This window comes from Arthrobacter sp. ZGTC131 (assembly GCF_002929275.1).
Classification (GTDB): domain Bacteria; phylum Actinomycetota; class Actinomycetes; order Actinomycetales; family Micrococcaceae; genus Arthrobacter.
The window spans coordinates 226,678-284,348 of sequence record NZ_PJIK01000001.1 but is presented as its reverse complement, the minus strand read 5'-3'; the positions used below and the strand labels follow the sequence as shown (position 1 = coordinate 284,348).

The following is a 57,671-nucleotide window of genomic DNA, read 5'->3' as shown; positions in this document are numbered from 1 at the left end:
GCAGGCCCGAACGGACCTGACCGTGGGGTTTCTGTGCAGCCGCCCAAGCTTGCGAGGTGCCCTGGCTGACTCGTGGCGGATCAGCGACGCACGATGCTGAAGGGCCGTCAGGCAACGCTGGTCCAACCGGCGTGCCAGCTGATGGATTGGCCGCGTGCCGGCCAGCACTTCAATAGCCGCCTGAACTGTGGCTCGCGTAAGGGCGCAGATTTCGCGGTTCTCTTCCGTTCCCCCAGACCGGACGGAAGGGATGACATGTGTCGTTGCGGTGCCCGCGCTCCGGACGGGAGTTAGTGCAGTCATGATTTCGGTCCTTCGGTTGCAGTGGCATTGCGGGACGCGGTTGCGCGGACGGATCAGCCGCCCTTGGTTCACGGGACAGGGGGCTTGAGGACCTGGCCCGGGACGAGGATGTCAGGGTCCGTGCCGATGACTGTCCGGTTGGCTTCGTACCAGCGCGGCCATTGCACGGCGATTTCGACGTCACTGGCGGCGGGTCCCAACGCCCGGGCCGCGATGGTCCACAGGGAATCACCGGCCCGCACGGCCACTTCCGGGCCCGCTGCGGCGGGGACTTCGCGGGCTGACCTGACAGGGACGGCGGTCACCAGGCGCGGTTCCGTGACAGGCGCGCGGGGCTTCCACTGCGGCTGGAAGTCTGTTGCGCCCGGGGCGGGCCGGCCGCCCGCATCAGGCTTTGCTTCCGGCCACGTCCGGCTGGCCGGGGGCGGTCCGGCCGTCGGAGCCCAGGCCGCCGATACTGCGGACCCGCTGCTTGACGGTTGGGGCACATCTGGCTCGGTGCCCGCATGGGCGAGAGGCACCCCCATCAGCTGCACGCCCAGTGCGGCAAAGGCCAGCCTGCGCATGAACACGGGGCTGAGCCGTCCGGTGACCGCGGCCGTACGCGGCCGCCCTGTGCGCTCCAGCAACGCGGCCGCAAGAGCGGTGACGAGTGAAAGAACCCACCACGACACCACCGTCAGGCCAGCCGCACTGGCCGATAGGCCGAGGAGATCTTCGAATCCGAGGGACTGCCCGCGTGCCGAGGATCGGTGCCATTCCTCCAGGAGGCTGCGGCCCGTCCACGCCAGGAAGAGGCCCAGCCCCAGAATGACCAGCGCTAGGGCTGCGTCAGACGTGACCGGCCTGGCTGAATCTGGCTTCTCGGACATAGCCATTCCTCTCGTTTATTCCCGTTTGATGCAGTTTGATGGTGTTTGATGACAGTGAAGACAGTTTGCATCACCTTTAGGATGGTTGTCTAGGGCTGGGGAGCCGCCCTGGCGAATTGACCGACCCGGCACGCCCGCCTACGCTGACGCCATGCGGTGGAATGCTCTCTTTGAGGACCTCGAGGCCCAGATAGCCGAGGCCGGGGTCCTGAACCGGGAATCGGAGGTGGCCGAACGTGCCCGTGCGGACTTGGCTTCCGTCGAACTGGCCGAACGGCTCCGGGGGTCGATAGGCCGGCGTATCGGCGTCCACCTCGCCTCGGGCACCGCCTTTGCCGGCATGTTGAGTCACGCGGGTGCGGAGAGCCTGGTCCTGGACGAGCCCGCCCACCAGGTGTTGATTCCCTACACGGCCGTGGCTCACTACATGGGGATTGGCAGGTTGGCCGTCGGCGAGACTTCAGTGGTGCGCCGGAAGCTGGGCCTCGCTAGTGCTCTGCGGATCCTGTCGCGAGACAGGGCGCCGCTGACCGTCGTGATGGCCGCGGGAGACGCGCGCATCACGGGTGTGATTGACAGGGTGGGGCGGGACTTTTTTGACCTCGCCATGACCCATGAGGGCGAGGCGCGCCGGGCCTACGGTGTCACGGACGTCGCGACGGTCCCGTTCCGGGCGCTTGGCGCACTGCGATCGATGCGGGGCGGCGAGCTCTAACCTGCCGCGGGAGATTCAGACCGACTTGGACTTGGCCTCTTCGATCATGCGGCTGGCCTCGGCGTAGCGTTCTTCGATGTACTGTTCGAGCATTTTCTCCTCGACGCGCCATTGGCCGCGGCCGCCGACCTGGATCGCCTTCAGCTCCCCGCTGCGGACAAGTGCGTAGGCCGCGGGCGCATTGATCTGGAGTTGCTCGGCTACATCTGCAAGGGTGAGGAAACGGGGCATGATCCCATTCTGCCACCGGTGGCACCTGATGATGCCGTTATCCACAGTTTGATGATGTTTGCTCCTGTGACTTTCGGTTTGGCCAAGGATGCCGTAACAATGATCATGACCGGCGCGAACTGGGCGCCCGGCGCGTCAAGGGGGAGCAGTACGCATGAGTGTCAGCGCCACGGCCACGGGAGCCCGTCTGAAGAAGCCCTCCTGGAAGGACCCGCGGCTCCTGGTGGGCGTGCTGCTGGTTCTCGCGTCGGTCGTCGGAGTCATCTCGCTCGTCGGCAGCGCGGACCAGACCACCGAGGTATTGGCCGCCCGGGAGGCAATTGCCGTGGGCCAGAAGCTCACGCCCGATAACGTGAACCGGGTCAAAGTCCGGCTGGGGGACGTGGAACAGCACTACTTTACGGCGGAGTCAGGGATGCCTGAAGGCATGGTTGCCGTTCAGCGGATCGCCAAAGACCAGCTACTGCCCCGGGAAAGCCTGGGCAGCGTGGATGCCCTCGACCGGAAGCCCGTGGCCATCACTGTTCAGGAGACCCTGCCCGAGCAGGCGGTGGCCGGCACGCGCGTCGACGTCTGGGTGTCGATGCCCGACGCACGGAACGGATTTGCGGAGCCACGGCTGCTCCTGCCGGGCGCTGAAATCGCCCAGGTCACGACAGGTTCAATCGCGCTGGGATCCTCAAAGTCCACGGTCCTCATGGTCCTGGTGGGGGACGGGCAGATGCCGGCAATCCTCGGGGCGCAGGCCAACGAGGCCAAGATCTCGGTCGTGTGGAATCCCGGGGGCGGCACCAAGTGAGTATCCCGGTCGTAACTGTCGGGCAGGCACAGGAAGACCTGGTCGGAGGACTCGAGCGGCTCCACGGGCCCGTCACCGTGGTCCGGCGGTGTATGGAATTGGCGGAGCTGCTTGCTGCCTGCCAGAGCGGATTGGCCCGGGCGGCCGTCGTGGCAGAGGGGAGCGAGGATCTGACCGCGTCCCTCGTGGACAGGCTCGGCGCCGTGGGCGTCGCCATTATCGCCTTGACCGACAGCACCGAGGAAGCCGCCAGGCTTCGCGGTATCGGCGTCACGTCGGCAGTTCCCACGGTGGACTCCGCGGCGTTGGCCGAACGAATTTCCGACGCCGTTGCCCAGCTCACGGGCGGCAGGCCCGCGGGCAACCGAGTTACTGGCAACGGGCCCATTGGTGTGAAGCAGCGCGAGCACGGATTTGCAGACACCGGAGCGGCCCTGCTGCCCGAGGCCGACGACGCCGACCCGGTTCCGGCGGTGGCCGGAACCGGGAAGATCGTCGCCGTGTGGGGACCCGCGGGATCGCCGGGGCGGACCCTCGTGGCGGTGAACATCGCGGGCGAGCTTGCTGCCGCTGGAAAATCCGTTCTCCTCGTCGATGCGGACAGCTACGGGGCCAGCGTGGCCGCGGTTCTGGGACTGCTGGACGAAGCGGCGGGCCTGGCCCAGGCATGCCGGCTGGCGGACCAGGGGCTGCTGGACCGTGAGTCGCTGCTGCGCATCGCAGCCCCTGTTGCTGCCACTTCGGGAAGCTTCCGTGTCCTGACCGGCATTACGCGGGCGGACCGTTGGACCGAGCTGCGTTCCGCAGCCCTGGCGCTGGTTTTGGAAAGGGCCAAGGAAGTGGCCGACGTCGTCGTCGTGGACACCGGCTTCTGTCTTGAAGCCGACGAGGAACTGAGCTTTGACACCATGGCGCCGCGGCGGAATGCAGCCACGCTGCGAAGCCTGGAAATGGCGGACACTGTTTTTGCGGTAGGAGCCGCGGACCCCATCGGCGTGCCGCGGCTGGTCAGAGGACTCGCGGAGCTCGAAGCGGCAGTTCCGGGCGTGGCCCCGGACGTGGTGCTGAACAAGGTACGTGCTACGGCAGTCGGCCGCTCGCCGGAACGGCAACTCCGGGAGGCTTGGGACCGGTTCGGGCCGGGAACCGGCATCAAGGCCTTCCTTCCCTCCGATCCCGGTGCCAGCGACGCCGCCCTGCTTTCCGGGTCGCTGCTGCTGGAAGCCGCACCTGATTCGCGCCTGCGCGCCGCCATAGCCGAACTGGTTTGTGCACCTGCCCAGCAAAACCGCCGATCCTCTGTGTTCTCTTCCACAGCAAAGCGAAAGCTAAGGGGTTAGGCTCACGTTGAGGGCTGCAACGGTGCGGCCGTGAACTTGTGATGGAGGCGTTTGTCGATGTCGTCTGGGTCCAGCGTGGAGGATCAGTCCCGTCCCATGGAAGCCGAAGAGGGCTTCTTTGCGGACTACTATGAGCACCTCTCGGAGGAGGACGCCCGCGCCTACCCCCGTGAGCTTCTGACTGCCCGGGCCGACATGCACCGGCAGGTCGGAGCAATACGCCAGCCCGGACGAGCCAACATCTCCATCGCCGATGAAGCCGATCAAAGCGTGGTATACATCGTCACTGACGATATGCCGTTCCTCGTGGACTCCGTCAACGCCGAGCTGGTCCGGCAGAATTCGGCAATCCAGCTCGTCCTCCACCCGATGTTCGTGGTCATGCGGAACCGCCAAAGCAATGAGCTGGTCAAAGTGGACCGGGTGCCGTCGAACATCGGATTTTCCAGCGGTGATACGGCGGCGCTTCCCACGCTGTCACACCTGATTGCCCAGGGTGACAACGCCTCCCACATGGAGTCCTGGATTGCCGTGGAGATCGGCCGGGCAAGCGACGAAGCCAAGGTGCAGCTGAAGGACGGCCTGGAACGGGTCCTCGGCGACGTCCGCGCGGCGGTGGAAGACTGGCCGAAGATGCGCAATAAGGCACTGCAGGTTGCCGAAAGCCTGGACAAAGTGGCCCATGCGTCACAAATCGCCGAGATCCGGCAGGCCCAAGACCTGCTCCGGTGGCTTGACGACGGCAACTTCACGTTTCTGGGATACCGCGAGTACGACCTCGTCAACGAGGCAGGCGAGGACGTTCTGGAACTCCGTGAGAACAGCGGTCTCGGGCTCCTCCGCGCGCACGACGACACCCGCCAGGTTCAGCACCTGACGGATGCAGGCCGGCGCAAGGCACGGGAGAAGCGCGCCCTCGTGATCACGAAGGCGAATTCGCGCTCGACCGTGCACCGTCCCGCCTACCTTGACTACGTCGGCGTGAAGAGTTTTGACGCCGCCGGAAACGTGAACGGTGAGCAGCGGTTCATAGGTCTCTTCGCCACGAGTGCCTACACGGGCTCCGTCAAGAACATCCCCATAGTCCGCGAAAAAGTCGCTGCCGTCCTTCGCAGCGCGGGTTTTCCGCCCGATTCGCATTCCGGGAAGGACCTGCTTGGCATCCTGGAGACCTACCCCCGCGACGAACTCTTCCAGATCGAAATTCCCGACCTCGCCGCAACTGCCACCGGAATCCAGAGACTGCAGGAACGCCGTCGGACCCGGCTCTTCCTGCGCCCGGACATCTACGGCAGGTTTATGTCCGCCGTCGTATACCTGCCGCGTGACCGGTACACAACGAATGTCCGGCTCCGGATTGAGCAGGAGCTTCGCGAGACCTTCCACGCCGAGTCCATTGACTACGAGGCACGGATGACCGAATCGACGCTCGCCCGCCTCTTCTTCCGGATCCGGCTGCCCAAGGGTGCCGATGTCAGCCACGTCAACGCCGATGCCCTCGAGAAGAGGCTGGTCCGGGCCGCGCGCTCCTGGAGCGAAGGAATCAGCGAGGTGCTCCGTGACCGGCGGGCCGATGACGGGACCAAGGAGCTTGCCGCCATCTGGGCGGAGGCCTTCCCGGCCAGTTACCGGGTGGACTACGAGGTTGAGGATGCGCTGGAGGACATCGCCCGGTTTGAAAAGTACGGGGCCGCAGCCGAGCGGATGACCGGAGCGACACAGGAACGTCCCGGCGTCCATGTCTATCTGCCCGAAGGCGCGGGCGCAACACTCGAAGAGGACGCCCGGGTCAAGCTCTACATGCTGGAGCCCAAGAGCCTGAGCCAGATCCTTCCTTATTTTCACAACCTGGGGCTCGAAGTGCTGGATGAGCGGCCCTTCGAGATCGAGACCGCCGACCGCCGGGACTTCTTCCTCTACGACCTGGGCCTGAAATATCCGGCCGGCGTCGATCCGGTGTCCACCGGGCAGCTGCTGGCGGATTCGTTCGGGGCGGCCGTCTCGGGAGCCGTTGAATCCGACAGCTTCGACCGGCTCGTGCTGCGCGAGGGCATGACGTGGCGCCAGATCATCGTCCTACGGGCCTACGCCAAGTACATGCGGCAGATGGGCAACACCAACTCCTTTGAATTCATGGCCGACACGCTCCTCACTAACGCCGATGTCACCCGCGGGCTCACTGCACTGTTTGAGGCACGATTCGACCCGTCGTTGACCGAGTTGGAGCGGACCGAACGGCAGGAAAAGGTCCGTGCTGAGCTGTCGTCGTCGATCGAAGCGGTGGCGACGCTGGATGCGGACCGCGTCCTCCGGACGTTTACGAACCTGATTGAATCAACGCTCCGCACGAATTTCTACCAGGACAAGCCGTACGTGAGCTTCAAGCTGGACCCTGCGGGCATTGCGGGCCTGCCGTACCCCCGACCCAAGTTTGAAATCTGGGTCTATTCGACGCGGGTCGAAGGCGTGCACCTGCGTTTCGGCAAGGTGGCACGCGGCGGCCTGCGCTGGTCCGACCGGCGGGAGGACTTCCGGACGGAAATTCTGGGTCTGGTCAAGGCCCAAACGGTCAAGAACGCGGTTATCGTTCCGACCGGCGCCAAGGGCGGCTTCTTCGCCAAGCGCCTGCCCGACCCCGCAGCGGACAGGGCAGCGTGGATGGCGGAGGGCATTGAAAGCTACAAGACGTTCATCCGCGGGTTGCTGGATCTCACCGACAACCTGGTCACCACTGCCGACGGTGAACGTCTCGTCCCGCCGGCGAACGTCGTACGGCACGACGACGACGACTCCTACCTGGTGGTCGCGGCGGACAAAGGCACGGCCACCTTCTCCGACATTGCGAACGGGCTCGCGGCAGACTACGGCTTCTGGCTGGGCGACGCCTTCGCCTCCGGCGGATCAGTGGGGTACGACCACAAGGCAATGGGCATCACCGCCCGGGGTGCCTGGGAATCGGTCAAGCGCCACTTCAGCGAGCTGGACCTGGATACCCAGTCCGAGCCGTTCACAGTGGTCGGGGTGGGCGACATGTCCGGTGACGTCTTTGGAAACGGAATGCTGCTGTCCAGGCACATCCGGCTGCTGGCGGCCTTCGACCACCGGCATGTTTTCCTGGATCCCAACCCCGACGAGGCCAGTTCCTTCGCCGAACGGCAACGGCTTTTCGAGCTGCCGCGGTCCTCTTGGGATGACTACGACAAGGGCCTGATCAGCGAAGGAGGCGGTGTGTACCCGCGGCAGGCCAAGTCCATTCCGGTCTCCCCGCAGGTCCGCACAGCCCTCGGCCTCTCGGAGGACATTACCCAGCTCAGCCCGCCTGAACTTCTGCGGGCCATCCTGCTTGCGCCGGCCGACCTGCTCTACAACGGAGGCATCGGCACGTACGTGAAGGCCAGCACCGAGACGAACGCCATGGTGGGTGACAAGGCCAACGATGCCATCCGCGTGGACGGCCGCGACCTCCGCGTCAAGGTGGTGGGCGAGGGAGGAAACCTGGGCATGACCCAGCGGGGGCGCATCGAGGCGGCATTGCAGGGCGTCATCCTGAACACGGATGCCATTGACAACTCCGCGGGCGTGGACTGCTCGGACCATGAAGTCAACATCAAGATCTTCGTGGACCGGATGGTCGCCGCAGGCAAGCTCGATGCCGGCGAACGTGCCGGCTTCCTGGCGTCGATGACCGACGACGTGGCCCGCCTCGTCCTGGAAGACAACATCGACCAGAACATCCTGCTGCTCAACGACCGCCAGAAGGTGGCGGAGTGGAGCCCAAGCTACGAACGGCTGATGGACTGGCTGGAAAAGACGGCGGACCTCAACCGCGACCTGGAAGCCTTGCCTTCCACTGCTGCCCTCCGTGAACGCCTTGAGCAAGGGCAGGGGCTGACCTCTCCTGAGCTGTCCGTGCTCGCCGCCTATGCCAAGATCGAGCTGGCGACGGCGCTTCGGGACAGCGATCTGGCCGACGACCCCTGGTTCCGGCGGACGCTCCGGCAATACTTCCCGAAGCAGCTCCGGGAACGGTTCGACGCCGAACTGGACACGCATCCGCTGCGCCGGGAGATCATTGCCACGGTGGTTGCCAACGACATGATCAACATGGGCGGCGTCACCTTCGCCTTCCGGACCATGGAGGAAACGTCCGCCAGTGAAGTCGCGGTGGCCAAGGCCTTCGTTGCGCTCCGCGAAGTTTACGAACTGGACATCATGGTGTCCGAACTCAATGACCTTCCGGCGTCATTCCCCACCGAACACTGGAGCACGGTCCACCTCGACATCCGGCGTCTCCTGGACCGGGCCGTCCGCTGGGTTCTGGGCCAGGGAACCGCCTCCCGCCCCATCGCCGGCATCGTCGACGAGTTCAAGCCGCTCATGGATCCGATGCGTGCCAAGCTGCTGGACTATCTGCGCGGCGACGACCGCAACCGGGTGGCAGGGTGGCTTGAAAAGGCACGGTCCTGGGGTCTTCCTGAAGACCTTGCCCACCGCTGGGCCGAGCTCTTTGAGAGCTTCGTGCTCCTGGACATTGCGAAGATCGCCCACTCCCGCAAGGAAACGGCGGAAGACATCGCCCACGTGTACTACACGGTGTTTAACCGCTTCCACGCCGACTCCCTGCTCGAAAGGATCAGTTCACTGCCGCGGGCGGACCGGTGGCAGGCGCTTGCGCGCGCCGCGCTGCGGGACGACCTCTACTCCACCGTTTCAGACATGACGACGGCGGTGCTTGAGTCCACTGAAGCGAGCCTGCCCGCCGAGGATCGGCTCAAGGCGTGGGAGGCGCTGAACGCGGAGCAACTGGGACGGGCGAAGACCATGTTCGACGAGGTCAACGCCCTCGAAGCGGACGATATGGCGTCGCTGTCGGTAGCATTGAGGCTCTTGCGGTCAATCGTCCGACGCTAGGCATTGGCCCGGCGTCGAAATCTGGAGGTGCAGTGGCAATCTTTACGGACCCCATCAGGGAACACGCTGATTTCGGGCCGGGGGATGCCGAATGGCTGCACCTCCTGGTGGGCGACTGGCAAATGGTGGCCGACCTCGCATTTGCCGACCTCGCCCTCTGGTTTCCGCATCCGGACTACGGCTACGTGGCACTTGCCCACGTGCGGCCCTCCACGACGCATACGGTGTTCCATGCCGACTTCGTCGGGGAGGGCATCCGGTCCGATCTTCAGCCGCTGGTCGACAAAGCGTGGGCCAGCCGCACCATTGAACGTTCCAGTGAGACCAACTGGAGCAGCGACATGGCGTTGCGGGTGGAGGCCGTGCCGATGGTCAGGAACGGTCGCACGCTGGCCGTAGTCACCTCCCACATGGACCTCTCCAGTTCGCGGATGCCGTCCCGGCTTGAACTGACCTACCGCCAGTGCGCCTACGACCTGCTGCGGATGGGCACCTTGGGCCTGTGGCCCGACTTCGCATCACCCACGGGCTCGCGCCGCGGGGCGCCCCGCGTCGGCGACGGTCTCATCCGCCTCGATGCCGAGGGAATCGTGCAGTATGCCAGCCCGAACGGGGTGTCCGCGTTCCGGCGCCTCGGCGACGGCGAGTCGCTGGAGGGCCGCTCGCTGGCGGAAGTCACCGCAGGACTGCTGAGGGACCGCCGCATGGTGGACGAGACTCTGCCGCTCGTCGTCACCGGGCGGATGCCCTGGCGCAGCGAGATCGAATCGCGGGGCGTCAGCCTGTCGCTTCGCGCCATTCCGCTCCGCGACGAGCAGCAACGGTTCGGGGCACTGGTCCTGTGCCGCGACGTGTCCGAACTGAGGCGCCGTGAGATGGAACTCGTCACCAAGGACGCCACCATCCGGGAGATTCACCACCGCGTGAAGAACAACCTCCAGACCGTGGCCGCACTCTTGCGGATGCAGTCCCGCCGGATGGTCAGCGACGAAGCAAAACAGGGCCTCGAGCAGGCGATGCGCCGGGTGGCGACCATTGCGCTGGTCCACGAGACGCTGTCGCAGGGCCTGACCCAAAGCGTTGATTTTGATGAACTGATCGGACGGCAGTTCCGTCTTTCGGCCGAAGTGGCCTCGCCGTCCCAGCAGGTCAAGACGCAAAGGTCGGGAGTTTTCGGTGAGCTTCCCAGCGACTTTGCCACACCCTTGGCGCTCGTGATCAACGAGCTGGTGACGAACGCCGTCGAGCACGGGCTGGAGGGGCGGACCGGGACGGTCTGGCTTCTCGCCGACCGGTCGGTAGGCGACGACGGCGAGGAGCTGCTCACAGTCACCGTGGCCGACGACGGTGTCGGGTTGCCGGACACGCCACACGCGGAGGGACTCGGGCTTCAGATTGTCCGGACGCTGGTTACCAGTGAGCTGGCCGGCACCATTCAGTGGAAGGCCCGCGAGGGCGGCGGTACGGCGGTCCAGATAGTTCTGAGCCTCGCAAGCCGCTGAGGCGGGCCGCCCTTGGCGCGCCTGCCGGTGGCGCGCCTGCGCAAAGGCACAAAAAAACGACGGCCGCGGACCCTGGGTCCGTGGCCGTCGCCGAATCTGTTGAACTGCCGCCTTAGGAGGCGCGGCGGGCGCGGGCCGCCCTGCGCTTCAGCGCGCGGCGCTCGTCCTCGCTCATGCCGCCCCAAACGCCGGCGTCCTGGCCCGACTCCAAAGCCCACTGCAAACAGGTGTCCACTACGGGGCACCTGCGGCACACGCTCTTGGCCTCCTCAATCTGGAGAAGCGCCGGCCCGGTGTTGCCGACCGGGAAGAAGAGCTCCGGGTCCTTGTCGAGACACGCTGCGCGGTTACGCCAATCCATGCTGATCAGTCACTCCATCCTGGGAAGTCTTTTGCCACTTGTGAAAATATTCACTAGGGCCTACATAGGAAAGGGGCCCTGAGGGCCCCCTTGGTCATCTGGATCAAGCGTTTCATGTTAACGCTGTGTAAACAAGGGGTATTGGTGCACGAAATCCCCCGGAAGCGTGAGCGATGCATCACACCTGCATGACGCCGGAGGGCTGCCCCCACCGTCAGTCGACTATGTCGGGTAGTGTGCCAGTGTGTCAAGACCCCCAGCAGGCCCCTCCGATCCCTCTCCCGACCCCATGGGCAGTGGCTTTCCCGAGCGTGACAGCCGCTCTGAGCGGTCAGCCCCGGCAGGGGAGAGGCCGCGGGCGGTCGCGGTAATTTCGGCGATTGTTGCAGCCGAGGCCGCGGCGCTGTTGGCTGCCGCCGCGTGGTACGGATCCCAGCTGGTGACCGGAGCGCCCGTCCTGTCCTTCTGGGGGGCGGTGTTTACGCTTGCCCTGCTGTTGGCATTCGCTTCCTGGTTGTCTGCCGTTGCGGTGTTTCTGTTCCGGGGCTTCCGGTGGCCGCGGGCCGGCGCCCTGGTGGCCCAGCTCTTCGTTTTGACCATCGGCTTCCCTACGCTGACCGGCGGTTACCCGCTGGCAGGAGCAGCGATGCTCATCCCGGCGGCCGTCGCCATCGTGCTCCTGTTCGACAAGCGCGTCATCCGCTTCGCCTCCCGTGCCGCCGGGGCTCCGCCCGCGCTTTGAGCCAGCGGGTGGGCGGTGGCCCGGCGACAGCGCTAGCGATGTTCCAGTGCTCATTCAGCGCTCATTCGCGGCCATGACATGCGGCCTCCGGCCTCGTTCTCCGGCTCCGTTCGCAGGCTGGTGTCCCGTCGGCTGACCGCTCCGCGGGAGGGCAGGCGGCAAGCTGAACCGCCATGGCCCTGCCGTCCGTGACGAGGACGGCGCGTCCCGGCGGAGGGTTTGCTTCCAGCTCGTACCTCACGCCGAAAAGGTCACCGTCCATGGCGCTCCGCGGCCCGATGAGGATGCCGCTGCCGCATGTGCGGGCGGCCAGGGCAAGGGGCACGCGCTGCACGAGGCCCGGGCCGAAGCCTGCAGCCATGATGACAGTCCAGCCCAGGGCATTCAGCTCCAGCAGCTGCTGGCGGGTAGCGGCAGGCAGCAGGTCTGCGTCGTCCACGAGCAGGACCTCATCCTTGGCGAACCGGCCCTTGGCGGCAGCGGCGTGGGTTTCCGCCCAATAGTCGGCCGGGTCCCGCTCGGGGGCCGGGAGCCGCCAGCCCGCCGTCGCAGGATTGAGGGCCTGGACCGCACGCAGGAACGACGACTTACCGGAACCGGCCGCGCCCAGGACGGCAAGGACGCCGCCGCTTGCCACGCGCACCCAAACGGGAGACAGATCATCCCCGCCCACACCGATGCACAGCTTCAGGTTTCGCCTGGGCCCCACGGGACTCGGGTCAGGATTGCCCGGACCAGAGGTACCCTCCGGGCTGCGTATCCGGGCGAGCAGCCCCGCCAGCGGAACCTGTGAGGGCAGGGGATCCACCCGGAAAGGCATTGTGCGGAGAGGCTCCTGCAGTGGTACCTCGCGGCCGGGCAGGCTGTCCCTGGCGTAGAGCTGGCACACGACCCTCCGGTTCCCCGTGATCGCGCCGGTCGCCACCGCGCGGCCGGGGACTGCGGGAATTTCAGGCATCTGCGGCCACGCCAGCCTGCTCTCTTCGCTGGAGCTTCTCGGAAAGTAGATCCGGTTGGGGACGACGGAAAAGAAGCGTGCGGTCACCAGCTCGCGGTCTCCTGAAACGATGACCGAAATGCCGGCGCTGTGCCCGTCCCGGACTAATCCGTGAACCAGATCCTCAGCCCACAGCAGCGGGCCTGCCCGCCACGCGGAAACCCACGAGCCCCAGCCTGAAATGGCCAGCACCAGGGGAGTTGCCGGTGCGGCCGCCGGCTGGCTCAGCCGCCGTGACATTTCTTGGCCCAGCCGTTCCAGGACCCGCACCCCACGGCGCAGTTCATGGAGATTGACGACCGCTCCGGCCCGGCACGAAGACGCCAGCGCGGCCAACGAACCGTCGGCATCGAGGACGTAGAGGTGAGACTCCGTGGAATGCGTCAGGAGCTGATCCAGTGTGATGGACAGGGCGTCGGCGGGATCGGGGGAGCTGCCGCCGATCAAGGCCAGATGCCCATCGGTCCCGGGACGCCAATTGAGCCCGGCAAGGCGCTGTTCCTGAGGCAGATCGAGCCACCCCAGCTCTAGGCGCCAGCGATGACCCGGCGTGCCCGGTGCGGCCGGAAGATCACCGGTGGCGTCCGGCAGATCACCGGCGGGCCCGGCGGACGACGTCCCGGCTGTTTCCCGGCGCGGACGGGGAAGTACATCGGGTAGCGGCATCGCCACCGGGCTGCGCACCGCGGCACCGCCCAGAGCCTCCCACAGTGCACTCGTCATCTCGGCAATCGGCTTCGCCGCGGCGGCCGGAGTCTGCAGCGGTGGCGCATGGCCGCCGTCGGCTGCCGCGAGAGCCGGCATCTCCAGGGCGTCACAGGTCCGCAGCACGATGGGTTCGCAATCCCATGCTTCCGGCAGAGTGCGGGAGAGGCTCGCCGACTGAAACTCCTCCGGGCCTTCGGTTCCGCGCGCAAGAAATGCCCGGCCTGGCGTTTCAACGGCAATGCCGGAGGCGGCGCTGGTTCCTATGACGTCGGCAGACTCGTGGGCGGACTGCACCCGGAGGGCGATGCTGGTGGTGACGTTGGCACGGATATCGGCCGTGAGTGCGCCCTGCGGCCGCTGGGTTGCCATGACCAGATGAATCCCCAGCGACCGGCCGATGGCGGCGATCCTCATCAACTCACTCAGCGACTCCGGCGCATCCTCCACGAGTATCCGGAACTCGTCGATGATGAGGACCAGTTGGGGGAGCGGATGTTCGTCGGCCGCTTTCGACAGTCGATACGCTGCCAGGTCGGGGGCTGCGGCGGCAGCCAGCGCCTCCTCACGCCGGCGGACTTCGGCGCGCAGCGACACCAGCGTGCGGTCCAGTTCGCTCCTGGTGAGGTCCGTGAGCATGCCCGCGCAGTGGGGCAGGGCCGTCAACGGGCCAAGCCCGGACCCGCCCTTGAAGTCGAAGAACAGGACGTTCACCCGGTCCGGCGGAAAGCTGAGGGCCAAAGCGGCGGTCAGCGTCCGGAGCAGTTCCGACTTCCCGGATCCGGTGGTGCCCGCGATGAGCACGTGCGGACCGTCAGCCTCCAGATCCAGGACCCGCACGCCGTTGGCGCTGCGGCCGATGGGCACAGCCAGGCCAGGCATCAGCCTGCCGGCCGCCCAGCGCTGGGCCGTTCCGGCCGCGGACGCATCCAAGATGTCGGTGAGCAGACAGGTAGACGGCAACGACGCGGCAGGACATGTGGCATCCTCCGGCGCGGGGACGGATTGCCGGCAGTAGCGGTCGAAGACATCGAGCGGAACAAGGTCGGGAACGAACCGCTGGATTGATCCGGGGGAGTGAAACCGCGCCCGGCGCTCGCCGAGTTCGATATCGGTATCCGCCGGCCGCGCATCGGGGTCCGCAAAATGCATCACCCGCCAGCCATGCCGCCGTGCACTCTCGATCAATGCGGCGTCGGCAGAGCCCGTCGCCCTGCTGCCAGCGACCAGGACCACCCCCGGAGTGCCTGCCGCCGCGGGATCCTCCGCCAGGACCCCCGCCGTGCGCGCGGCCGTCGCATGCAGTGTGACTGCAGGAAGGTACCGCGCTGTCAGCGGCAGGAGGGCCGGGGCTCCGTAAACCACAATCCGGGTCCCCCTGGCCAGCGGATAGCCGGTGAGCTGCATGAGGACGGAGCGCATCATCCCCTGCACTTCCCTGTCCGGTCCCCGAACGGTGACGACGGGAACTTCAGGATTCAGAAGCAGCGGCACCGCTCCGAGGCCGGGGAGCCCGAAGTCCGGGTCCTCGGGCTCAAACCGGACATTCGCCAGTTGCTCCGCAGTTCCCAGCCGGAGCCAGACGCCGGAGGCTGCCGGTTGAAAGCCTTCCCGTTCCACCGCGTCGGGCGAATACAGCGCCAGCTCCGCGGCCGACGGTGCGGACCGCCGTCGTCGTTCCTTGTCCCTCGCCGCTGCCGCCGAGACTGCCGACCGCAGTTCGCGCCTGCGTCGCGTTCCCGCGAGGACGGGAACCATCACCGCCACTGCCGAAAGGGCGGTAAACGCCAAAAACATCCACATCCCGGTCGCCAGCGCCAGCCCCAGTCCGAGAGCGACAGGCAGCACGGCGCCGAGCAGTAGTGCGGCCCGGCTGCCCTGCTCGGCGGCACGCGGAATCTTCAGGGGCTCGACGACGGTCAGTCCGGCGGAGCCCAGGCAAGACGCTCTAGCGCCCGGCGGCCCGGCAACCAGGACGGACATGGTCGTGTTTCCGCACCGGATGACCGAACTGGTGGATATGACGGCGTTCCTGACGCGTTTGCCATCCACTTCCGTACCGTTGACGCTGTCGAGGTCCAGGATTGTCATGGCCGTATCCGAAACCTCGATCTTGGCGTGCTCGCGGGACAGGTCCGGATCCGGGATTGTCAGCTCGGCGTTGGTTCGTCCGATCCGGTAGCTACCGCGGCGCAGGGGAAGGACCGTTCCCGCGCAGGGGCCGCTGTGCACTGCCAGCAACAAGGCCGCGGGAGTATCCGCTGCCGGTCTGGCCCGAGGCCTCGCCCGCCTCCTGCCGCCGTCGACGAGGACCGCCCCGTTGACGAGTGGGGCCTCGCCCACCGTCATGGTGTCGAGCGGCAGGCCATTCACCGTCAGCTCGCGCGTTCCGAACGTGCCTGACACCGCACGGTCCAGTTCGGTGCCCGGGCAGCCCGGCCGGACCAGGACGGTCAGTTCCACAGCCGCCCCGGAGCGCACCGCCCCGGGGCCACGGACCAAAGTGCAGTGCAGGGTCACAGGCCGGTCCTCCGTTCCTTGGGGCAACTTAGGCCCCACGCTAGCGTCGGCGCCGCCGTGACGGCTCGCCTTAATCCGGCTATGTGGATAACGGTGCCCGGGCGCTCGCAGCAGCCTGCGGGCCTTGTCGACGGGGAGTTGCGAAGTCGGCGTAAGGACTGGACAGCGGATAGTGTTAACCAAAACCGGGTGCGGCTGCGTTGCTGCTGCCTGCCAGTCATGAGAGAAAAGGCATCAGAATCGTGAAGATTGCTGTAATTGCGTTGGGGAAAATCGGGCTGCCGCTGGCTGTCCAGTTTGCTTCCAAGGGCCATGATGTTGTCGGCGTCGACGTCAACCAGCAGGTGGTGGAGCTCATCAACGCGGGGACGGAGCCGTTCCCCGGTGAAGCCCACCTGCAGGAGAAGCTTTCGGAACTCGTGCCGGCAGGCAAGCTCCGCGCCACCACCGATTACGCAGACGCCGTGCCCGGCGCAGACGCCGTAGTGCTCGTTGTGCCGCTGTTCGTCGACTCTGAAGCGAAGCCTGACTTTGGCTGGATGGACGGCGCTACGGCTGAACTGGCCAAGCACCTGACGCCCGGAACCCTCGTGTCCTATGAGACAACCCTGCCGGTCGGAACCACACGCTCGCGCTGGAAGCCCGCACTTGAGGCCGGTTCCGGGCTGGTTGAGGGCAAGGACTTCCACCTCGTCTTCTCCCCGGAGCGGGTCCTGACGGGACGCGTATTTGAGGATCTGCGCAAGTACCCCAAGCTTGTCGGCGGACTGTCCGAAGCGGGCGCGGCGAAGGCCGTTGAGTTTTACGAATCCGTGCTGGACTTCGACGAGCGCGCCGACCTCCGCAGGCCGAACGGCGTCTGGGACCTGGGGTCCGCGGAGGCGTCCGAGTTGGCCAAGCTGGCCGAGACCACATACCGCGACGTCAACATCGGGCTGGCGAACCAGTTTGCACGTTTCGCTGCCACAGCGGGCATCGACATCTACCAGGTGATCGAAGCCTCCAACTCGCAGCCCTACAGCCACATTCACCAGCCTGGAATCGCCGTCGGCGGCCACTGCATCCCGGTCTATCCGCGCCTCTACCTCTGGAATGATCCGGAGGCGACCGTGGTCCGGGCGGCCCGCGCTGCCAACGCCGACATGCCCGACTACACGGTGGGCCTCCTCGAAGGCGCGTACGGCGACCTGACCGGTGCCCGCGTGGTCGTCCTAGGTGCCGCGTACCGCGGCGGGGTGAAGGAGACGGCCTTCTCCGGCGTCTTTGACGCTGTCACGTCGCTCGAGAAGCGCGGCGCCGACGTGTCCGTGCACGATCCGCTGTACACGGATGCTGAACTGGACAAGCTCGGCTTCGCGGCGTACCACCTCGGCGAGCCCGTTGACGCGGCCGTCGTCCAGGCGGACCACGCCGAATACCGGGAACTTTCGCCCGCTGACCTGCCGGGCATCAAAGCGTTTATTGACGGCCGTCGCGTGAGCTCCGCTGACCGGTGGGACGGGATCACGTACCGCGTCATCGGCAAGGCCTGACACCGTCTCGCCGCTGCGGCCCCGGCGGGCCGCGGCGTCAGCACTTTTGAGAGGAACCAAAGTATGACGACGACCATTGCTCCGAGCGCCGACGTTTCGGACCAGGCAATACTGGGCGAGGGCACGAAGGTCTGGCACCTTGCCCAGGTCCGTGAGCAGGCCAACCTTGGCAAGAACTGCATCGTGGGACGCGGGGCGTATGTCGGCACCGGCGTTCAGATCGGCGAAAACACGAAGATCCAGAACTACGCTCTGGTCTATGAGCCCGCCAAGCTTGGCAAAGGGGTCTTCATCGGCCCGGCCGTGGTGCTCACCAATGACACATACCCGCGTTCGGTCAGCCCTGACGGCTCGTTGAAAAGCGCCCACGACTGGACGCCCGTCGGCGTGACCATCGAGGACGGCGCCTCGATCGGTGCCCGCGCCGTGTGCGTGGCCCCGCTGACGGTCGGGCGCTGGGCAACGGTCGCGGCCGGCGCCGTGGTCACCAAGGATGTTCCGGCCTTCGCACTCGTTGCGGGCGTGCCTGCGCGCCGCCTCGGATGGGTCGGCAAGGCCGGGGAGCCGCTGCGGCAAGAGGGCGGCTTCTGGGTGTGTCCGGCTACCGGCGCCAAGTACATTGAAGACGGAAATTCCCTGAAAGAATCTGAGGAGAACGCATGAGCTACGACTTTATCCCCGCCGCGAAGCCGATCATCGGCGACGACGAGCGGGCCGCCGTCGACGCCGTTCTGGCAACAGGAATGCTCGCCCAAGGCACGCAGGTCGCAGAATTTGAGAAGGAGTTCTCCGATGTTCTCCTGGACGGCCGCTCCTCCGTAGCCGTGAACTCCGGCACGTCCGGACTGCACCTGGGCCTTCTTGCCTCCGGCGTCGGGGCCGGCGACGAAGTCATCGTTCCCTCCTTCACCTTTGCCGCTACAGGAAATTCCGTCGCCCTCACCGGCGCCACCCCCGTCTTCGCTGACATCGAGCTGGACCACTACACGCTGGACGTGGAGCATGTGGCTTCCCTCATCACGGACAAGACCAAGGGCATCATGCCGGTCCACCTCTACGGCCACCCGTTCGACGTCGAAGGGTTCACCAGGCTCGCTGAAGAGCGAGGCATCGACCTCTACGAGGACGCCGCCCAGGCCCACGGCGCCAGCTTCAACGGACAGAAGGTCGGAACGTTCGGCAAGTTCGCCATGTTCAGCCTTTACCCGACCAAGAACATGACCTCCGGTGAGGGCGGCATGGTCTCCACCCCGGACGCCACCGTGGAACGGAACCTGCGGCTGCTGCGGAACCAGGGCATGGAAAAGCAGTACGAAAACGAACTCGTCGGCTTCAACGCCCGGATGACGGACCTGCACGCCTCCATCGGACGCGTGCAGCTCAAGAAGGTTCTCGGCTGGACGGAACAGCGCCAGCAGAATGCGGCCTTCCTGACGGACAACCTCGAAGGTGTCGGCACGCCCACCGTCGCCGCCGGCGCAGAGCACGTCTACCACCAGTACACGATCCGCGTCACCGAAGATCGCGACGGCCTGGCCAAGGCCCTGCGCGAGGAGTACAACATCGGCACCGGCGTGTACTACCCGGTCCCGAACCACCGTCTTCCGTCGTTCAACCGCACCGAGGACCTGCCCAACACCGAAACCGCGGCGAAGGAAGTCCTGTCCCTGCCGGTCCACCCGTCACTGAGCCAGGCTGACCTGGAACGCATCGTGACAGCGGTCAACAAGCTCGTCAAGGCAGGCGCCTGATGGGAAACCTCCGCGTTGGCCTGATCGGCCTGGGAATGATGGGCCGTCACCACGCCCGCGTGATCCGGGAACTCGACGGCGTTGACCTGGTGGCCGTCGCGGATTCCTACGGGGATCCCCACGGAGTTGCCGGCCAGCTGGGCGTGCTGTCTTCCGTTGAGGAACTCATCGCCGCGGGCATCGACATGGCAGTCGTTGCCGTGCCCACCGGACTCCATGAAGAAGTGGGGCTCGCCCTCGCCGAAGCCGGCGTCCACACGCTGGTTGAAAAGCCCATCGCCTCGAGCACCGAAGCGGGGCAGCGGATGGTTGACGCGTTTGCGTCCAAAGGGCTCGTCGGGGCCGTCGGCCACATCGAACGGTTCAACCCCGCCCTGCAGTCGCTGCGCAAAAGGATTGAAGCCGGCGAGCTCGGCGAGGTCTACCAGATCGCTACCCGGCGCCAAGGACCGTTCCCGGCCCGGATCGCCGACGTCGGCGTGGTCAAGGACCTCGGCACGCACGACATCGACCTGACGGCCTGGCTGGCCCAGAGCCGGTTCCAGTCCATCTTTGCCCACATCACCACCCGGAGCGGCCGCCCGCACGAGGACATGGTCGCGGCCACCGGACACCTCGAAAACGGCGTGATCACCAACCATCTGGTCAACTGGCTTTCCCCGATGAAGGAACGCCTCACGATCGTCACCGGTGAGAAGGGCGCCTTCGTGGCTGACACCATCACCGCCGACCTGACGTTCTTCGAGAACGGCACCGTGGCCACTGAATGGGAATCGATGGCCGCTTTCCGGGGAGTCTCGGAGGGCAACGTCACACGCCTTGCGATCCCCAAGCCCGAACCCCTGCGGACCGAACACGAGGCATTCCGGGACGCCGTCCTCGGACTGCGCAGCGACGTGGTCACCATGCAGGAAGGCCTGGACACCCTCCGGGTTGCCGAAGCCGTGCTGCTGTCAGCCACGAGCCGGCAGATCGTGGAGATTGCCGCTTCGTGACTGACAAAAGGCCCCTCAAGGTCACCGTAGCCTCACGGCTGTTCACGCCCGAGGTGGGCGCGGCATCGTTCAGGCTGCAGGCGCTGGTGGACGGACTGGTGGCAAACGCCGCGGAGGTCAGCGTGTTGACCACGCGGCCGCCAAGCGGTTCGCCCGCCTTCACGGCGCCATACAAGCTTTCCCGATGGCCGGTGCTGCGTGACGCAGGCGGCAACGTCCGGGGATACGTGCAGTACATGAGCTTCGATCTGCCGGCGTTCTTTCGCCTGCTGTTTGCTCAGGCAGACGTCGTCGTGTCCGAACCGCCTCCCACCACGGGGGTCATGGTGGCCCTGAGTTCAGCAATCCGGCGCCGGCCGTTCGTGTACTATGCGGCCGATATCTGGACTGAGGCGTTGTCCGCCACGGACGTGCCGGGCATTGTCATCCGCGTGATGAGGGCAGCCGAAGGCTTCGCGCTGCGCCGCGCCGCCAAGGTGATCGCCATTTCCGATGCCGTGGCGGAAAAAGTCCAGCAGTTCGGCGTCCCGGCGGACCGCGTAGTCGTCATCGGAAACGGCATCGACACGTCCGTCTTCGGTCCGGACGGCGAGGCTGCCGGGTCCGGCGATCCGTACTTTGTCTACACCGGAACCATGTCCGAGTGGCAAGGCGCTGACATCTTCATCCGGGCGCTGCCGGCGGTATTGGCCGAGCACCCCCGCGCCAGCATCCGCTTCTTCGGGCAGGGGGCCGATGAGCCCCACCTGAAGGAACTCGCGGCGAAGACAGCGCCGGGCCGCGTGCATTTCGGCGGAGTCATTCCTCCGGCGGAGGCGGCGCGGTGGATCCGCGGGGCAGCGGCGGCGCTGGTCAGCATCAAGCCCGGCCAGGGCTATGACTTTGCGAAACCGACCAAAATCTATGCCGCCGCCGGCTGCGGAACCCCGGTGATCTTCGCGGGGACCGGAGAGGGCGCGGCACTGGTCGCGGACAACCGGCTCGGCGAAGCAGCAACCTACGACGTCGACAGCGTTGCCGGGGCCATGGCGTCTGCCATCGGCCGTCCCGATACGCTGGGCCCTGCCCGGGTCGCGTGGGTGCGTGACAACGCCTCACTTGCTGCATCCGGCCGGCTGGCCGCAGCGGAAGTGCTGGCTTTGAAGGGTGTTGGCGCAGGCGCTGCGCCCCGGCAAGGACTTGGAGAAATCATTGACTGACGACCATGCCGTCACCGTTGTGATCCCGGTTCATCAGCTGAACCGTCCAATCCAAAGGGCTGTCGAGTCGGCTCTTGCGGCCGGACGCCCCGGCCAGGTCAAGGTCCTGGTGGTTTGCCACGGGCTGGCCGCCAACGATGTTCAGGCGCAACTGTCAGGCGTCCCGCAGTCGGATATTGAGTTCCTGGAATTCGCTGATGGGGTTCCATCACCTGCCGGGCCCCGGAATGCTGGTCTTGGGCGGGTTGTCACCCGCTACGTTGCCTTCCTGGACTCTGACGACTATTTGGAGGGTGATGCTCTCTCCAGCTGGATTGATCAGGCTGACTCCAGCCAAGCAGATGCAGTAGTTGCCCGAATGCGGCTACAGAGCGGATCGATCGTCCGCACGCCGCGTTTGCGTCTGTTGCGCGTCGGACCCCTGCACCCCGTCCGCGACCGTGTTGCTTATCGCACCGCGCCGCTGGGCCTCCTGAGGCGCTCCGCGGTTGAGCGGCTCGGCATCCAGTTCACTGCCGACCTCCGTAGCGGTGAGGACATGGAATTCGGCCTTCGTATGTGGTTTGGCGGTGGCCGGATCGAGATGGGGCGTGCCGGCGGCAGCTACGTCGTGGGCGAGGACGCCGTGGAGCGTGTCACCGGCGGTATGTTGCCGTTGACCGAGGAGTTCCGGGCGCTTCATCACGTGGTCAAGGCGGCTTGGCTCCGGGAGCTGCCGGACCGTGCCCGGCACGCCATTGCGGTCAAGCTCCTCCGCGTCCACCTGTTGGCGGCGATGCACAGGCGACGGAACGGCTTTGCTTGGACCGCGGATGACCGGACAGCCTTGGCAAAGGCAGTGGAGGCCCTCAAGGCGCTGGCCCCTACGGTTGAAATGCCGCTCAGTATTGCCGAGCGCGAGCTGCTCCGGCTGGCCGAATCGCCTCAGACCAGCCTCGAAACCTTCGCGGAAGCACTGGGCCGGTGGCCCTCCGGGGGCTACCGGACGCAAATCGTGACCCCCCGCCTGCGGGACAACCTGCGACTTGAAAGCAACCTCAGGTACTACGGCGCGGAAAAACTCGTTTCAATCCGTCGGTAGCGGATGCCCCCGGCGCCGCGCGCTGACTGCACATCCCACGGGCAGTTAACCGATGCGGGCAGGGAACTTCCGATCGGCGGCGGTCCGGAAGGCGCTGCTGCCGCCCCGCCCGATACCGGCCCCGGAGGCCAGATCGGGTAATCTTTACCAGGCGGACAAAGGACTTTTGGCTGCCCCCAAAACACACAGGAGAGTTGTGAACGCTGATCTCGTCGTAGTCGGTTCGGGTTTTTTTGGCCTGACAATCGCGGAACGCGCCGCCACGGAGCTTGGACTTAAGGTTGCGGTCCTGGACCGCCGCCACCACATCGGTGGAAACGCGTACAGCGAAAATGAGGCCAAAACGGGCATCGAAGTCCACCGCTACGGCGCCCACCTCTTCCACACCTCGAACGAGCGGGTTTGGGAGTACGTCAACCGCTTCACGGCGTTCACGAACTACCAGCACAAGGTGTACACCAGCCACAAGGGCGAGGTGTACCAGATGCCCATCAACCTCGGTACCATCAACCAGTTCTTCCGGGCCTCGATGGGGCCGGCGGAAGCACGGGCGCTGATCCAAGAGCAGGCCGGGGAACTCGCGGGCACCGACCCGCAGAACCTGAACGACAAGGGCATCCAGCTGATCGGCCGGCCCCTCTACGAGGCGTTCATCAAGTACTACACCGGCAAGCAGTGGCAGACGGACCCGAAGGACCTCCCTGCGGAGATCATTTCCCGCCTCCCGGTCCGCTACAACTACGACAACCGCTACTTCAACGACACCTATGAAGGTCTGCCGGTGGACGGCTACACGGCGTGGATTGAACGGATGGCGGACCACCCCAACATTGAGGTTCACCTCAACACCGATTTCTTCGACGGCGGCGAGTTCGGCCAGGCGTCGGTGCGCGGCCAGGTTCCCGTCATCTACACGGGGCCCGTTGACCGCTACTTCAACTACGCCGAAGGCGACCTCTCCTGGCGCACCATCGACCTCGAGGAAGAGGTCCTGCCCATGGAGGACTTCCAGGGCTGCGCCGTGATGAACTACCCGGACGAAGAGGTTCCCTACACGCGGATCCATGAATTCCGGCACTTCCACCCCGAACGTGACTACACGAAGGACGCCACGGTGATCATGCGGGAGTTCTCCCGCTTCGCCGAAAAGGGCGACGAACCGTACTACCCGGTGAACACCGCTGTCGACCGTTCGAAGCTGCTGGCATACCGGGACCTGGCCCGCGATGAGGACTCGGTGCTGTTCGGCGGCCGGCTGGGTACGTACAAATACCTCGATATGCACATGGCCATTGGATCGGCCCTGAGCATGTTCGACAACAAGATCAAGCCGCACTTCAGCGGCGGTGCGAAGCTGGAAAGCGGAGGAGTAGACGCATGAGCGTAGCGACAGAGTTCCGGCGAGGAGCCGAATCAGCCACGGACGAAACCGTCTGGAAGACAGTGCACCGGGTGGTCTTCCCGGTCGACGGCGACACCGACACCCTGCCGCTGTATGTTGACTTCGACGCCGCCCGGCGAGTCGTGGACACTCAGGACTCGACGTCCAAGCGGGGCGCGGCAGCGTCGCCGGTGATCTCGCAGCGAAGCCAGGTCCGCGCGGACTTCATCCTTGACCGCCGCCAGCTGACACTCCCGGCGCACCGCAGGGTTTCCTTCGGAACGTATTTCAATGCCTTCCCCGCCAGCTACTGGCGCGCCCACACGGACGTCCAGAAAGTCCGGCTCAGCATTGAAGTGAATGCCGAGGCAACGGTCATTGTTTACAAGTCCAGCCCCCGCGGCAGCTCAAACCGTGTCCAGAGCATGCATGTCACCGGCGGGGCCACCGCGACGTGCGAGCTGTCCCTGACCAGCTTTGCCGACGGCGGCTGGTACTGGTTCGACCTCGTCGCACACGGAGACGACGTGACGCTGAAGCAGGCCGACTGGTCGGTTCCTGAACCCGAAGGCTTCAGCCCCGGCACACTCTCCATTGCGGTCACGACGTTCAACCGCCCGGACTACTGCGTCAAGCACCTCCGGACCTTCGCGGAGTCGGAAGACCTGGTGGCGGTCATGGACCGCCTCATCGTCACCGACCAGGGGACCCAGAAAGTCCGGGACGAGCACGGCTTCGAGGAAGCCGCCGCCGTCCTGGGCGACAAGTTCAGGCTGATTGAGCAGGGCAACCTGGGCGGTTCCGGCGGCTTTGCCCGCGGAATGCAGGAGTCCGTGCAGGACGGCCAGAGCAAGTACGTCATGCTCCTGGACGATGACGTCGTGGTGGAAACCGAGGGTGTGCTCCGCGCAGTCAACTTCGCGGACTTCACCCGCAGCGCCACGATCGTGGGCGGACACATGTTCAATCTCTTTGAGCGTTCCGTGATCCACAACTTTGGTGAGGGCATCAACGAGTACAGGTTCCAGTATGAGCCGATCGGTGAGGGGCAGATCGCCCACGACTTTTCGTCAAGCAACCTTCGCACCACGCCTTGGATGCACCGACGAATCGACGTCGACTACAACGGCTGGTGGATGTGCCTGATCCCGACGTCGATCATCAGGGAAATCGGACTTGCACTGCCGGTCTTCATCAAGTGGGATGATGTCGAATACGGTATCCGGGCCAAGGCCAACGGGTACACCACTGTGAGCCTTCCGGGGGCGGCCGTGTGGCACATGCCCTGGACCGAGAAGGACGACACCATTGACTGGCAGGCTTATTTCCACCAGCGCAACCGGTGGGTCGCGGCCATGCTCTACTCGCAGTACGAGAAGGGCGGACGGCTGCCCATCGAGAGCTTCCTCCAGGACGTCCGGCACCTCCTCTCGCTGCAGTATTCGGCGGTAGAGCTGCGCAACCGTGCCCTCAAGGACCTGCTCGACGGCCCCTCCCACCTGCACCGGACCATTGGCGGCAAACTGCCTGAGATCCGCCAGGTCCGCTCCGGCTTCCCGGACGCCCAGGTCACCAAGGACATCACCGAGTTTCCCCCTGTCAAGAGGCTGCACCTGCCAAAGTTCGGCATGGTTCCTTCGCGTCCCAAAAATTTCGCGCAGACCCTGTCCAGTGCACTGTCCGGCGCGCTTCGCCAGCTGCGCAGCGTAAACGCCGCAGCGTCGCAGAACCCCGAGGCAGTTGTGCCGGCGGCGGATGCACGCTGGTGGCGGCTGTCCCACCTGGACTCGGCCATCGTCTCGGCTTCGGACGGGACGGGCGCATCCTGGTATCGTCGGGACAACGTCCGCTTCCGCAAGCAGCTGCTTCGCAGCCTGACCCTGCACGCCCGCGTGCTGGCGCGCTGGGACGAGCTTTCGGCGTCCTACAAGAACGAACTGCCCAACTTCACGTCGCCGGAGGCGTGGCACAAGACGTTCGAGTCGATGTCCGACTCCGGGCCGGATCAGCGGAAACCCAATCAGTGACTAACGGACGTACCTCTCCGACACACCAGGACGCCGAGCGTGCCCTCGTGGCCCCGGGAACCGGGAACGGGCTTGCGGATGTGTTCCGCTCCCGGTTCCTCCTGAAACTCCTGGTCCGCAAGGAACTGAGGATCAGGTACCGGGGGTCGGTGCTGGGACTGCTCTGGACCTACGTCAAGCCCGGGGTACAGTTCGTTGCGTTCTATATTGCGCTCGGCGTCTTTCTGGGCCTCGAGCAGAGCCCGACCAACAGGGGTGGCCTGCCGAACTACGCGGTGTACCTGTTCTCCGGGATCATCCTGGTGAACTTCTTCACCGAGTCCTTGAGCACGGCGACGCGATCGATCGTCAACAACAGCGGCCTGATCAACAAGATCTACCTGCCCCGGGAGCTGTTCCCGGTCTCATCGGTGTGGGTGTCAGCGGTGCATTTCCTGCCACAGATGTTCGTGCTGATCGTCGCCTGCCTGTTCAGCGGCTGGCGGCCCGGCCTCCTCGAGGCGTACACCGCCGTCGCCGGCTTCCTGATCATCGCGTTGCTTGCCACGGGACTGGGGCTCCTGTTCGGAGCGGTCAACGTGTACTTCCGGGACTCCGAAAACTTCGTGGACCTGCTGCTGATGGTGGCAACCTGGATTTCGCCGGTGCTGTACTCCTGGCGGATGGTTCAGGACAAGGCGGGGGAGTTCTGGTTCTCCGTCTACCAGCTCAACCCCATCACGATCGCTGTCGAGTCGTTCCACCATGCGTTTTGGCTGCCCACCACCTCAGGGGCGGAAGGCAGCCCGCCGGACCTGATCACCCTGTGGATTCCGGTCGGGCTGCTCGTTTCCCTGGCCATCCTGTTCCTCGGCCAGTGGACATTCCGCCGGCTTGAGGGCCGCTTCGCACAGGAGCTGTGAGACTTGACCGCCGCAATAGAAATACGAAACATCAATAAGCAGTTCGTCCTGAGGCACACCCGCTCACTCAAGGAAGCGCTGGTGTGGCTCCTCAGGGGACGCAAGGGCGACCTCTCGAAGAAATTCCACGCCCTGCGGGACCTGTCGATCGACGTCGAACACGGCGAGACGGTGGCTCTCCTGGGCCTCAACGGGTCGGGGAAATCCACCCTGCTTAAGCACATCTCCGGGGTCATGCTGCCTGATTCGGGCACGGTACGCACCGGCGGCCGGGTGGCCGGGCTGATTGAGGTAGGTGCAGGCTTCCATCCTGACCTGTCTGGACGAGACAACGTCTACCTCAACGGCGCCATCCTCGGAATGACGGAAGCGCAGATCAAGGAAAAGTTCGACTCCATCGTCGAGTTTGCCGAGATCGGTGAGTTCATCGACACCGAAGTGAAGTTCTATTCCTCCGGGATGTACCTGAGGCTGGCGTTTTCCGTCGCCGTCCACACGGATCCCGATGTCTTCCTGGTCGACGAGATCCTGGCCGTTGGCGACGAGCCCTTCCAGAGGAAGTGCCTCGCAAAAATCAAGGAACTGGCCGCAGCTGGAAAAACGCTGATCGTCGTAAGCCATGACCTCGACCTGGTGGCCCATGTTTGCGAACGCGGAGTGCTGCTGGAACACGGCTCGGTGGTGATGGACGGCCCTGTGGGCGACGTCATCAGCCGGCTTCGAAACCGCTAAGCAACTGCTCTACCCGAGAACCACCCCCTAGGGCGCCGGCGATAACCGGGGCGGCCCTGCCAACTCTCTTGGAGGAAATGTGTCCTGGCTGTCCACACTGCCGGCTCTGCTCGTTGCGGTGGCTGTGGTGCTGCTTCCGGGTGCTGCGGTGGCCTGGTTTCTTGGCTTCCGGCGCTCAAGCCTGCTCGGGTTCGCACCGCTCTTCTCGCTTTCCATCGCCGGCGTGGCCGCCGTCATTGCCCCGTTGGCGGGAATCAACTGGAACGTCTGGGTAATCGTGGCGGCCACCGTGCTGGTGTCCGCCGCGGCCTACGCCGCCTCGCGGACGGCGTGGGTGCGCAGGCAGGTTCCTGCGGCCGAACCCCGCGACAGCTGGACCGTCCTGGGCGCGACTGCCGCTGCCATCGCCGTCGGCGGTTTCCTGACGGCCCGTCGCGTTATCCAGTTGGTCGGTGCTCCGGACAACATTTCCCAGCGGTACGACAACGTCTTCCACCTGAACGCCGTCCGCTTCGTCCTGGACACCGGAAACGCGTCTTCCCTCAATCTCGGCAGCATGGCCGGGGGAACCGGAGGACTTTCCTCGGTATACCCGGCGGAGTGGCATTCGCTGGCGGCGCTTGTGACGCAGATGACGGGTGCGGCCGTGCCGGTCTCCGTCAACGTGGTGAACCTGGTGGCCTCTGCGGTCATCTGGCCGATCTCCGTCGTTTTCCTGATGCGGGTCGTCGCCGGCCCCAGGCCCATCGGGCTTCTGGCGGCCGGAATTGCTTCGGCGGGCCTGATGGCCTTCCCGTACCTCCTGCTGGTGTGGGGGCCCCTGTTTCCCAACCTCCTCTCAGTTAGCGCCCTTCCGGCCGGAATCGCAGCCGTTATTCTCGTGTGCAGGCTGGCCCCGACGCTTCAGGAGCCGACCGTCCGGGCTTGGCCGGCCCTGGTCCTGGGCATGCCGGGACTCGCGCTGTCCCACATGAGCGCGGTCAACGCGCTGCTGGCCTTCAGCGCGCCGATCCTCGTCTGGAAGCTGGTCCTGCACGTTCGCGGGCTGATCCGGAGCAAAGCCTCCATTGCACGGTTCGGTATAGCGGCAGGCGTGACAGTCGCTGGTCTGGTTGTTGCGTACGTCGCCTGGGAGAAGCTCCGGCCGGCAGCCTACAGCGGGTGGACTCCACATCAGACAGTTGCAGGATCAATTGGCGAAGTCCTGGCGAATGCGCCGCTGAAGACTGACGTGGCAGTGGCGATCTCCTTGCTGGCGGTGATCGGCATTGTTCGCATCATCCGGCAGCGCACCCAAGTCTGGCTGTTGGGCTGCTATCTCGTGGCGGGGTTCCTCTACGTGGTGGACGCCGGATTCAAGGCCGGATGGGCCAGGGCATTCTTCACGGGCACGTGGTACCAAGACACGAACCGGCTAGCCGCTTACGTGCCGATATTCGCCGTGGTTCTCGCCGCTGTTGGCATGCTGGCCGTTGCGGACGTCGCCAAGTCTGCCTTCGGGGGAATCGTGTCAAAGCTGCCTCGAAGCACCGCAGCCGGAGCGCGCACGACGGCCGTTGCGGGGCTGGCGGGAACCGTGATTGCCGGCGTCGTGCTGACCTGGGCAACGCAGACCGGCCCGGTCCGGGATTACGTCGCGTCCGGCCAGGTGTTTTACGAGCGCGATACCAAGGACTCCATCCTGTCCTCTGACGAGTACGCGCTCCTGGACCGAATCGACGCCCAGGTTCCGGAGGACGCGGTCATCGCCGTGAACCCCTGGAACGGCGGAGCCCTCGCGTATGCCTTCGCAGACCGAAAGGTGCTGGAGTTCCACATGAGCCAGCCGGAAACCAAGAGCATGCGTGTCGTGGCGGAGTCCCTCGCAGAGGCAGGGACCTCGGCTGCGGTGTGCGATGCCGTGCGGGAGACGAAGGTCTCCTACGCGCTGGATTTCGGCACCCAGTACCTGTTGAACCATCCCGAGAGCAAGACTTTCCCGGGCCTGCAGAACCTGACGTCATCCAACGCCGTTGAACTCGTGGACCAGCAGGGAGACGCCAAACTGTTCAAGGTAGTGGCCTGCAGCTAGGTCCAAGACAAAAGTAAAAGACCTCCGGTCCGGTAGCTGAAAGCTGCGGAGCCGGAGGTCTTTTTCCCGGGCCTGGCCAGTGGCCAAGCCCGGGAAGGCTTACTTCCCGAAAGCCTGAAGCAGGGCAGCCACCGTGCGCTCAGCCGCGTGGCCGTCACCGTAAGGGGTTGCCTCCGTCGCGGCCGGAGCAGGACGCCTTACCGTGTCGGCGAGGATGCTCAGGTCCTTGCTGACGAGCACGTTCCAGCCCAGTTCGACGGTCTCCACCCATTCGGTTTCCGGGCGGATGGTGGTGCAGGGCGTGCGGAGCAGGAAAGCTTCCTTCTGGAGTCCGCCGGAGTCTGTGATGACGCCCGCGCTGTTCCGCACGGCGTGCACCAGTTGCGGGTAGGCCAAGGGAGCCGCGACCCGGACCGATCCCTGCTCGAGATCGAGGCCGTGCTTGGCCGCCAGGCTCACGAGCCGCGGGTGAGCCAGCAGGAACACCGGCTTCTCCAGGCTGGCCAGGGATCCAATGATGGCGGCCAGTCGCTCGGGGGAGTCGGTGTTGTCGGGGCGGTGAATGGTGCAGACGTAGTACTCGCCCGGCGCCGCATCTACCGGGAGCGGCTGGTGGCTGGCGTCGAGCATGTCGCGGACTTTGAACAGCACGTCCGTCATGACGTCGCCCACAAGAACGGTGCGTTCGGCGAGTCCCTCGGTGGCCAGATGCTTGACGGCCACCTCGGTGGGGGCCAGCAGGAGGTCGGCGCTGTGGTCGGTCAGGACGCGGTTGTGCTCTTCCGGCATGCGGCGGTTGAAGGAACGGAGTCCGGCTTCCAGGTGTGCGACCGGGATGTGCATCTTGATGGCCGCGATGGCAGCGGCCAGGGTGGAATTCGTGTCGCCGTAAACGAGGACGCAGTCCGGAGCGGACTCTTCCAGGATTCCCTCAAGTCCGTGCAGCATGGCACCCGTTTGTGCGCCGTGCTTGCCGGAGCCGACTCCGAGGTTGAAGTCGGGTGCGGGGATGCCCAGATCCCGGAAGAACACATCACTCATGAGTTCGTCATAGTGCTGGCCGGTGTGGGCGATCAGGTGCTCGGCCTGGCCCTCCATGGCCGCCGCGATGGGCGCAAGTTTTACAAACTGGGGACGTGCGCCAACGACGCTGAGAATACGCATGGGTTCAAGTTTAGAGGCAGGCAGCCCATATTTCCGCCCGGACGGGACCTCTGGGGCTGCGTGCGGGCCCGGAGCGCCGGCCTGACGGCGCGAACGGCGGAGGACTCCGATCAGGAAACCGTGAACACTCCCGCTTTCGCGCGGAGCCGTTCCGCCACGTAGTGCCTCAGCACTGAGTCGCGCGACAGGACGGCCGAGGGGTTGACGGTAAGAAGGTCCCCAAATCGTCCGGAAGCCCTGTGGCGCTCGACGGCGGCGTGCAGCGCCGGTTCATCCTTCGCCGTTGCCGCGGCGCGGGTCAGTTCGGCATCCCGGCGGCTTAGTGCGGGCAGCGCCCCGCCGGCGAAGGCGAAGAGCCGGCCGGAGAGTTCCTCCCAATACCTGCGTTCAGCGCCGTCCCACAGTGCCTTCCCGTTCTCCGCCGCGCCAGCGCCCCTCCGGACCAGGGCCCCGATGCCATGAACCCGCAGGATCTTCAGTGCCACGGTTCGGCGTTCGGCCAGCGTTGCCTCCTGGAGCCAGCCGGAGGAGAGTAACCGTTCAACCCAGCGGAACTCCTCCGCCAACGGGTTGATGGAGCTGGTCACGCGGTCTGCTCCGGAATCATCCGTCTGGTGATACGCGGCGGCGCCGTAGGGATAGCAGACAGCGCCCGAGCGGAACCAGAGCCTGAGCGTCGGCTCGATGTCTTCGCCGGTGCGCAGGCCTTCCGTGTACCGGAATCCGATCGTGGAGAGGGCGGAGCGGCGAAGCAAGCCGTAGGGAACACTCCGGTACGCAAGGCCGTCCTTTAGCGGATCCAAGACTTGCGGCTTGGACGGCCGGATGCGGGGAGCGGGAAGGATGGCACCCTCGGGGGTGCGCAACGGCGCGATGACTGCCGAAGCGCTGGTGGGCTGCGCAGCCTTCCACCAGGCCGCCAGTGATCCGGGCTCCAGATAGTCGTCGGAGTCAAGGAAGCTGAGATATGTTGCCGTGCTTTGTTCCAGGGCAAGGTTGCGGGGGCCAGCCGGAGACCCGATGCCGTCGTCGCATCTGAGCCAGGTGACGCCGTCCGATTCGGGACCGGGCCGCAGCGGGTCACCGGCACCGCCGAGGTTGTGCAGCACAACGGTGGCGCCAAGGCTCACGCCAAGATCTGCCAGCTCAGGCGACTGGTCGAGGACAGACCTGACCGCGCGCATGAATGGCCGCTCCAGGTTATGCACTGGAATGACGACTTCGATGCTCTGGCTCATTGGGTGGGTGCTCCTCGGCAGGGTTTCATGGGTCCCGCGATAACCTTACTGGGTGGACAACGAAATACAGGACCCTGTGCTGCTCGACCTGGTGATCGCCGTGCACACCCCGGACAGGCCGGTGGAGCGGGCGGTGGCGTCGCTGATAGACGGCGGATTGCCCACAGCTCCCGGGGAGAAGGGGCGCCTGCGGATCAACGTGGTTTGCCATAACACCGACGTCGATCCCATCCGCGAGCGGGTGGCTACCGAACACCGCGGCCTGGTCCGTTTTCTCCACTACGCGGACGGCATCAAGAGCCCGGCCGGCCCTTTCAACCACGGCATTGCCCAGTCCACAGGCACATGGGTGGCCATCATGGGCAGCGATGATTCCGTTGAGCCCGGGGCGCTCCGGCAGTGGGTGGACGCTGCGGAGCGCGACCAGGCCGACGTGCTGATAGCGCCCATGGGACACGCAGGCGGCGGCCCGATCCGCACTCCGGTGGTCCGGCGCACCCGCCGCAGCCGGCTCGATCCGGTTGCCGACCGTTTGACCTACCGGACGGCGCCGCTGGGTCTGCTGCGACTCTCGCTCGTGCGGCAACTCGGGCTCTCCTTCCCGACTCGCTATGCCACCGGCGAAGACCAGTCCTTTTCTGCGCGGCTGTGGTTTTCCGGCGCGAAGATCAGCTACGGCCGTGGCCTGCCGCGGTACCTGGTGCACGCCGATGCTGCCGTCCGCGTGACCCATACTGCGCGACCGGTCCGCGAGGATATGGCCTTCGCCACGGATATGGTCACCTCCGAGTGGTTCGCGGAACTGCCGCAGGCCGCCAGGCAGGCGATCGTCACGAAGATCATCCGGGTCCATGTTTTCGGGCATGTCCTGCTTCGGGCTGACGCGGGAACATGGAACTCCGCGGATGCCGCCCAAATGGCGCAGGAGCTGCGGAAACTGCTGTTCCGCGCACCGCACGCTGCCCGTCCGCTTTCGCTGGCGGACCGAAGACTGCTCGACGCCGTTGCTCGCCAAGAAGCGGACGCTGCGGTGATGAAGAGGCTGGCTTTGGCCCGGCGGCGGTTTATCAGCCCACAGACCTGGGTGCCGCGCAGTGTTTCCCACGCCCTGCATCCCGAGGCGCCGCTGAGGTTCATGAGTGCCTCGGCCCTGGTCTAGCGCCCCGGGAAGAAATACGGCCGCCCGGCGCCAGCGTGCTCCGTGAAGTCTCCGATCCGTCGAAGGAACCCATGAAGATCCTTGTAGTCGCAACGTGGTACCCCCATGAAGAAAACCCCACCGAGGCGCCCTTCAACGCCGAGCATGTGGAAGCCATCCGGGGCCAGGGGCATGACGTTCGCGTGGTCCATGTGCGCCTCGGCACCACGCTCGCCCTGCCGCGGCCGGCGTCGGGCCTGTGGGAAGGCACTCCGGTGCGCCGCGTGGCGGCGGACCCGAAGCGGCTGGCCAGCGTCCTGGCTGCATCCCGGACGCTGGCCAAGGAAATGGCTTGGGCGGACGTGGTCCACACCATGGCGTTTTCCTCGATCCTTGTCACGATGTTCCCCTGGGCGGCGCGCACGCTGACGGGCCGGAGCGCGGCCTGGGTGCACACCGAGCACTGGAACGGCGTGGTGAACCCGTCGAGTGTTTCACCCGTCTGGGAGAAGCTGTCCGGGATACGCGCCGTCCTGCGCCTGCCCCACGTTGTCACCGGCGTCACCAGGCAGCTCACCCGGGAGATGCAGCGATTCGCGCGGCCGCACGCCGCGTCGGTGGTGCCGTGCGTGGTCAAGGCGCGTGGCGCCGTCGTTCCCGCTCCGTTTAGTACGCCGCTCCGGCTCGCTGCCGTCGGTGGACTCATTGGCCGGAAGCGGCCGCTGGAAGCGATCCGGACCGTTGGATGGCTGCGCGACCACGGCACGAGCGCGCACCTGACCTGGGTGGGTGAAGGCCCGCTGCGCACCGAGTGTGAAGCGCTGATCGCCGAGCTCGGGCTTGAAGACCAGGTCACGTTGGCGGGCTCGGTGCGGCCCGCTGAGGTTGCCGGCTACCTGTCACGGGCTGATCTGTTCTTTCTGCCGACTGCCCAGGAAAACTTCTTCACTTCGGCTGCCGAGGCGCTGGCGGCAGGACGTGCTGTCGTGGCCACGCGTGTCGGCGGCTTCAGCGACTATGCCAACGCCGCGAATAGCCGGCTGGTTGACGAGGTAAGCCCGGAGTCGCTGGGGAAGGCAGTCCTTGACGCCCGGGACGCATTCCAGGATGTGCCCGCCGAAGACATTGCCGCTCCCGTCCTCAAACGGTTTTCGCCGGAGGCAGTTGGCGAGCTCTTCGACCGTGCGTATACGACGGCTCTCGCCCGTGCCTGAGGCCAGGGCAACGTTCCGAACAATTGCAGGCTATTCCGGAGGGGAACAGTGAAGTCCGTACCCAGGGTTCTTCAGTTCAATGACTGCGCCTTCGTGGCGCGGAACATGGTCCGCGCCGCAGCGAGGGCGGGCATCGGCTGGGATTACCTGCCGCCGGAACAGGTCCGCCCGATGACAGCGGCGCCCACGAATCCGCTGATGGCCAAGGCCAGGTTCATCCCGTACGTCGCACGGAGAGCCGTCAAGCTCCGGGCCGCCGACGTCGTCCACGTGCACTACGCCACCAGTGCGCGGCTCCTCCGGGAGCGGGGCATGCCCCGGCGCCCGTATGCCCTGACCCTTCACGGAACCGACATCCGCAAGCAGTGGGCGGACCCCCAGTTCCACGGCGAAATCCAGCGGGCCATTGACGGCGCAGCCCACGTCTTCTTCGCAAACAACGACACCGCCGAGAACGCCCGCCGGGCCCGCCCGGACGCAGAGTTCCTCCCCGCACTCGTTGATGCTGCGGCGCTCCCGGCGTGGAACCCCGGAAGCCAGGCGACCATTCTTTTCGTGTCGCGGTGGGACGACGACAAGGGAGTGGAACAGCAACTCGGGCTGGCACGCAAGCTCAGTTCCGCCGTCGGAAACCGCGCCAAGATACTCGGCCTGAACTGGGGACCCGGCGCCGAACTGGCCCGCCAAGCCGGTGTGACCCTGCTCGAGCGGATGCCGCAGGAGGATTTCCACCGCATCATGGCCCGGGCGCATGTGGCGATAGGTCAGGCCACCAACAACTTCGCCACCAGCGAGTTCGAAGCATTGTGCATGGGCGCGCCGCTGGCAGCCCTGGGGAGCAGGCTTCCGCGGCCCGACGACGGGACCACGCCGCCCGTCCTGGAGGGCAGCGAGGATGAGGTGGTCGAGCAGGTCCTTGCCGCGCTGGAAGATCCCGCGGGCACATCGGCCCGGCTCGGGGGAGCAACCTGGTCGCTTCCCAGGTACGACGCAGCGGCCTTCGTGCAGCGGCTTGACTCGCTGTACGAACAGATCGCGGCTGGCACGGCCTAGCCGATCGCGGCCGGCACGGCCTAGCCGACCGCGGCCGGCGTGCGCTGCCTAGCTGGAGCCGCCCGGAACAGTTCCGTCAGTGTCCCGGGCCGCCGTCGCCGGTCCGGCCGAAACCGAGGCGAGAGGCGCAGAACGCTCCGGCGTGTGGAGCCCCGCGAGGGCTGCCTGCTGGGCGAAATCAGGGTTGACCGCGACGACTTCGTCGAAGGTGCCGTGCGACACGATGGTGCCTTCCTTCATGAAGCAGATCTGGTCGTTGTTGCGGATGGTCGAGAGCCGGTGGGCGACCGAAATGACCGTGATCTCGCCGTGGAGTTCGCTGATGGCCTTCGCCACCGCAGCTTCGGTGGACGTGTCCAAGGCACTGGTGGCTTCGTCGAGGACGAGCACCAAGGGGTCCGTGTACAGGGCGCGGGCGATGCCGAGGCGCTGGCGCTGGCCGCCGGACAGGGCGAGGCCGCGTTCGCCGACGCGTCCGTGGATGCCGTCCTTGCGGGCTTCGATGGTTTCCAGGAGCTGGGCCCGCTGAAGAGCCGTCCTGACCCGGTCTTCGTCAATGTCGCCGCCCCAGGTGAGTGCGACGTTCTGGGCCACCGAGCCGTCAAAGATCGCAACTTCCTGCGGGACGTAGCCCACCCGCTTGCGCCAGTCCGAAAGAACGTCCTCAAGAGGGACGCCATCGAGGGTCATCGTGCCTTTAGAAGGGGTCAGGAGCCCAAGGAAAATGTCGATCAGCGTAGACTTGCCGGCGCCCGACTGCCCGACCACTCCCACGGAGGAGCCAATTGGCAGCCGGAGGTTGATGTTCCGCACGGCGGGGACGCCCGCGCCGGGGTAGGTGAACTCAACGTCTTTCAGCTCAAGCATTCGCGGCGCGCCCTTGATGGGCGTCTTGCCCAGCTTCTCGGCGTACTTGCGGAACTCAGCGGCGTCGCGGATGTCGCGCATGACTGTCTCTGTATAGGGGAGCGTGGACTGCACCAAAGTCAGCTGAGACTGCATTGCGGTGAGGGCAGGAACCATCTTGAACCCGGCCAGGCCGAAGATGGCCACCGAGGACATCGCAGCCTCAATACCGCCGATCAAATATCCGACCGTGCCGATCAGGAGGAAGCCGCCGATAAGTGCCATGTCGATCACGAACTTGGGCACCGAGCCCATGAACCGGATGTTCGACCGCGACCGGGCCGCCCGTTCGCGGCTGTGCATGACGATTGCGCCCACTTCCTCCGCCTTGTCGCGAAGGGTGATTTCCTTGAGCGCACCGAGCATTTCAGCCACAAGCGTGGACATGCGCATTGCGGCGTCGCGGTTCACCTTGCCGGCCTCGTAGGACTTCTTGGAAAGCCAGAGGTAAAGGAACGCCGCGATGCCGCCGAGATAGATGACGGTGACGAGGGCCGTCTGCCAGGAAGCGCCGATCAGGACCACCAGCACCGAGACGAACGTCAGGGCCATGGCCGGCAGGGTTACGGCCGGGAAGAGTACGCCCGAGACGGTGTTGGCGATTCCGACGTCGATCATCCGAACCAGTTCCGCGGTGGAGCGCTTCATGCGTTCGGTCCAGGGTGCACGGATATAGCTCTGGAACAGTATGGTGCCGATTTCGAGCTCGTAGTCCGCGAATTTCCGGGTTGAGACCCATTGCAGCCAGATGTTCAGCACAGACTTGAGGATCATCACCAGTGCGGAGCCGACCAGCATGAGCAAACCGAACTCCTGGCTAACGGATCCGACCACCGGAAGGTTCATGCTCCCGCCCTTGAGGATCTGGTTCAGCACGAGCGCGAACACACCGAGGGCTCCGGCATCGAGAAGAGCCAGAACAGCCGACAGTACGCCGAAGAGCAGCAGGAACCTTCGTGCATTCGGCGGCAGAAGGGGCAGCAGTTCGCGCAGGGTGCGGCGCAGGTGTCTCAAGAATTACTCCAGAACGGCAAGGGACAGAATCCCTTCCAATACTACGCGTCGCCCTCCATTGCCCCCGTCGGGCGCCGGCCAGTTCCGACCGGGCCCTCGGCGCAGGCGAGCGGCCGCCGCGAAAACTGACGCGTGTGGTGGATGAGATGATGTTGGCATGAGTCAGGGAATTCGGGTGACACAGCTGTTCGATTGTGCGGATGTCGGCAAGGTCTTTGTGCGGGAAGGCCGCAGGCAGGGAATGCCATGGAAAATCATCCAGGGCCCCTGGACCCGCGGCGGAACCAAAGCTGCGTATTACCGGTTCCGGCTTGAGCAGGCCCTGGCCTACCCCCGAACCCAGGTGTGGCATGTGAACATGGGCGGCCGGGCCAAGTGGGCCAGGGGCTCCTTCGCCCGCCCTTACACGCTGACACTGCACGGAACCGACATCCGTGAGAATTACTGGCAGGACCAGCACCATGCAGTGATGAAGGAAGACGTCGATGGCGCAGGCCACGTCTGGTACACCACTCCCGATCTGCGGGAAAAGGCCGAGCAGGCAAGGCCGGACGCGGAGTATCTGCCGGCCCCCGTGGATATGGCTGAACTTCCAGGCTGGAATCCGGCCCCGAAGCCTCGGGTGTTCTTCCCGTCACGGTGGGACGCCTCCAAAGGCGGAGACGCACTGCTGCAGACCGCGGCGGAGGTGGTTTCCGCGGTCGGTTCCGGCGGGGAGGTGGACGTCGTCGGCCTGAACTGGGGAGACCGCGCGGCCGAAGCGGCCCGGCTGGGAATCACGCTCCTCCCGCGTATGCCCAAGAACGAATTCCTTAGGGAGCTGTCCACGGCTCACGTGGCTGTCGGGCAGATCACAGGCGTTCTTGGTCTGAGTGAGTTGCAGGCCATGGCCATCGGAGTGCCTACCGTCTTCGCGGATCACATTGAGGGTTACCCGGCGGACCTGGCAGTTGTTGATGTGCAACGGTCCGAGGTGGGACAGGCTGTCAGGGACGCGCTGGCTGATCCCAGGGCCACCTCCGCCCGGCTGGGAGGCCCGGCCTATGTCCGGAACAATCACGGTGCGGCCGCCCTCCTGCCGCGGCTCGAAGCCGGATACGCCAAAGTACTAGGAACCGCAGGATGACCAGACCCCACCTTCTCTACATTGCTTTTGCGTTTCCTCCCAGCACGGCTTCATCCGTGTACCGGTGCACGGCCGTCGCCAACGCCTTTGCCAAAGACGGCTGGGACGTGACGGTCATTACCGTCGATCCTGAGGTCTGGTCGCAGATCTCCGGAGTGGACGAGAAACTGGCCGCATCGATCGACCCCAGCATCCGTGTCGTCGCCGTTGACGACGGAGGCGCGGAGGAGCCTGCGAGGGGCGACCTGCGCCGCTACTCACGGTTCAGGATCGAGGCTCCCTACCTGTGGAAGGAAGCACGCCGCCGCCGGAGCCGCCGCGACTTTCCGGAGGACTTTCACGGCAGCTGGCTGGAACCTGCCTCCGCGGCGTCCCGGCAGGTACATGCCGACAAACCCGTCGACCTGGTCATGGCTTCCGCCAGCCCGTACGTTGCCTTTGGCGTCGCCCGGGCCCTGAACGGAGTCCCGTACGTTATGGACTACCGGGATGCCTGGGCCTTCAACACCATCAGCGGTGCAGAGGATTTCAGCCCGGACAGCTCCCTGGGTCAGCTCGAAGCGCGGTACCTCGCGGATGCCGCGCAGATCTGGTTCGTCAACAGTCAGATCAAGGACGAATACGCCCGCCGGTATCCCGACTCTGCCGAGAATATGCGTGTCGTGGCCAACGGGTTCGATCCCCAGCCCGGCCACGCCAAGCCGGCGGTTGGCGGTACAGACCACCCGCGCTTTGGCTACCTCGGCACGCTTCAGTACGTGAACATGCCCTTGCAGGAGTTCCTGGACGGCTGGGCCGGCGCCTTCGGACCCGAGGCGTCATCGGCGGACGCGGTCTTCCGTGGAAAACTGAGTGCATCCGGAGCCGCCGGTGCGGAGATCCTGCAAATTTTCGGGGCGGCCCGCCAAAATGGGCTCCGCTACGACGGCCCCATCTCGAAGCGGGATGTCGCCGGGTTCTACGGCACGCTGGATGCCCTGATCCTTCTGCTTTCGACCGGCCAATACGTCACAGGCGGCAAGACCACGGAGTACCTTGCCACGGGTCTGCCGATCGTTTCGGTCCATGACATGGAAAACGCCGCAACTGACCTGCTGCGCGACTACCCGCTATGGTTTCCGGCGAAGGAGCTCACTGCCGAAGGCATCGCCAATGCGCTTCGTGAGTGCGCCGAAGCACTGAAGAACCCCGACGTCGAACGCTGGGATGCTGCCTGGGCCTACGGTCAGCAATTTCTCCGCAGCACCATACTTGAGCCCGTGATTTCAGAACTCCGCGGGATCGCAGGACTCTCGGTGGCGCAGACGCTGCCCGCCAACAGCGAAAGGACCCAGGCATGAGGGATGGGAAATCGCTTCACATCAGCATCCTCGTCGGCCGCAGCGCTCACCCGCAGGCAGTCATCGATGATCTGTGGAATCGTGCCGCTGCGGCTGTGGGGGATGCCGGTGGCCATATCAGTGGGACTGCTGTGTACACGCACGACGGCGAGACAACAGTCACGCCTGCCGACGACCGTGTGAGTGTGGTTGCCCTGCCGAAACCCCGGGCCGGCCGCCTCACGTCGCTCGTGTCCGCTCTGGCATCAAAAGCCGGCCCCGTGGGGGTGGTGGCGCGGCTGGTGCGGGACAACCTGGAGTCCCGCCGGCTGGCCCGGACGATGGCCGGTCGGGCAGATTTGGTGGAGACCTTTAGTGCGTCCGACGTCGTGGTCGCCGCCGACATCACCGCTGACCGGTCCGTGTGGCAGCTGCGAAACAGGACAGCGGCCGGGCTGGTGCACGGTCCGGTGGCGATGCTGCATGCGCTCAGAAACGCCGCCGGAAGCTGATGCCGTTCAATACTGGCCGCACGCGGCTCGCCGCCGGCTATTGGCCCCGTCTCCGGAGCCAATAGCCGCCGCCCCGCCTCAGGACAGTTGCCGGTCAACGAACGGCGCGAGTGCCCGCGAATACTCCGCGCTAATGTGCGAGTAGTCCCGGTAGACAATCACAGCGCCGAGCTGCGGATAGCACAGCTTCGCGTCGCAGAATTCGCTGCGGAGCGGAATGCGGGTGAACCCAGGGGCCTTCAAGCTCGCCGCTGCATGCGTTATGGCCGTTCCTTTAGGGAAGGCCTTGTCCACAGTGGTGGCACAGGCGAGCGGATCCCCGTTGTTAGCCGCAAGACAGGTTGGAACATACTGGCCGTTGGTGCGCGGAACGTCGTCGAAAGCGACCACCCGCTTACCTGACGCGAGCAATCCCTTCCAAACCGTGGTGAAGCCCTCCACCGCGGGGTCCCTGAGTTCAACGCCGGGCGCCGATTTGTACGTGTAGGCCGATGAATAGGCCGCCGTGAAGACCGTACTGACCTCTTTATCCGCGGCGAGCTTTTCCTGAAGTTTCTTGCCCCATGCCCAACAGTCTGACTGGTTCCGGTCGGTCGCTTCGGAGGGCAGGACGCGCAAAGCCGCGGTGAGCGGGCACGAGCCCTTCGTATACGTCTTGACGTGCCATTTGTGCCGTTCGGCGAGGACCTCGATGGCCGGCAGCCATGCTGTTGCGTGGGAGTCACCCACGAGGGCGACGGTGGCCGTGGCTTGGCTTTCTTCCACGCCAAAATCGCAGGAGACCAATTCAGTGCCGGAGAAGTCGCCCTGGCAGCCCTTGTACAAGGGTTCCGTGTTTTGGCGGGCAACCACCGCCGGAGCGGGATCCGGAAGTCCCTCGCCGGTAACGGAATTACAGTGGTTGGCCGGGTCGAGCGCCCCCGGGCCATAACAAGGGCTGTTCACCTGCGCCGACTGCCCGTCGCTCCCGGCGAAGGCCAATGTCGTCAGGGCCACGGAGAGCACCAGGACCATGGCCATTCCGGATGCCGCAAACAAATACGCGCGGCGCGGCGTCGAGAGGAAGCGGCCGGTCCGCATCGGGTCTTCCACCGTGATTTTTGTCAGCCAGGACAGCACGACCACCAGGGCCAGGAGCAGGCACTTGTCCAGCAGCCCGGCCGGCCGGCCCAGGACGTACGGTGCAACGATCAGAACCGGCCAATGCCACAAGTAGAGGGAATAGGAGATGCCGCCCACGAACGTCATGCCCCGCGATGACAGCCACCACCGTGAGCCGGCCGGTGTCCCCGTGCCGGACACCATCAGGAGCAGCACCGTTCCGCCTACGGGGACGAGGGCGGTCCAGCCAGGAAAGGGGGTCTCTGCCGTGAACATGACGGACGAACCAACGATCAGGCCGATGCCCGCCCAGCCCAGGACGGTGGCCATCCAGCCATCCAGGGTGCGCTCCAGGAAAACCAGGGCCACGAGCGCGCCGGCCGCGAACTCCCAGACGCGGGCGGGAGTGACGAAGTACGCCATGGACGGAGCCATTGCCGTGACCGCCATTGAATACGCCAGGGAGGCTGCGCCAATGACCGCCGGGCCGCCGATGAGGATTGACCGGGGAGACAGGGCCGCGGAAGCGGGGCCCTTTGAACGGGCCAGCTTCGGCGTGAGGTAAAGCAACCCGAGAACCAGCAACGGCCAAACGACGTAGAACTGTTCCTCCACGGAAAGGGACCAGTAGTGCTGGGCGACGGTCGCATCATTGTGCTGCGCGGAGTAATCGACAGAGTCGTTGGCCAACACCCAGTTTTGAACATAGAACGCGCTGGCCGCCAGCTGCCGTGCCGAGACTTCCCACACCGTCGACGGGACCCACAGCAAGACGCCGGCCAGCGACGCGAACAGGACGAGGAAGGAAGCCGGCAGCAGCCGCCTCACCCGCCTGGCCCAGAACTTCAACAGGCCAACGGAGGACGTCCGCACGATCTCCCGGTACATGTGGGACGTGATGAGGTATCCCGAGATGACGAAGAAAACGTCCACGCCCACATATCCGCCGCTTAGCTGCCTGGGCCAAAAGTGGTACAGCACGACGGCGGCCACGGCGATGGCGCGCAGGCCTTGGATCTCCGGGCGAAAGAGGGCCGGAACGGGCCGATTTTTTGCCTCACGGAGTCCTGGAGCCGGGTCAGTCACGAGGTTAGTTGGGGACACAACAGGCAATTTTACCGTTGAATACGGCAAGGGCTGGAGCGGGTGTTCCGGGAGCGGCCGCTGAGAGGCCGTTCCGGCTGCGCGTCACCGTCCAAGCTCTACCGTCCAAAACGTCCGGGCACCCGAGCTCCAGGTACCCGACGCCTGCATGCCCTATGGAATACTTGACGGGTGAGTCGAACCTGGATAGTCATACCCATGTACAACGAAGCGTCTGTCGTCGGTACCGTCATTGAGGGGCTGAGGAAAGAATTCCCCAACGTTGTGTGTGTCGACGATGGCAGCACCGACGGCTCCCAGGATGTCGCCAGGGAGGCAGGCGCCGTCGTCGTTCAACATCCGGTTAATCTGGGGCAGGGGGCCGCGCTCCAGACGGGCATTGAGTATGCGCTGCAGGACCCGGAACTGAATTGCATCATTACTTTCGACGCCGACGGCCAGCACCGCGTCGTGGATGCTCGGGCCATGGCGGACCGCATCCTGTCGGGCGAAGCCGACGTCGTGCTGGGATCCCGTTTCCTCGATGACCGGACCAAGCTCTCCCCCATGAAGCGGCTGGTACTGCGTACGGCCGCCGTGCAGTCGCGCCTGGCCACCGGCATGGCCCTCACGGACGCGCACAACGGACTCCGGGCCTTCAGCCCGGGAGTTGCCAAGGGCATCAACCTTCAGCAGAACCGGATGGCGCACGCTTCCGAACTGGTTCACCAGCTCGCGGAGATGAATCCCCGCTGGGTCGAACAGCCGGTCGAAATCGTCTACACCGACTATTCCAAGTCCAAAGGCCAGTCTCTGCTGAACTCGGTCAATATCGTTGCTGACCTCTTTTTTAGGTGAAATTGTGCAGATCATTGTCCAGATAGTTCTCGTCCTGGCCGTCGTCATCATGTCGCTGGCGCTGATGCGCGGCGGCTCCAACGCACGGCATCTCGCCATCCGGCGCATCATGCTGGTCCTGTTCGCGTGCGTGGCGGCGTTTTCCATCTTCTTCCCCGAACTTCTGACCCGCGTGGCCCATCTCATGGGCATCGGCAGAGGGACGGACTTGGTTCTTTACGGCCTCGTGGTGAGCTTCCTGGTGTTCATGGCGACGACGTACCAGCGCTTCCGGCACATGGAAGCGACGTTGACCAAGCTGTCCCGGCGGATCGCCCTTGACGAGGTGGCACTGCCGGGCCGCCGCGAGGAACAGCCCAGCGGTGAGCCACAGCTCGAACGGCGGCTGACCCCGCCGGCCCATGGCGGGCAATGACCGCTGTTCAGTGCGCAGCGCCGGAGGCGGACGCCCGCCCTTCTGAGTGCCCCCGGCAACGGGACTTCGGCCTGGACATCCTCCGGATCGTCAGCATCTGCGGGGTCGTGGCCATCCACGTGTTCGGGCATCTGGTGGGACGGGCGCCGCGGGACAGCCGGACGTGGTGGATCGCCGTGACGTTCGACATCGCCTGGATCTGGGTGGTTCCGGTCTTCGTGATGATCTCCGGAGCGCTCATCCTCGGCTCCCGGCAACTCGCGGACCCCGGGCTGTTCTACCGCCGGCGGGCTGTCAGGCTGGTTCCCGCGCTGATCGCCTGGAACCTCATCTACCTGATCGGGGTGCGGCTGTGGATGCGCGGCGAGGACCTCACCGTGAAGCGTGTCCTGCAGCTACTCGTGGACGGATCGGTTTTCACCCAGCTCTACTTCCTGTGGCTGATCGCCGGGCTTTACCTTCTGGCGCCAGTGCTGGCCGCCTTCCTGCGCGGCGGAACCAGGCGCAGGGCCGTAGCCGCTGCCGCAACATTTCTGGCAGCGGCACTGATCTACTACATGGTGCCGGGAATCCTCAGCCTCTTTGGCGTATCCCGTCCCATCCAGCTCAACATTTTCACGCACTGGATGCCGTATGTGGGGTACTTCCTCGCGGGCTACGCCCTGAAGGACGTTCGGCTGGCCGGCTGGAAACTGCTGGCGACAGCTGCGGCGACTGTCGGGCTGCTGGCAGCCGCCATCTGGCGATACGGGCACCGGGGATTGTTGCCGCTGGCGGATGCTGCTTTTCCGGTCTCCTATCTGGGATTGCAGGTTGCGCTGGCCGCCATCGGCGTGTTCATAGTGACGCTATCCCTGTGTGACGGTCTCAAGCTGGAACGGGCGGGCAGGGCCACCATTGAATTGTCGAACGCGACCTTCGGCGTCTTCCTGGTCCACCTCGTCATTTTTGAAGCAATCCGGTTGACGGTGCCGGCTGTGTCTGCCGGAACTTCGCTGGTCCCCATTGCCGTTGCCTATGCCGTGACGCTGGCCGGCAGTTTTGCGGTTTCGCTGGCTGCCAGCCGCGTTCCGCTGCTGAGGAATATTTTCTAGCCGGGTCAACATGCTGGCCCGCGCAGGCGTCGCGCAGGCGTCGCGCAGTCGTCGCGCAGTCTTCGGGTTGTGGCGGGTGCCGGACGGAACGCCGCGTGGGTGTCTGGGATAATGGATCCTATGACTGAGCTCCCCTCATTGCTGATCCTGACCTTTTCGCCCATTCGTTCGGATCCAAGGGTCCTCAAGCAGGTTGAGCTGTTCAAAGGCAAGTACCGCGTTACCACGTGTGGCTACGGTGAGGCCCCTGAGGGAGTCGATGATCATTTTCCGCTGCCCAGCGACTCCCGCGGCTGGCCATCGGACAAGGTGGGGCTCGTTGCCCGGCGCTATCCCCGCGTATACAACGGCCTGACAGCCGTTCAGGCGGCGCGGAAAGTGCTGCCGCGCGGCGGCTTCGACGTCATCCTGGCCAATGACCTGAATACGCTGCCGCTGGCATTCGAGCTTCAGCCGAGGCTGGGCGTCCATGCCGACCTCCACGAATTTGCCCCCCGTGAGAAAGAGGACGACCTCAAATGGCGGCTGTTCGTTGCGCCGTTCATGCGCTGGCTCTGCCGCCGCTACCTGCCTTTGGCTGAATCGGTCACCACCGTGTCCCAAGGCATCGCGGACGAATACACCAAGGATTACGGTGTGGCCGCGGGTGTTGTCACCAACGCAGCACCTTACGCCGAACGAGAGGTGCGTCCGGTGGGCACTCCGGTGCGCCTCATCCACAGCGCTGCCGGGCAGCGCTACCGGAAACTCGAGAACTTCATCGAAGCGATGCGGGACGCGCCGGAGTGGCTCACGCTGGACATGATCGTCATGCCGAACGAGCCCGATTACGTGGCTGAACTGAAGGAGAAGGCCGCATCCGTGCCGGCCGTCCGGTTCCGCGATCCGGTTCCGTACGCCCAGCTGGTGGCAACCCTGAGCGAATACGACGTCTCGCTGGTGTTCCTGCCTCCGACTAACTTCAACCTGAAGAATGCCCTGCCGAACAAGTTCTTCGAGGCCGTCCAGGCCCGGATCGGCCTCATCGTAGGCCCGTCTCCGGCGATGGTTTCGCTCGTTGAACAGTACGGATTAGGCGCCGTGACGCGCGATTTCTCCGCTGACTCGCTGCGGGAGACGCTCCACGGCCTGACCGCCGACAAGATTGCGGAGTGGAAAAAAGCGGCAGACGCTGCGGCCAGGCCGCTTTCAGCCGAGTCCCAGGTGCTGGCGTGGCAGAAGGCCGTGGACGACATTGCGGGCTCCCGGCACGCACGCGCCTAGAACATAAGGCGGGTCTGACAACGAAGGCGGCTCCCACGGGAGCCGCCTTCCTTGTAAGTCCGGTCGTTTGACCGCGGTTAGCCCGCGGCGGACGAGAACGACACGAGTGCCGCTGAGCCGACCGTCCCCGCCGTCGATACCGGGCCCCACTTGCCTCCGGCGGCAATAGCGTAGTAGCGGAGCTGGCCGGTGGTCTGCAGGGCCAGCACTCCCTTGCTGCCGGCGCCGGCGAATCCTGCGGTGGCGGAGAACTGCCGGAACGACTGCCACCCGCTGCCGATGATCCGCCTGGTTTCCGGGACAAAGCTGTTTCTGCCGGTGGAGCGGTAGAGCTTCATCGAGCCCGAGGTGGCAACGGCCAGGAGGTCCTGGTTTCCGTCAGTATCGAAGTCCACCATCGCCAGCTTAAGTCCGCCCCAGCCGGTGCCGATCCGCACCGGCGCCCCGAGCGCAGCACCGGACGGGTTGGTCCAGTAGTTGAGGACGCCGTCGCTGCCGTAGCCCACCAGGCCGGGGTACCTGCTGCCGGTCACCCACTTGCCGGCGACCAGAGTCGTCTGGGAAAATCCGGCCGTGGCGACAGTCGCCGGTCCGGTGAACCCGCCCGACGCCGATCCCAGGTACGCCGATATCGCGCCGGTGGTCTTTTGGGCGAGGATGTCGGGGACGCCATCGCTGTTCCAGTCCACGACGTGCAGGAATTTCATTCCTGACCAGCCGACCCCGATCTGATACGCCCCGGTGATCACGGATGAACCCGCGGGATGGTTCCAGAGCCGTCCGGAGGCGTCAACGGAGAGCACGTCCGCGGTGCCGGTGATCGGCCGCTCGGATGCAAGGCGGGCGCTTCCGGAGATCAGGGTGTTGGCCCATCCGGGTGTCAGCGCCGACTTCTGGCCGAAGGCTCCCTGGTTGAGGGGGTAATAGCTCAGCGTTCCTGCGGCGTCGCGCGCCAAGATTCCGTTCGACGATGGTGCCGCGAATCCCTTGGCCGGGCTGATGCTGGTCATCACGTTCCATCCGTTGCCGATGACCTTCCGGGATTCCGTGATGAACGTTCCCGTGCCGTTGGAACGGAAGAGCGTCATGCGCCCGAGGTAGTCAACGGCGGCAATGTCCTGGTTGCCGTCCCCGTCTGCGTCCGTCATGGTGACGTGCATCCGAGTGAATCCTGATCCGATGCCGGCGGCACTGCCAAGGGCGCCTCCGGACGTATTCGCGTGGAACTGGAGTGCGCCGTCGGCCCTTCGGACTACGAGGCCCGGATATTTGGAGGCCTTCAGCCAGGGGCCGAAGGTGATGTCCGCCCCGGCGAGCCCGGAGGCGATAACGCTGGGTGCGGTGAAGCCTCCGGCTGACAGTCCGGCCCGGATGCTAAGGACTCCTGCGGTGCTCAGGGTCGCCACGTCCTGGATGCCGTCAGCGTTCCAGTCAGTAACGTGAACGGAGGCGACGCCAGTGAAGCCGTCGCCGATCTTGGTAGCGGGTCCGAGGGACCCGGCGCCCGTGGAGTGGCGGAAGAGGCCACCGGCAGGATCGATGGTCACCACGTCCGAGGCCGACGCGATCGAAGGAGTCGGCTGGGTGGGCGGGGGAGCAGCCGTGACGTTGATCGTCTCGCCGCCGGCGATGAGGTAACCGTTCCAGCCGACGCCGATCGTGGCTGCCGTGCCGAATGTCGAGTTGCCCGGCACCGGGTAATACGTCAGCTTGCCATCACCGTTGCGTGCCATGAGGCCGCCGGTCCCTGCCCCCTTGAAGTTGGTCGTGACGGTCACGCTGGTCATCACGTTCCAGCCGGTGCCCACCGTCCGCCGAGCCTCGGAGAGGAAGGATCCCGTGCCGCCGGAACGGTAGAGCCGGAGCGCCCCGGCGGGGTCCTGGCCCAGGATGTCCTGGTGGCCGTCGCCGTCAAAGTCGATCATGGTCAGGTTCAGCCCGCTCCAGCCGTTACCTATGGCCGTTCCTGTGCTGACCCCTGAACCTGAAGTATTGCGCCACAGTCGGAGCGCGCCGGCATCGTCGCGCGTGATGATCTGCGGGAAATAGCTGCCGCTAAGCCAGTAGCCGACCGTGAGCTGGTAGTTGCCCCAACCCGACGCGGCCAGTACGGGACCGGTGGAAAATCCCCCCGCCGAGATACCGAGATACACGTTGACTCGGCCCGAGGTCCATTGGGCGACGAGGTCCAGGACGCCGTCGGCGTTCCAGTCGATGGCGTTGATGGAACGCAGCCCGGTCCAGCCCTGTCCGATCTGTCGCCGTGTGCCGAAGGTCCCGGACCCGGTCGCAGGATAGTCCCACAGAACGCCGGAAGCGTCGGCGGCAATCACATCACCCAAGGACGTAATGGACGGTGTGGGGACGGCGCCGTCGGCCTGAGATGCAAATTTCTGCAGGGTGGCCAGGGTGCCGTTCCAGGCATTGGAGTCGCCGGCGAAAGGACCCGTGGCGCTGTACTGCCAGACGCTGTAGGTCCCCCAGCCGTTGGGCATGGCTCCCGGGGCAGTCGCATATGCCGCGAGGTGCAGCGGCTGCCTGCTGAACGCGCCGGAGTTTCCGGTGCACTGGGTCCACCAGTCGGTGGTGGTGTAGATCATGGGGAGGCGGCCGGTCCTGGCCAGGACACGGTTGGAAAAGGCTGCAATCCAGTTGACCATCGCCGCTTGGCTCATGCTGTAGCACGTGTTTCCCAGCGACGGGTAGGGGTTGTACTCGATATCAAGGAGCGGGGGCATGGTCTTCCCGTCGCCGGTCCACCCGCCGCCGTTATTGACGAAGTAATCTGCCTGGACAGACGCTGCCGAAACATTGGGGAGGGCGAAGTGATACGCCCCGCGGATCATGCCGGCACCCTCGGCGCCGCCGTACTGGGATCCGAAGAGGGGGTTTTTGTATGTTGTCCCCTCCGTGGCCTTTACGTAGGCGAACCTGGCGCCCATGTTGTACTGGGTGCCCCAGTTGACCGTGGACTGGTGGCTGCTGACGTCCAGCCCCTGGATGCCCGGCGCCATCCAGGTGTTGGCCGCCTCTGTGGAGATGGCGTTCTGGGACGAGGTGTCCGACCGCTTGGCGAACGTCGAGGCACGTTCCTTCGCACCCTGCCCCATGTACGCGCCGTCTTTTCCGATTTCGGCGCGGAGCGCCTCCATATCGATCTGCCCGGGGGCCTCCTGCCCGGGGGCCTCCTGTGCCGGAGCCGACGACGGCGTGGCGGCGCCCGCCGTCGGGCCCGTTGCGTTCGGGGACGGGACCGGCGTCGACGACGGCGCCGGGTTCGTTGACGGAGCGGGCGCCGTCTCGGGGGTGGGGGCGCCGGGGTTTCCGGAGCCGGCGGGGCTCGTCGCGGTCGCCTGGACCGGAAGGCCGCCGCCCACACACAGCATCGTGGACAGGATTGCGGAAGCCCCCACAAGGCCGAGCCTTCTCATGCTCAACGCGGTGACTGCGGAGCGGCTGCTTTTCGAGGAACGTTCCATGTAATACTCCGTAGCCTTGAGCTGCGGGCTTAAAACGGCCTCATGGCTGACTTTCCTCGCCGTATTGAGCCCCGCATCAAACCTGCGGCGATGTTAGCGGGCCCATCCTAACACCGGAGGGATTCAAGTGACTAATGGGGCTCCTGTGACCAACGGGGATGGTGAATGGCAATCAATTTCCCCGGGATGGTCTCCCGCGGCATCGTCGCAACAACCGGGAGGGCAGGCCATGATGCCCCTCGCCTGGACCTAGACTTGTGGCCATGAAGGTATTGGTCACCGGGGGCGCCGGCTACATCGGATCACACACTGCGCTTTGTCTTCTTGAGGACGGGCATGAGGTTGTCGTGCTGGACAACCTCATGAATTCGAGCGTCGAGGCGGTGCGGCGGGTCGAGGAGCTCACTGGCAAGAAAGTGGATTTCCGTGAAGGAGACCTGCTGGACGCTGATGCCGTCGATCAGGTGTTCGCGGAAGGCGGCTTCGACGCCGTCATCCACTTTGCCGGCCTCAAAGCGGTGGGGGAGTCGGTCGAAAAGCCCCTGTGGTACTACAAGAACAACGTCGTCGGAACGCTGAACCTGCTCGAGAGCATGGAGAAGGCCGGTGTGCGCCGGCTGGTGTTCAGCTCGTCCGCCACGGTCTATGGGGCCTCGGAACATGTTCCCCTGATCGAAAAGTCGCCGCTGGACGCAACCAATCCCTACGGGCGGACCAAGGAGCAGATCGAGGACATCCTCTCTGACCTCAGCGACGCCGATCCGCGCTGGAGCATCGCGCTGCTGCGGTACTTCAATCCCGTGGGTGCGCACGAATCGGGCCGCATCGGTGAAGATCCCCGTGGCATACCGAACAACCTGCTGCCGTTCGTGGCCCAGGTGGCCGTAGGCCGCCGGGAAAAGGTCATGGTCTTCGGCAACGACTATCCCACGCCCGACGGCACCGGCGTGCGGGACTACATCCACGTCATGGACCTCGCGGCGGGCCACCTGGCAGCGCTGCGCTACCTGGCGACCAAGACCGGAGCGTTCCGCTGGAACCTCGGCACCGGCCGCGGCTCGTCCGTGCTGGAAGTCATCGATGCCTTCGGCGCCGCTGCAGGCCACCCGATTCCCTACGAGTTCGCGCCGCGCCGGCCCGGCGATGCGGCCGTGAGCTACGCCGATGCCTCTGCCGCCCTCGCCGAACTGGGCTGGTCGGCCCGCCGGAACCTGTCACAGATGTGCGAGGACCACTGGCGCTGGCAGAGCTCCAACCCGTACGGGTACGCAGGGCAGGACTGACAGCGAGACCTGCGGCCCCGCTGACGCAACTCCGCCCGGCTCCCACTTATCCACAACTTCCCCCGTATGACTTTGCCCACGGGGTACCATCCCTTAGCTTTAACCCAATTGCACTGCCTCCGCCGGGGGCGGCAGTCGTATTGGGGAATACATGGATGCTGTACGGATAGTCGAGGATGAAGTCCGGGAGCTGATTCGTCGCCGGGGTCTTGATCCGCTTCGGCAGGCCGGCGAGGTCAGGCGCCTCGTGGACGCAGCCGTCAGCGATTATGACGAGCGGGCCCTGATGGGACCGCTTCCCCCTATAGGTCCGCTGGAACCCGCGCGGAGGTTCGTCTTCGACGCCGTGGCTGGCTTCGGCGCCCTGCAGCCACTGCTGGATGATCCGGACATCGAGGAAATCTGGATCAACGCTCCCACGGAAATCTACGTGGCCCGGAACGGGGAATCCGAATTGACGTCCCTCAGCCTCACGGACCAGCAGATCCGGGATTTGGTTGAGCGGATGCTGAAAAGCTCCGGCCGGCGCCTCGACATGTCCTCGCCGTTCGTGGATGCCGCGCTGCCCGACGGTTCACGGCTCCATGTGGTCATACCGGACGTGACCCGGCGCCACTGGGCCATCAACATCCGCAAGTTCGTGGTCAAGGCAAGCCGCCTGGAACACCTTGTCGAACTTGGCACCCTGACACCCCAGTCGGCACGTTTTCTCGGCGCCGCGGTCGCCAGCGGGCTCAACATCCTCGTATCGGGAGCCACCCAGGCGGGCAAGACCACAATGCTCAACTGCCTGTCGGCCAGCATTGGCAGCCGCGAGCGGGTGATCACCGTCGAGGAGATCTTTGAGCTCCAATTTCCGCTGCGCGACGTCGTCGGGCTTCAATGCAGGCAGCCCAACCTGGAAGGTGAGGGTGAGATCCCGCTGCGCCGCCTGGTCAAGGAAGCGCTCCGGATGCGGCCCGACCGTCTCGTCGTGGGAGAAGTACGGGAGGCCGAGAGCCTCGACATGCTCATCGCTCTGAACTCCGGGCTTCCCGGAATGTGCACGGTGCACGCGAACTCCGCGCACGACGCCGTGACCAAGATCTGCACACTTCCCCTGCTCGCCGGAGACAACATATCGAGCGCTTTCGTTGTCCCGACGGTGGCCTCGTGCATTGACCTCGTGGTCCATTGCAGCCGCCACGCCAACGGCAGCCGGCAGGTGACAGAGATCTTGTCGCTGGGCCGAAGGGTCGAGAACGGCATCATCGAGTCGTCCATGATTTTCTCAATGATCGATGGTCAGCTGCAGCTGAAAGCCAACTCGATGCCCGCGGCGGAGAAATTCGCGAAGGCGGGTTACGACGTCGCAGCCCTCCTGGAGCCGCGCTGATGGCGCCGTTGCTCGGCGTGCTGGCGGGGGCCGGGCTGTTCCTGATCTGGTGGTCGGCATGGGAAGGGCCTGATCGCGTCAGGAAGCAGCCCCGTACCGGCCGCCTGCAGGACCTGCTCCTTGCCGCCGGCGTTGAGAAGGTGACCGGCGCCGGCCTCGTCGGGAGCTGCTTTGGCCTCGGCGCGTTTGCCATGCTCGTGTTTTTCGCTGTGAGCAAGTCATGGGCGATCTCATGCTGCTTCGGATTGTTTGGCGCCTGGCTGCCGGTTGTGATCGTGAAGTGGAGGGCCAAGAGGCGAACTGCCGTCCTGCGGCGACTCTGGCCCGACGTCGTTGATCACCTCAGGTCCGCCATCAGGGCGGGGTTGTCGCTCCCCGAGGCACTTATTCAACTGGGTGAGAAGGGGCCGGAGGAACTGCGTCACGTGTTTCGTGACTTCGGCGCCGACTATCGCTCGGGCGGGCAGTTCGACGCATCCCTCAACAGGCTCAAGGAGCGTCTTGCCGACCCGGTTGCCGACCGCATTGTCGAGGCACTGAGGCTCACCCGGGAAGTGGGCGGTTCTGATCTCGGCAAGCTCCTCGGAACTCTGGCCGAATTTCTCCGGGAAAGTGCCCGCACCCGGAGTGAACTGGAGGCCAGGCAGTCGTGGACCGTCAACGCTGCCCGCCTTGCTGTGGCCGCCCCGTGGCTCGTCATGGTGCTGCTGGCGAGCCGCCCGGAAGCCGTCGCTGCCTACAACACCCCCACGGGGGCCGCGGTCCTGCTCGGCGGGCTTGTCGTTTCCCTGGTCTGCTACTCCGTCATGCTCCGTATAGGGGCCCTGCCTGAGGAAGAGAGGGTGCTGCGATGACAACCGTGCCAGCAGCGCCGCTCGTGTGCGGCATAGTTCTCGGCGCCGGACTCTGGCTCATCGTCGTCCGGCTTCCCTTCATGCGGTCCATAAGCTTTGTGGACCGGATTGAACCGCAGCTTCGGTCCCAGAACATCGAATCCAAGCTCCTTCGGACGCTGGACCACACCATCACGCCGTTTGGTCCCCTCGAACGCATCCTCCGCCCGCTCATCAAAGATGCCACGGCAAAGCTGGGCAAATTCAACCTCGGCTCATCAGCACTGACACGCAGGCTCGCGCAAGCCGGCATCAGCAAGCCGCCCGTGAACTTCCGGGCAGAGCAGCTGCTCTGGGCCGTTTCCGGCTTCGTCGCCGCAGTCGGTCTGATCGTGCTGGGCGCCCTCGCAGGGAGGTTCAGTCCGGTCCTGGCGGTGGTTGCCGCGGGCGGATGCGCAGTGGGCGGGTTCCTGTTCCGGGACTACTGGCTGGGTGTGCAGATCCGGAAGCGGCAAGTACGGATGATGGCGGAGTTCCCGAGTCTCGCGGAAATGATGGCGCTCGCCGTGAGTGCCGGCGAAAGCGCCACTGGTGCACTGGACCGGGTGTGCAGGAGCGCACGCGGCGAGCTGTCCAAGGAATTCGGTGCGGTCCTCGCCGAAACCAGGGCAGGCAAACCTCTCGTGGAAGCGCTGCAGGAGTTCTCTGCGCGGACGGATCTGGGCGCACTCGTCCGGTTCGTTGACGGCATCATCGTGGCAGTGGAGAGGGGCACTCCCCTCGCCGAAGTCCTGAGGGCGCAGGCCCAGGACGTCCGGGACACCGCCAAACGCGACCTAATGGAGTCAGCCGGAAAGAAGGAAATCGCGATGATGGTCCCGCTTGTATTCGGTGTCTTGCCGCTAACAGTCGTCTTTGCCGTGTTCCCGGGGCTGGCGGCGCTGAGCCTGAATCTTTGAGCTTCGTCGCCCCGGCCAATGGCCCCTAAACCACACCGGGTACCCGGTGACAGCAATCAGTCCTCAGAGAAAAGGGAAGTACATGACATTCATGACCAGGCACGGACTAGCAATCGCCAACGCCCTTATGACGCTCATCGGGAGCCCTGCAACGCTGACCCGTCCGACGCATCCCGGAGATGCGCGCAATCCTGACCACCCGGAGCGGGGGGACGTCCCGGGCTGGGTGATGATAACGCTCATGTCGGCAGTGCTTGTTGCTGCCTTGCTGGCGTTGGCGGGCCCAGCGCTTGAAGCCATGTTCAACCAGGCAATGGACACGGTCGGAAAATAGGCGGTGGCACGGATGGCAGCGGCCCCGCCCGGGGACGCGTCCGGGGGCGAGCGTGGTTCGGCCGTGGTCGACTTTGTGCTCGTGGGCGGGCTGCTCACCATGTTCTTCCTTGCCATCATCCAGCTCGCCCTCGTCCTGCACATCCGCAACACGCTCATCGATGCCGCGGCATCGGGAGCGCGGTACGGGACGCTTGCCGACCGCAGTGCCGACGACGCGCGCCGGCGGACCGGCGAACTGATCGGAACAGCCCTCAGCAACGACTTCACGCAGGACATCCAGACACGCGAAGTCACGTTCCAGGGCCTCCGGACGCTGGAAGTAACCGTCAAGGCCCCCATGCCGGTGGTCGGTCTCATCGGCCCCCGGGGCATGCTGGAGGTCAAGGGCCATGCCGCCATCAGCGATTAGCCCCTCGGTGACGAGGACCAGGCGTATGGTCGGCAACGCCTGGTTGTGGCCTCGGCACGTGGCTCGAGTGTTGCGACAGCGCTTCGCGGAAGCGCTGTGCCTTGACGGCAGGGAGCCAAACCGGGACGGAAACCCAGCCGTCCACTGCGCTGGCGGTCCCTCCTTGCCGGCGAGCTACGTTCAGCGGGGGAGCGCTGTCGTGGAGTTCACCTTCCTGGGGCTGCTCCTGATGGTGCCCGTGGTGTACTTCATCATCACCATCGGCCAGATACAGGGCGGTTCGTTTGCCGTTGTGGGCGCAGCAGACCAGGCCGCGAAGGTCTTTGTGGCCCAGCCCGACGAACCGTCGGGCCGCGCAGCAGCAGAACAAGCCGCAATCCTGGCCATGGCCGACTACGGGCATCCCGCCGAAAACGCCCGCGTCGACGTCCGCTGCGACCCCGGTGACTGCTCGGCGGCAGGGTCAGCGGTCACAGTGACCGTTCATCTGAGCGTGCCGCTTCCCTTTGTTCCCTTCAGCGATGCATTTCGCCTCAACGCCAGCCAGCTGAACGCGTCAGCGACCCAGATTGTGGGCAAGTTCCGTTGAGCTTCCACCCGACGCTCCGGACACCCGGCGGAGGAGACGCAACCGGAAGCGAGGACGGGCAGATGGCTGTGCTCATCATCGGATACGTCATGCTGGCACTCCTGGTCAGCACGGTTGTGATGGCTGCGTCGAGCCTTTACATCGAGCACAAGAAACTCCTGTCCCTGGCCGACGGCGCATCGGTCGCCGCAGCGGACAGCTACACCTTGGGACAGGTGGAGACCAAGGCCGGAACACCTTCGGCCGTGCTAAGCGGGGAACGCGTCAGGACCGTCGCGGGTGACTACCTAAACCGGAACGGTGCCTTCGGGCGTTTCGACGGGCTGGCCGTCGCCGCCGCCACCGGAACACCCGACGGGTCCACCGCCGTCGTGGTGCTCAGCGCCGAGGTGCACCCGCCGGTGGTGAACTTCCTCGTGCCGGACGGTATCCGGATCGAGGCGGCTTCCACCGCCAGATCCCGGCTCACGCGGTAGCCCGCCCACCCCCGACAGCCAGCCCCGGCCGCCCGCGCGGCGGAAGCAGGCGGATAGCGTAGGCTTTAACAACCATGGCCCAAATAGATTTTTCCGCAGAAATCCGCGCATTGCGCGCCACCTACACCTCCATTGAGAACGTCACCAATGTCGAGGCGCTGAAGGAAGACATCGCTGAACTGAGTGAGCGCGCCGGCGAGCCGAACCTGTGGGACGACCCCGCAGCCGCCCAGGTGATCACCTCCCGCCTGTCGCACCGGCAGTCCGAGCTGGAGCGGCTGAACACGCTCGTGTCACGCATTGACGACCTCGAGGTCCTGGTGGAGCTGGGCCAGGATGAGGACGACGCCGCCTCCATGGGCGAGGCCGAGGCCGAACTCGAATCGATCCGGAAGTCCCTCAAGGAACTCGAGGTCGTCACGCTCCTTGCCGGCGAATACGACGAGCGGGAAGCCGTCGTCACCATCCGTTCCGGCGCCGGCGGCGTCGACGCCGCCGACTTCGCGGAAATGCTCCTGCGGATGTACCTGCGCTGGGCCGAACGCCACGGGTATCCCACCACGGTCATGGACACCTCGTACGCTGAGGAGGCCGGGCTCAAGTCCGCCACCTTCGAAGTCAACGCGCCCTACGCCTTCGGCACGCTGAGCGTCGAGGCCGGCACGCACCGGCTGGTGCGAATCAGCCCCTTTGACAACCAGGGCCGCAGGCAGACCTCTTTCGCCGCCGTCGAAGTCATTCCGCTCATCGAGCAGACGGACTCCATCGACATCCCGGACAACGAAATCCGCGTGGATGTCTTCAGGTCCTCGGGTCCCGGCGGCCAGTCGGTGAACACGACGGACTCCGCCGTCCGGCTGACCCACATCCCCACGGGCACCGTGGTCTCCATGCAGAACGAAAAGTCGCAGCTGCAGAACCGCGCCGCCGCCATGCGTGTGCTGCAGTCTCGGCTCCTGCTCCTCAAGAAGGAGCAGGAGGACGCCGAAAAGAAGGCCTTCGCCGGTGATGTCAAGGCATCGTGGGGCGACCAGATGCGCTCCTACGTCCTGAACCCGTACCAGATGGTCAAGGACCTCCGCACCGAGCACGAAGTGGGCAACACGTCCGCGGTGTTCGACGGCGCCATCGACGACTTCATCGAAGCCGGCATCCGGTGGCGCACGGATAATCGCAACGCGGAGAAGTAGTCACCTGCGACGCTGAACGGCCGGCCTTCCGGCTCCAATCGCGCGACACGCCCTGCTGACTCCCCGGTCAGCGCCGCCGCCCGTGCGTATAGTCGAGGGGCCGGAGCTCTACTTCCCCCAAGAGAAAGCCCCCGCACCGGTTGCAGACCTTGCCCACAAAGCCGCGTCCTGCAGGGTATATAGGGTCATGATCCGTTTCGAAAATGTCACCAAGGTCTACGACCAGAACGCCCGGCCTGCGCTGGACTCTGTCAGCCTTGAAATCGACCGTGGTGAATTCGCCTTCCTCGTAGGTGCCTCGGGGTCCGGCAAATCAACGTTTCTGCGTCTTGTCCTCAAGGAGGACCGCGCCACCTCCGGCATTGTCTATGTCGCGGGCCAGAATGTTGCCAACATCTCCAGCTGGCGGGTGCCGAGGCTCCGCCGGGGGATCGGCGTCGTGTTCCAGGACTTCCGCCTGCTTCCGCAGAAGAACGTCTTCGCCAACGTAGCGTTCGCCATGCAGGTCATCGGCAAGAGCCGCAGCGTCATCCGGGACACGGTGCCCGAAGTCCTCAAGACCGTCGGCCTCGAAG

47 protein-coding genes (2 of these 47 only partly in view) are annotated in these 57,671 nt (G+C 65.4%); 37 read left to right on the top strand and 10 right to left on the bottom strand.

Annotated elements, in window-relative coordinates:
- Positions 1 to 303, bottom strand: partial view of an Rv3235 family protein gene (locus tag CXQ90_RS01285; protein ID WP_219816629.1) — the 5' portion only. The gene continues 126 nt to the left of window position 1, outside the view; the window shows 303 of its 429 coding nt (coding positions 1-303); it begins with the start codon at positions 301 to 303; its stop codon lies beyond the left edge, outside the window.
- Positions 304 to 371: 68 nt separating this feature from the next.
- Positions 372 to 1,175 (bottom strand): LysM peptidoglycan-binding domain-containing protein, encoded by an 804-nt coding sequence (locus tag CXQ90_RS01280; protein ID WP_219816628.1) that lies wholly within the window; start codon positions 1,173 to 1,175, stop codon positions 372 to 374.
- Between the two features lie 151 nt (positions 1,176 to 1,326).
- On the opposite strand from CXQ90_RS01280, the gene CXQ90_RS01275 reads away from it, so the two are divergent.
- Positions 1,327 to 1,890 carry a hypothetical protein gene (locus tag CXQ90_RS01275; protein WP_104136371.1) on the top strand — a complete coding sequence of 188 codons (564 nt, stop codon included), beginning with the start codon at positions 1,327 to 1,329 and terminating at the stop codon, positions 1,888 to 1,890.
- A 15-nt stretch (positions 1,891 to 1,905) separates the two neighbouring features.
- Here CXQ90_RS01275 and CXQ90_RS01270 read toward each other — a convergent pair whose 3' ends face one another.
- The gene (locus tag CXQ90_RS01270; protein WP_056633210.1) at positions 1,906 to 2,121 is read right to left on the bottom strand and encodes a helix-turn-helix domain-containing protein; all 216 of its coding nucleotides are present in this window, start codon (positions 2,119 to 2,121) and stop codon (positions 1,906 to 1,908) included.
- A 154-nt stretch (positions 2,122 to 2,275) separates the two neighbouring features.
- Here CXQ90_RS01270 and CXQ90_RS01265 point away from each other — a divergent pair, with 154 nt between their 5' ends.
- Genes CXQ90_RS01265 through CXQ90_RS01250 form a run of 4 tightly spaced genes read left to right on the top strand, consistent with a single transcriptional unit; the run spans position 2,276 to position 10,673 of the window.
- Entirely contained in the window at positions 2,276 to 2,920 is a 645-nt protein-coding gene (locus CXQ90_RS01265; RefSeq protein WP_104136369.1) for an SAF domain-containing protein, read from the top strand.
- The gene (locus tag CXQ90_RS01260; RefSeq protein WP_104136367.1) at positions 2,917 to 4,260 is read left to right on the top strand and encodes a chromosome partitioning protein; all 1,344 of its coding nucleotides are present in this window, start codon (positions 2,917 to 2,919) and stop codon (positions 4,258 to 4,260) included. Before CXQ90_RS01265 ends, CXQ90_RS01260 begins: the two co-directional genes overlap by 4 nt.
- A gap of 57 nt (positions 4,261 to 4,317) precedes the next feature.
- On the top strand, positions 4,318 to 9,171 hold the full coding sequence (locus CXQ90_RS01255; protein ID WP_104136366.1) for an NAD-glutamate dehydrogenase: 4,854 nt from the start codon (positions 4,318 to 4,320) through the stop codon (positions 9,169 to 9,171).
- Between the two features lie 32 nt (positions 9,172 to 9,203).
- Positions 9,204 to 10,673: a sensor histidine kinase gene (locus CXQ90_RS01250; RefSeq protein ID WP_104136364.1), complete on the top strand. Its 1,470-nt coding sequence runs from the start codon at positions 9,204 to 9,206 to the stop codon at positions 10,671 to 10,673.
- Between the two features lie 112 nt (positions 10,674 to 10,785).
- On the opposite strand, the gene CXQ90_RS01245 is transcribed toward CXQ90_RS01250, so the two are convergent.
- Entirely contained in the window at positions 10,786 to 11,034 is a 249-nt protein-coding gene (locus CXQ90_RS01245) for a WhiB family transcriptional regulator (RefSeq protein ID WP_003804966.1), read from the bottom strand.
- A gap of 244 nt (positions 11,035 to 11,278) precedes the next feature.
- Between CXQ90_RS01245 and CXQ90_RS01240 the strand changes: the two genes are divergently transcribed.
- Positions 11,279 to 11,776: a hypothetical protein gene (locus CXQ90_RS01240; protein ID WP_104136362.1), complete on the top strand. Its 498-nt coding sequence runs from the start codon at positions 11,279 to 11,281 to the stop codon at positions 11,774 to 11,776.
- Between the two features lie 61 nt (positions 11,777 to 11,837).
- On the opposite strand, the gene CXQ90_RS01235 is transcribed toward CXQ90_RS01240, so the two are convergent.
- The gene (locus tag CXQ90_RS01235) at positions 11,838 to 15,998 is read right to left on the bottom strand and encodes an FtsK/SpoIIIE domain-containing protein (protein ID WP_104136361.1); all 4,161 of its coding nucleotides are present in this window, start codon (positions 15,996 to 15,998) and stop codon (positions 11,838 to 11,840) included.
- A gap of 242 nt (positions 15,999 to 16,240) precedes the next feature.
- Between CXQ90_RS01235 and CXQ90_RS01230 the strand changes: the two genes are divergently transcribed.
- The 11 genes from CXQ90_RS01230 (at position 16,241) to CXQ90_RS01180 (ending at position 29,669) form a co-directional block, all read left to right on the top strand.
- Positions 16,241 to 17,530, top strand: coding sequence for a nucleotide sugar dehydrogenase (locus CXQ90_RS01230; RefSeq protein WP_104136359.1), 1,290 nt, complete (start codon positions 16,241 to 16,243; stop codon positions 17,528 to 17,530).
- A 63-nt stretch (positions 17,531 to 17,593) separates the two neighbouring features.
- Complete coding sequence (locus CXQ90_RS01225) at positions 17,594 to 18,193, top strand: acyltransferase (RefSeq protein ID WP_104136350.1); 600 nt, start codon at positions 17,594 to 17,596, stop codon at positions 18,191 to 18,193.
- Positions 18,190 to 19,281: a DegT/DnrJ/EryC1/StrS aminotransferase family protein gene (locus tag CXQ90_RS01220; RefSeq protein WP_104136348.1), complete on the top strand. Its 1,092-nt coding sequence runs from the start codon at positions 18,190 to 18,192 to the stop codon at positions 19,279 to 19,281. Before CXQ90_RS01225 ends, CXQ90_RS01220 begins: the two co-directional genes overlap by 4 nt.
- On the top strand, positions 19,281 to 20,276 hold the full coding sequence (locus CXQ90_RS01215) for a Gfo/Idh/MocA family protein (RefSeq protein WP_104136347.1): 996 nt from the start codon (positions 19,281 to 19,283) through the stop codon (positions 20,274 to 20,276). Before CXQ90_RS01220 ends, CXQ90_RS01215 begins: the two co-directional genes overlap by 1 nt.
- Positions 20,273 to 21,475 (top strand): glycosyltransferase family 4 protein, encoded by a 1,203-nt coding sequence (locus CXQ90_RS01210; RefSeq protein WP_104136345.1) that lies wholly within the window; start codon positions 20,273 to 20,275, stop codon positions 21,473 to 21,475. Before CXQ90_RS01215 ends, CXQ90_RS01210 begins: the two co-directional genes overlap by 4 nt.
- Positions 21,468 to 22,556, top strand: a complete 1,089-nt coding sequence (locus CXQ90_RS01205) for a glycosyltransferase family A protein (protein WP_181038386.1) — start codon at positions 21,468 to 21,470, stop codon at positions 22,554 to 22,556. The genes CXQ90_RS01210 and CXQ90_RS01205 overlap by 8 nt, the downstream gene beginning before the upstream one ends.
- Before the next feature lie 196 nt (positions 22,557 to 22,752).
- Positions 22,753 to 23,937 (top strand): UDP-galactopyranose mutase, encoded by a 1,185-nt coding sequence (gene glf, locus CXQ90_RS01200; RefSeq protein ID WP_104136342.1) that lies wholly within the window; start codon positions 22,753 to 22,755, stop codon positions 23,935 to 23,937.
- Positions 23,934 to 25,964, top strand: a complete 2,031-nt coding sequence (locus CXQ90_RS01195) for a glycosyltransferase (RefSeq protein WP_104136341.1) — start codon at positions 23,934 to 23,936, stop codon at positions 25,962 to 25,964. The genes glf and CXQ90_RS01195 overlap by 4 nt, the downstream gene beginning before the upstream one ends.
- Positions 25,961 to 26,866, top strand: a complete 906-nt coding sequence (locus tag CXQ90_RS01190; RefSeq protein WP_104136339.1) for an ABC transporter permease — start codon at positions 25,961 to 25,963, stop codon at positions 26,864 to 26,866. The genes CXQ90_RS01195 and CXQ90_RS01190 overlap by 4 nt, the downstream gene beginning before the upstream one ends.
- A gap of 3 nt (positions 26,867 to 26,869) precedes the next feature.
- On the top strand, positions 26,870 to 27,598 hold the full coding sequence (locus tag CXQ90_RS01185) for an ABC transporter ATP-binding protein (protein ID WP_104136338.1): 729 nt from the start codon (positions 26,870 to 26,872) through the stop codon (positions 27,596 to 27,598).
- A 79-nt stretch (positions 27,599 to 27,677) separates the two neighbouring features.
- On the top strand, positions 27,678 to 29,669 hold the full coding sequence (locus tag CXQ90_RS01180; RefSeq protein WP_104136337.1) for a DUF6541 family protein: 1,992 nt from the start codon (positions 27,678 to 27,680) through the stop codon (positions 29,667 to 29,669).
- Between the two features lie 99 nt (positions 29,670 to 29,768).
- Here CXQ90_RS01180 and wecB read toward each other — a convergent pair whose 3' ends face one another.
- A complete protein-coding gene (gene wecB / locus CXQ90_RS01175) occupies positions 29,769 to 30,833 on the bottom strand; it encodes a non-hydrolyzing UDP-N-acetylglucosamine 2-epimerase (protein WP_104136336.1) in 1,065 nt (354 codons plus the stop codon).
- Between the two features lie 110 nt (positions 30,834 to 30,943).
- Positions 30,944 to 32,071, bottom strand: a complete 1,128-nt coding sequence (locus CXQ90_RS01170; RefSeq protein WP_104136335.1) for a glycosyltransferase — start codon at positions 32,069 to 32,071, stop codon at positions 30,944 to 30,946.
- Positions 32,072 to 32,123: 52 nt separating this feature from the next.
- On the opposite strand from CXQ90_RS01170, the gene CXQ90_RS01165 reads away from it, so the two are divergent.
- From CXQ90_RS01165 to CXQ90_RS01155, 3 genes are all read left to right on the top strand, one after another.
- Positions 32,124 to 33,230, top strand: coding sequence for a glycosyltransferase family 2 protein (locus CXQ90_RS01165; RefSeq protein WP_104136333.1), 1,107 nt, complete (start codon positions 32,124 to 32,126; stop codon positions 33,228 to 33,230).
- Positions 33,231 to 33,301: 71 nt separating this feature from the next.
- The gene (locus tag CXQ90_RS01160) at positions 33,302 to 34,423 is read left to right on the top strand and encodes a glycosyltransferase (protein WP_181038385.1); all 1,122 of its coding nucleotides are present in this window, start codon (positions 33,302 to 33,304) and stop codon (positions 34,421 to 34,423) included.
- A gap of 48 nt (positions 34,424 to 34,471) precedes the next feature.
- Positions 34,472 to 35,476 carry a glycosyltransferase gene (locus tag CXQ90_RS01155; RefSeq protein ID WP_104136330.1) on the top strand — a complete coding sequence of 335 codons (1,005 nt, stop codon included), beginning with the start codon at positions 34,472 to 34,474 and terminating at the stop codon, positions 35,474 to 35,476.
- A gap of 48 nt (positions 35,477 to 35,524) precedes the next feature.
- On the opposite strand, the gene CXQ90_RS01150 is transcribed toward CXQ90_RS01155, so the two are convergent.
- Positions 35,525 to 37,396, bottom strand: coding sequence for an ABC transporter ATP-binding protein (locus tag CXQ90_RS01150; RefSeq protein WP_104136328.1), 1,872 nt, complete (start codon positions 37,394 to 37,396; stop codon positions 35,525 to 35,527).
- 157 nt (positions 37,397 to 37,553) lie between these two features.
- On the opposite strand from CXQ90_RS01150, the gene CXQ90_RS01145 reads away from it, so the two are divergent.
- From CXQ90_RS01145 to CXQ90_RS01135, 3 genes are read left to right on the top strand one after another with little or no spacing between them, the layout of a single operon-like run.
- A complete protein-coding gene (locus tag CXQ90_RS01145; RefSeq protein WP_146068833.1) occupies positions 37,554 to 38,522 on the top strand; it encodes a glycosyltransferase family 4 protein in 969 nt (322 codons plus the stop codon).
- Complete coding sequence (locus CXQ90_RS01140) at positions 38,519 to 39,862, top strand: glycosyltransferase (protein ID WP_104136325.1); 1,344 nt, start codon at positions 38,519 to 38,521, stop codon at positions 39,860 to 39,862. The genes CXQ90_RS01145 and CXQ90_RS01140 overlap by 4 nt, the downstream gene beginning before the upstream one ends.
- Positions 39,859 to 40,353, top strand: coding sequence for a hypothetical protein (locus tag CXQ90_RS01135; protein ID WP_104136324.1), 495 nt, complete (start codon positions 39,859 to 39,861; stop codon positions 40,351 to 40,353). Before CXQ90_RS01140 ends, CXQ90_RS01135 begins: the two co-directional genes overlap by 4 nt.
- A 78-nt stretch (positions 40,354 to 40,431) precedes the next feature.
- Here CXQ90_RS01135 and CXQ90_RS01130 read toward each other — a convergent pair whose 3' ends face one another.
- Complete coding sequence (locus CXQ90_RS01130) at positions 40,432 to 42,558, bottom strand: acyltransferase family protein (protein ID WP_258064282.1); 2,127 nt, start codon at positions 42,556 to 42,558, stop codon at positions 40,432 to 40,434.
- Positions 42,559 to 42,756: 198 nt separating this feature from the next.
- Between CXQ90_RS01130 and CXQ90_RS01125 the strand changes: the two genes are divergently transcribed.
- The 4 genes from CXQ90_RS01125 (at position 42,757) to CXQ90_RS01110 (ending at position 46,167) form a co-directional block, all read left to right on the top strand.
- The gene (locus CXQ90_RS01125; protein ID WP_104136321.1) at positions 42,757 to 43,395 is read left to right on the top strand and encodes a glycosyltransferase family 2 protein; all 639 of its coding nucleotides are present in this window, start codon (positions 42,757 to 42,759) and stop codon (positions 43,393 to 43,395) included.
- 4 nt (positions 43,396 to 43,399) lie between these two features.
- Positions 43,400 to 43,810 carry a DUF2304 domain-containing protein gene (locus tag CXQ90_RS01120; RefSeq protein ID WP_104136319.1) on the top strand — a complete coding sequence of 137 codons (411 nt, stop codon included), beginning with the start codon at positions 43,400 to 43,402 and terminating at the stop codon, positions 43,808 to 43,810.
- Positions 43,807 to 44,904, top strand: a complete 1,098-nt coding sequence (locus CXQ90_RS01115; protein WP_104136317.1) for an acyltransferase — start codon at positions 43,807 to 43,809, stop codon at positions 44,902 to 44,904. The genes CXQ90_RS01120 and CXQ90_RS01115 overlap by 4 nt, the downstream gene beginning before the upstream one ends.
- 120 nt (positions 44,905 to 45,024) lie before the next feature.
- The gene (locus tag CXQ90_RS01110; protein WP_104136315.1) at positions 45,025 to 46,167 is read left to right on the top strand and encodes a glycosyltransferase; all 1,143 of its coding nucleotides are present in this window, start codon (positions 45,025 to 45,027) and stop codon (positions 46,165 to 46,167) included.
- A gap of 77 nt (positions 46,168 to 46,244) precedes the next feature.
- Here CXQ90_RS01110 and CXQ90_RS01105 read toward each other — a convergent pair whose 3' ends face one another.
- On the bottom strand, positions 46,245 to 49,646 hold the full coding sequence (locus CXQ90_RS01105) for a GH25 family lysozyme (RefSeq protein WP_258064281.1): 3,402 nt from the start codon (positions 49,644 to 49,646) through the stop codon (positions 46,245 to 46,247).
- A gap of 263 nt (positions 49,647 to 49,909) precedes the next feature.
- Between CXQ90_RS01105 and galE the strand changes: the two genes are divergently transcribed.
- The 10 genes from galE to ftsE all read left to right on the top strand — a co-directional run.
- The gene (gene galE, locus CXQ90_RS01095) at positions 49,910 to 50,929 is read left to right on the top strand and encodes a UDP-glucose 4-epimerase GalE (protein WP_104136311.1); all 1,020 of its coding nucleotides are present in this window, start codon (positions 49,910 to 49,912) and stop codon (positions 50,927 to 50,929) included.
- 151 nt (positions 50,930 to 51,080) lie between these two features.
- A complete protein-coding gene (locus tag CXQ90_RS01090; protein WP_104136309.1) occupies positions 51,081 to 52,304 on the top strand; it encodes a CpaF family protein in 1,224 nt (407 codons plus the stop codon).
- Positions 52,304 to 53,158: a type II secretion system F family protein gene (locus CXQ90_RS01085; RefSeq protein ID WP_104136307.1), complete on the top strand. Its 855-nt coding sequence runs from the start codon at positions 52,304 to 52,306 to the stop codon at positions 53,156 to 53,158. The genes CXQ90_RS01090 and CXQ90_RS01085 overlap by 1 nt, the downstream gene beginning before the upstream one ends.
- Entirely contained in the window at positions 53,155 to 54,096 is a 942-nt protein-coding gene (locus CXQ90_RS01080) for a type II secretion system F family protein (protein WP_104136306.1), read from the top strand. Before CXQ90_RS01085 ends, CXQ90_RS01080 begins: the two co-directional genes overlap by 4 nt.
- Positions 54,097 to 54,178: 82 nt before the next feature.
- Positions 54,179 to 54,430 (top strand): hypothetical protein, encoded by a 252-nt coding sequence (locus CXQ90_RS01075; protein ID WP_258064278.1) that lies wholly within the window; start codon positions 54,179 to 54,181, stop codon positions 54,428 to 54,430.
- Between the two features lie 12 nt (positions 54,431 to 54,442).
- Positions 54,443 to 54,841 carry a TadE family protein gene (locus tag CXQ90_RS01070; RefSeq protein WP_104136304.1) on the top strand — a complete coding sequence of 133 codons (399 nt, stop codon included), beginning with the start codon at positions 54,443 to 54,445 and terminating at the stop codon, positions 54,839 to 54,841.
- Between the two features lie 25 nt (positions 54,842 to 54,866).
- Positions 54,867 to 55,430, top strand: coding sequence for a hypothetical protein (locus CXQ90_RS01065; protein WP_258064275.1), 564 nt, complete (start codon positions 54,867 to 54,869; stop codon positions 55,428 to 55,430).
- A 62-nt stretch (positions 55,431 to 55,492) separates the two neighbouring features.
- A complete protein-coding gene (locus CXQ90_RS01060; protein ID WP_104136301.1) occupies positions 55,493 to 55,906 on the top strand; it encodes a hypothetical protein in 414 nt (137 codons plus the stop codon).
- A 74-nt stretch (positions 55,907 to 55,980) separates the two neighbouring features.
- Positions 55,981 to 57,096, top strand: coding sequence for a peptide chain release factor 2 (gene prfB / locus CXQ90_RS01055; RefSeq protein ID WP_104136299.1), 1,116 nt, complete (start codon positions 55,981 to 55,983; stop codon positions 57,094 to 57,096).
- Positions 57,097 to 57,283: 187 nt separating this feature from the next.
- Positions 57,284 to 57,671 carry the 5' portion of a cell division ATP-binding protein FtsE gene (ftsE, locus tag CXQ90_RS01050; protein WP_104136298.1) on the top strand. It continues 413 nt past the right edge of the window, so 388 of the gene's 801 nt are visible here — the first part of the coding sequence; its start codon is at positions 57,284 to 57,286; its stop codon lies off the right edge, out of view.

Bases quoted from the DNA above. Each gene is read 5' to 3' on its own strand.
- CXQ90_RS01065 (WP_258064275.1), top strand. From the start codon at position 54,867: ATGGTCGGCAACGCCTGGTTGTGGCCTCGGCACGTGGCTCGAGTGTTG.
- CXQ90_RS01070 (WP_104136304.1), top strand. From the start codon at position 54,443: ATGGCAGCGGCCCCGCCCGGGGACGCGTCCGGGGGCGAGCGTGGTTCG.
- CXQ90_RS01145 (WP_146068833.1), top strand. From the start codon at position 37,554: ATGAGTCAGGGAATTCGGGTGACACAGCTGTTCGATTGTGCGGATGTC.
- CXQ90_RS01135 (WP_104136324.1), top strand. From the start codon at position 39,859: ATGAGGGATGGGAAATCGCTTCACATCAGCATCCTCGTCGGCCGCAGC.
- CXQ90_RS01105 (WP_258064281.1), bottom strand. From the start codon at position 49,646: ATGGAACGTTCCTCGAAAAGCAGCCGCTCCGCAGTCACCGCGTTGAGC.
- CXQ90_RS01245 (WP_003804966.1), bottom strand. From the start codon at position 11,034: ATGGATTGGCGTAACCGCGCAGCGTGTCTCGACAAGGACCCGGAGCTC.
- CXQ90_RS01215 (WP_104136347.1), top strand. From the start codon at position 19,281: ATGGGAAACCTCCGCGTTGGCCTGATCGGCCTGGGAATGATGGGCCGT.
- CXQ90_RS01115 (WP_104136317.1), top strand. From the start codon at position 43,807: ATGACCGCTGTTCAGTGCGCAGCGCCGGAGGCGGACGCCCGCCCTTCT.
- CXQ90_RS01280 (WP_219816628.1), bottom strand. From the start codon at position 1,175: ATGTCCGAGAAGCCAGATTCAGCCAGGCCGGTCACGTCTGACGCAGCC.
- wecB (WP_104136336.1), bottom strand. From the start codon at position 30,833: ATGCGTATTCTCAGCGTCGTTGGCGCACGTCCCCAGTTTGTAAAACTT.
- CXQ90_RS01075 (WP_258064278.1), top strand. From the start codon at position 54,179: ATGACATTCATGACCAGGCACGGACTAGCAATCGCCAACGCCCTTATG.
- CXQ90_RS01085 (WP_104136307.1), top strand. From the start codon at position 52,304: ATGGCGCCGTTGCTCGGCGTGCTGGCGGGGGCCGGGCTGTTCCTGATC.
- CXQ90_RS01220 (WP_104136348.1), top strand. From the start codon at position 18,190: ATGAGCTACGACTTTATCCCCGCCGCGAAGCCGATCATCGGCGACGAC.
- CXQ90_RS01270 (WP_056633210.1), bottom strand. From the start codon at position 2,121: ATGCCCCGTTTCCTCACCCTTGCAGATGTAGCCGAGCAACTCCAGATC.
- CXQ90_RS01255 (WP_104136366.1), top strand. From the start codon at position 4,318: ATGTCGTCTGGGTCCAGCGTGGAGGATCAGTCCCGTCCCATGGAAGCC.
- CXQ90_RS01170 (WP_104136335.1), bottom strand. From the start codon at position 32,071: ATGAGCCAGAGCATCGAAGTCGTCATTCCAGTGCATAACCTGGAGCGG.
- CXQ90_RS01110 (WP_104136315.1), top strand. From the start codon at position 45,025: ATGACTGAGCTCCCCTCATTGCTGATCCTGACCTTTTCGCCCATTCGT.
- CXQ90_RS01195 (WP_104136341.1), top strand. From the start codon at position 23,934: ATGAGCGTAGCGACAGAGTTCCGGCGAGGAGCCGAATCAGCCACGGAC.
- CXQ90_RS01265 (WP_104136369.1), top strand. From the start codon at position 2,276: ATGAGTGTCAGCGCCACGGCCACGGGAGCCCGTCTGAAGAAGCCCTCC.
- CXQ90_RS01225 (WP_104136350.1), top strand. From the start codon at position 17,594: ATGACGACGACCATTGCTCCGAGCGCCGACGTTTCGGACCAGGCAATA.
- galE (WP_104136311.1), top strand. From the start codon at position 49,910: ATGAAGGTATTGGTCACCGGGGGCGCCGGCTACATCGGATCACACACT.
- CXQ90_RS01090 (WP_104136309.1), top strand. From the start codon at position 51,081: ATGGATGCTGTACGGATAGTCGAGGATGAAGTCCGGGAGCTGATTCGT.
- CXQ90_RS01080 (WP_104136306.1), top strand. From the start codon at position 53,155: ATGACAACCGTGCCAGCAGCGCCGCTCGTGTGCGGCATAGTTCTCGGC.
- CXQ90_RS01140 (WP_104136325.1), top strand. From the start codon at position 38,519: ATGACCAGACCCCACCTTCTCTACATTGCTTTTGCGTTTCCTCCCAGC.
- CXQ90_RS01060 (WP_104136301.1), top strand. From the start codon at position 55,493: ATGGCTGTGCTCATCATCGGATACGTCATGCTGGCACTCCTGGTCAGC.
- prfB (WP_104136299.1), top strand. From the start codon at position 55,981: ATGGCCCAAATAGATTTTTCCGCAGAAATCCGCGCATTGCGCGCCACC.
- CXQ90_RS01160 (WP_181038385.1), top strand. From the start codon at position 33,302: ATGAAGATCCTTGTAGTCGCAACGTGGTACCCCCATGAAGAAAACCCC.
- CXQ90_RS01275 (WP_104136371.1), top strand. From the start codon at position 1,327: ATGCGGTGGAATGCTCTCTTTGAGGACCTCGAGGCCCAGATAGCCGAG.
- CXQ90_RS01125 (WP_104136321.1), top strand. From the start codon at position 42,757: ATGTACAACGAAGCGTCTGTCGTCGGTACCGTCATTGAGGGGCTGAGG.